49 protein-coding genes (1 of these 49 running past the window's edge) are annotated in these 57,671 nt (G+C 71.3%); 35 read left to right on the forward strand and 14 right to left on the reverse strand.

What is annotated here, in order from left to right; all coding sequences use genetic code 11:
• From VLK66_RS06900 to VLK66_RS06910, 3 genes are all read left to right on the forward strand, one after another.
• Window positions 1-1,374: phosphoenolpyruvate carboxylase (locus VLK66_RS06900; RefSeq protein ID WP_325308647.1), on the forward strand; the 1,374-nt coding region annotated here is incomplete at its 5' end.
• Between the two features lie 408 nt (window positions 1,375-1,782).
• A complete protein-coding gene (locus tag VLK66_RS06905) occupies window positions 1,783-2,397 on the forward strand; it encodes a hypothetical protein (protein WP_325308648.1) in 615 nt (204 codons plus the stop codon).
• 90 nt (window positions 2,398-2,487) lie between these two features.
• On the forward strand, window positions 2,488-2,976 hold the full coding sequence (locus VLK66_RS06910) for a carboxymuconolactone decarboxylase family protein (RefSeq protein ID WP_325308649.1): 489 nt from the start codon (window positions 2,488-2,490) through the stop codon (window positions 2,974-2,976).
• A gap of 505 nt (window positions 2,977-3,481) precedes the next feature.
• Here the strand turns inward: VLK66_RS06910 and VLK66_RS06915 are convergent.
• Complete coding sequence (locus VLK66_RS06915) at window positions 3,482-4,672, reverse strand: ferritin-like domain-containing protein (protein ID WP_325308650.1); 1,191 nt, start codon at window positions 4,670-4,672, stop codon at window positions 3,482-3,484.
• A 342-nt stretch (window positions 4,673-5,014) separates the two neighbouring features.
• Window positions 5,015-7,669, reverse strand: a complete 2,655-nt coding sequence (gene cphA / locus VLK66_RS06920) for a cyanophycin synthetase (RefSeq protein ID WP_325308651.1) — start codon at window positions 7,667-7,669, stop codon at window positions 5,015-5,017.
• A 962-nt stretch (window positions 7,670-8,631) separates the two neighbouring features.
• Between cphA and VLK66_RS06925 the strand changes: the two genes are divergently transcribed.
• Window positions 8,632-9,105, forward strand: a complete 474-nt coding sequence (locus VLK66_RS06925; protein WP_325308652.1) for a GNAT family N-acetyltransferase — start codon at window positions 8,632-8,634, stop codon at window positions 9,103-9,105.
• Between the two features lie 334 nt (window positions 9,106-9,439).
• Here the strand turns inward: VLK66_RS06925 and VLK66_RS06930 are convergent, their stop codons facing one another.
• The 3 genes from VLK66_RS06930 to VLK66_RS06940 all read right to left on the reverse strand — a co-directional run bounded on the left by VLK66_RS06930 (window position 9,440) and on the right by VLK66_RS06940 (window position 15,166).
• Window positions 9,440-10,045, reverse strand: a complete 606-nt coding sequence (locus VLK66_RS06930) for a hypothetical protein (RefSeq protein ID WP_325308653.1) — start codon at window positions 10,043-10,045, stop codon at window positions 9,440-9,442.
• A gap of 285 nt (window positions 10,046-10,330) precedes the next feature.
• The gene (locus tag VLK66_RS06935; RefSeq protein ID WP_325308654.1) at window positions 10,331-12,106 is read right to left on the reverse strand and encodes an alpha/beta hydrolase; all 1,776 of its coding nucleotides are present in this window, start codon (window positions 12,104-12,106) and stop codon (window positions 10,331-10,333) included.
• 441 nt (window positions 12,107-12,547) lie between these two features.
• Complete coding sequence (locus VLK66_RS06940) at window positions 12,548-15,166, reverse strand: hypothetical protein (RefSeq protein WP_325308655.1); 2,619 nt, start codon at window positions 15,164-15,166, stop codon at window positions 12,548-12,550.
• Window positions 15,167-15,312: 146 nt separating this feature from the next.
• Between VLK66_RS06940 and VLK66_RS06945 the strand changes: the two genes are divergently transcribed.
• Window positions 15,313-16,080, forward strand: a complete 768-nt coding sequence (locus tag VLK66_RS06945) for an SDR family oxidoreductase (RefSeq protein ID WP_325308813.1) — start codon at window positions 15,313-15,315, stop codon at window positions 16,078-16,080.
• Window positions 16,081-16,287: 207 nt separating this feature from the next.
• Here VLK66_RS06945 and VLK66_RS06950 read toward each other — a convergent pair whose 3' ends face one another.
• Window positions 16,288-17,391, reverse strand: a complete 1,104-nt coding sequence (locus VLK66_RS06950) for an ATP-dependent 6-phosphofructokinase (protein WP_325308656.1) — start codon at window positions 17,389-17,391, stop codon at window positions 16,288-16,290.
• Window positions 17,392-17,825: 434 nt separating this feature from the next.
• Between VLK66_RS06950 and VLK66_RS06955 the strand changes: the two genes are divergently transcribed.
• Together VLK66_RS06955 and VLK66_RS06960 are read left to right on the forward strand one after the other, a co-directional pair.
• The gene (locus tag VLK66_RS06955) at window positions 17,826-18,122 is read left to right on the forward strand and encodes a metal-sulfur cluster assembly factor (protein WP_325308657.1); all 297 of its coding nucleotides are present in this window, start codon (window positions 17,826-17,828) and stop codon (window positions 18,120-18,122) included.
• Between the two features lie 144 nt (window positions 18,123-18,266).
• Window positions 18,267-18,746, forward strand: coding sequence for a plastocyanin/azurin family copper-binding protein (locus tag VLK66_RS06960; protein ID WP_325308658.1), 480 nt, complete (start codon window positions 18,267-18,269; stop codon window positions 18,744-18,746).
• 309 nt (window positions 18,747-19,055) lie between these two features.
• Here the strand turns inward: VLK66_RS06960 and VLK66_RS06965 are convergent, their stop codons facing one another.
• Window positions 19,056-19,811, reverse strand: coding sequence for a hypothetical protein (locus VLK66_RS06965; RefSeq protein ID WP_325308659.1), 756 nt, complete (start codon window positions 19,809-19,811; stop codon window positions 19,056-19,058).
• Between the two features lie 205 nt (window positions 19,812-20,016).
• On the opposite strand from VLK66_RS06965, the gene VLK66_RS06970 reads away from it, so the two are divergent.
• From VLK66_RS06970 to VLK66_RS06985, 4 genes are all read left to right on the forward strand, one after another.
• The gene (locus VLK66_RS06970; RefSeq protein WP_325308660.1) at window positions 20,017-20,691 is read left to right on the forward strand and encodes a DNA-3-methyladenine glycosylase; all 675 of its coding nucleotides are present in this window, start codon (window positions 20,017-20,019) and stop codon (window positions 20,689-20,691) included.
• A gap of 285 nt (window positions 20,692-20,976) precedes the next feature.
• Window positions 20,977-21,441 (forward strand): hypothetical protein, encoded by a 465-nt coding sequence (locus VLK66_RS06975; protein WP_325308661.1) that lies wholly within the window; start codon window positions 20,977-20,979, stop codon window positions 21,439-21,441.
• A 170-nt stretch (window positions 21,442-21,611) separates the two neighbouring features.
• Entirely contained in the window at window positions 21,612-22,103 is a 492-nt protein-coding gene (locus VLK66_RS06980) for a hypothetical protein (protein ID WP_325308662.1), read from the forward strand.
• 322 nt (window positions 22,104-22,425) lie between these two features.
• Window positions 22,426-22,968 carry a hypothetical protein gene (locus tag VLK66_RS06985; RefSeq protein ID WP_325308663.1) on the forward strand — a complete coding sequence of 181 codons (543 nt, stop codon included), beginning with the start codon at window positions 22,426-22,428 and terminating at the stop codon, window positions 22,966-22,968.
• A 987-nt stretch (window positions 22,969-23,955) separates the two neighbouring features.
• Here VLK66_RS06985 and VLK66_RS06990 read toward each other — a convergent pair.
• Window positions 23,956-24,183: a hypothetical protein gene (locus VLK66_RS06990; protein ID WP_325308664.1), complete on the reverse strand. Its 228-nt coding sequence runs from the start codon at window positions 24,181-24,183 to the stop codon at window positions 23,956-23,958.
• A 158-nt stretch (window positions 24,184-24,341) separates the two neighbouring features.
• Here VLK66_RS06990 and VLK66_RS06995 point away from each other — a divergent pair, with 158 nt between their 5' ends.
• From VLK66_RS06995 to VLK66_RS07100, 22 genes are all read left to right on the forward strand, one after another.
• Complete coding sequence (locus VLK66_RS06995; protein ID WP_325308665.1) at window positions 24,342-25,076, forward strand: hypothetical protein; 735 nt, start codon at window positions 24,342-24,344, stop codon at window positions 25,074-25,076.
• A complete protein-coding gene (locus tag VLK66_RS07000; protein WP_325308666.1) occupies window positions 25,073-25,639 on the forward strand; it encodes a DUF4123 domain-containing protein in 567 nt (188 codons plus the stop codon). Before VLK66_RS06995 ends, VLK66_RS07000 begins: the two co-directional genes overlap by 4 nt.
• A 423-nt stretch (window positions 25,640-26,062) precedes the next feature.
• Entirely contained in the window at window positions 26,063-28,792 is a 2,730-nt protein-coding gene (gene tssH, locus VLK66_RS07005) for a type VI secretion system ATPase TssH (protein ID WP_325308667.1), read from the forward strand.
• 40 nt (window positions 28,793-28,832) lie between these two features.
• The gene (locus VLK66_RS07010; protein WP_325308668.1) at window positions 28,833-30,911 is read left to right on the forward strand and encodes a type VI secretion system Vgr family protein; all 2,079 of its coding nucleotides are present in this window, start codon (window positions 28,833-28,835) and stop codon (window positions 30,909-30,911) included.
• Between the two features lie 439 nt (window positions 30,912-31,350).
• Window positions 31,351-32,091, forward strand: coding sequence for a hypothetical protein (locus VLK66_RS07015; protein ID WP_325308669.1), 741 nt, complete (start codon window positions 31,351-31,353; stop codon window positions 32,089-32,091).
• A gap of 6 nt (window positions 32,092-32,097) precedes the next feature.
• The gene (locus VLK66_RS07020; RefSeq protein ID WP_349260490.1) at window positions 32,098-32,487 is read left to right on the forward strand and encodes a DUF4280 domain-containing protein; all 390 of its coding nucleotides are present in this window, start codon (window positions 32,098-32,100) and stop codon (window positions 32,485-32,487) included.
• Window positions 32,488-32,523: 36 nt separating this feature from the next.
• The gene (locus VLK66_RS07025; protein WP_325308671.1) at window positions 32,524-33,348 is read left to right on the forward strand and encodes an SPOR domain-containing protein; all 825 of its coding nucleotides are present in this window, start codon (window positions 32,524-32,526) and stop codon (window positions 33,346-33,348) included.
• Complete coding sequence (locus tag VLK66_RS07030) at window positions 33,349-33,822, forward strand: hypothetical protein (protein WP_325308672.1); 474 nt, start codon at window positions 33,349-33,351, stop codon at window positions 33,820-33,822.
• Between the two features lie 268 nt (window positions 33,823-34,090).
• Window positions 34,091-35,398, forward strand: a complete 1,308-nt coding sequence (gene tssK, locus VLK66_RS07035; protein WP_325308673.1) for a type VI secretion system baseplate subunit TssK — start codon at window positions 34,091-34,093, stop codon at window positions 35,396-35,398.
• A gap of 1 nt (window position 35,399) precedes the next feature.
• Window positions 35,400-36,209, forward strand: a complete 810-nt coding sequence (locus VLK66_RS07040) for a DotU family type IV/VI secretion system protein (RefSeq protein WP_325308674.1) — start codon at window positions 35,400-35,402, stop codon at window positions 36,207-36,209.
• Window positions 36,206-40,498, forward strand: coding sequence for a type VI secretion protein IcmF/TssM N-terminal domain-containing protein (locus VLK66_RS07045; protein ID WP_325308675.1), 4,293 nt, complete (start codon window positions 36,206-36,208; stop codon window positions 40,496-40,498). The genes VLK66_RS07040 and VLK66_RS07045 overlap by 4 nt, the downstream gene beginning before the upstream one ends.
• Window positions 40,495-41,706 (forward strand): type VI secretion system protein TssA, encoded by a 1,212-nt coding sequence (gene tssA, locus VLK66_RS07050; RefSeq protein WP_325308676.1) that lies wholly within the window; start codon window positions 40,495-40,497, stop codon window positions 41,704-41,706. The genes VLK66_RS07045 and tssA overlap by 4 nt, the downstream gene beginning before the upstream one ends.
• A 114-nt stretch (window positions 41,707-41,820) precedes the next feature.
• Window positions 41,821-42,327 carry a type VI secretion system contractile sheath small subunit gene (tssB, locus tag VLK66_RS07055; RefSeq protein ID WP_325308677.1) on the forward strand — a complete coding sequence of 169 codons (507 nt, stop codon included), beginning with the start codon at window positions 41,821-41,823 and terminating at the stop codon, window positions 42,325-42,327.
• Window positions 42,328-42,373: 46 nt separating this feature from the next.
• A complete protein-coding gene (tssC, locus tag VLK66_RS07060; RefSeq protein WP_325308678.1) occupies window positions 42,374-43,852 on the forward strand; it encodes a type VI secretion system contractile sheath large subunit in 1,479 nt (492 codons plus the stop codon).
• A gap of 179 nt (window positions 43,853-44,031) precedes the next feature.
• Window positions 44,032-44,502 (forward strand): type VI secretion system tube protein Hcp, encoded by a 471-nt coding sequence (locus VLK66_RS07065; protein ID WP_325308679.1) that lies wholly within the window; start codon window positions 44,032-44,034, stop codon window positions 44,500-44,502.
• Between the two features lies 1 nt (window position 44,503).
• On the forward strand, window positions 44,504-44,965 hold the full coding sequence (gene tssE / locus VLK66_RS07070) for a type VI secretion system baseplate subunit TssE (RefSeq protein ID WP_325308680.1): 462 nt from the start codon (window positions 44,504-44,506) through the stop codon (window positions 44,963-44,965).
• Between the two features lie 409 nt (window positions 44,966-45,374).
• The gene (tssF, locus tag VLK66_RS07075; RefSeq protein ID WP_325308681.1) at window positions 45,375-47,162 is read left to right on the forward strand and encodes a type VI secretion system baseplate subunit TssF; all 1,788 of its coding nucleotides are present in this window, start codon (window positions 45,375-45,377) and stop codon (window positions 47,160-47,162) included.
• A gap of 125 nt (window positions 47,163-47,287) precedes the next feature.
• Entirely contained in the window at window positions 47,288-48,412 is a 1,125-nt protein-coding gene (gene tssG, locus VLK66_RS07080) for a type VI secretion system baseplate subunit TssG (RefSeq protein ID WP_325308682.1), read from the forward strand.
• 65 nt (window positions 48,413-48,477) lie between these two features.
• Window positions 48,478-49,014 (forward strand): hypothetical protein, encoded by a 537-nt coding sequence (locus VLK66_RS07085; protein ID WP_325308683.1) that lies wholly within the window; start codon window positions 48,478-48,480, stop codon window positions 49,012-49,014.
• A 64-nt stretch (window positions 49,015-49,078) separates the two neighbouring features.
• Window positions 49,079-49,669 carry a hypothetical protein gene (locus tag VLK66_RS07090; RefSeq protein WP_325308684.1) on the forward strand — a complete coding sequence of 197 codons (591 nt, stop codon included), beginning with the start codon at window positions 49,079-49,081 and terminating at the stop codon, window positions 49,667-49,669.
• An 8-nt stretch (window positions 49,670-49,677) separates the two neighbouring features.
• On the forward strand, window positions 49,678-50,055 hold the full coding sequence (locus VLK66_RS07095; RefSeq protein ID WP_325308685.1) for a hypothetical protein: 378 nt from the start codon (window positions 49,678-49,680) through the stop codon (window positions 50,053-50,055).
• Between the two features lie 7 nt (window positions 50,056-50,062).
• The gene (locus tag VLK66_RS07100; protein ID WP_325308686.1) at window positions 50,063-51,844 is read left to right on the forward strand and encodes a hypothetical protein; all 1,782 of its coding nucleotides are present in this window, start codon (window positions 50,063-50,065) and stop codon (window positions 51,842-51,844) included.
• Between the two features lie 88 nt (window positions 51,845-51,932).
• Here the strand turns inward: VLK66_RS07100 and VLK66_RS07105 are convergent, their stop codons facing one another.
• The gene (locus VLK66_RS07105) at window positions 51,933-52,094 is read right to left on the reverse strand and encodes a hypothetical protein (protein ID WP_325308687.1); all 162 of its coding nucleotides are present in this window, start codon (window positions 52,092-52,094) and stop codon (window positions 51,933-51,935) included.
• A 169-nt stretch (window positions 52,095-52,263) separates the two neighbouring features.
• Entirely contained in the window at window positions 52,264-52,719 is a 456-nt protein-coding gene (gene mscL / locus VLK66_RS07110; protein ID WP_325308688.1) for a large conductance mechanosensitive channel protein MscL, read from the reverse strand.
• A 192-nt stretch (window positions 52,720-52,911) separates the two neighbouring features.
• On the opposite strand from mscL, the gene VLK66_RS07115 reads away from it, so the two are divergent.
• Window positions 52,912-54,501, forward strand: a complete 1,590-nt coding sequence (locus tag VLK66_RS07115) for a bifunctional metallophosphatase/5'-nucleotidase (protein WP_325308689.1) — start codon at window positions 52,912-52,914, stop codon at window positions 54,499-54,501.
• Window positions 54,502-54,685: 184 nt separating this feature from the next.
• Window positions 54,686-55,345, forward strand: a complete 660-nt coding sequence (locus tag VLK66_RS07120; protein ID WP_325308690.1) for a hypothetical protein — start codon at window positions 54,686-54,688, stop codon at window positions 55,343-55,345.
• A gap of 141 nt (window positions 55,346-55,486) precedes the next feature.
• On the opposite strand, the gene VLK66_RS07125 is transcribed toward VLK66_RS07120, so the two are convergent.
• From VLK66_RS07125 to VLK66_RS07140, 4 genes are all read right to left on the reverse strand, one after another.
• Window positions 55,487-55,672 carry a hypothetical protein gene (locus VLK66_RS07125; RefSeq protein ID WP_325308691.1) on the reverse strand — a complete coding sequence of 62 codons (186 nt, stop codon included), beginning with the start codon at window positions 55,670-55,672 and terminating at the stop codon, window positions 55,487-55,489.
• Window positions 55,673-55,706: 34 nt separating this feature from the next.
• Window positions 55,707-55,907 (reverse strand): hypothetical protein, encoded by a 201-nt coding sequence (locus VLK66_RS07130; protein ID WP_325308692.1) that lies wholly within the window; start codon window positions 55,905-55,907, stop codon window positions 55,707-55,709.
• Between the two features lie 34 nt (window positions 55,908-55,941).
• Window positions 55,942-57,030, reverse strand: coding sequence for a hypothetical protein (locus VLK66_RS07135; protein ID WP_325308693.1), 1,089 nt, complete (start codon window positions 57,028-57,030; stop codon window positions 55,942-55,944).
• A gap of 356 nt (window positions 57,031-57,386) precedes the next feature.
• Window positions 57,387-57,671 carry the 3' portion of a hypothetical protein gene (locus tag VLK66_RS07140; protein WP_325308694.1) on the reverse strand. The gene runs 705 nt beyond the window's last position, so the window shows 285 of its 990 coding nt (coding positions 706-990); its start codon lies beyond the right edge, outside the window — the gene reads right to left on this strand; it ends in the stop codon at window positions 57,387-57,389.

Genomic DNA, 57,671 nt, shown 5'->3' on the forward strand with positions numbered 1-57,671 from the left:
ACGCTCCCGGCGACGCCGAGCGAGGAGACGCGGATGGTGATGGATACGTTCCGCGCGGTGGCTGATCTGAAGCGGACGTATCCCCCCGAGGCGATCCAGGCGTTCGTGATCAGCGGCGCCACGGAGGTGGAGGACGTGCTCACCGTCGTCCGCCTGGCGGAGATCTGCGGGGTGCGGGTGGCGGCGGAGGGGGACGATCCGGGATTGATGCCGGTGCCTCTCTTCGAGTCGATCGAAGACCTGCGCGCCTGCCCCGGCATCTGCCGCGAGCTGTGGGCGCGCGACGACTACGGGCGGCTGCTGGAAAGCTGGGACAGGAGGCAGGAGGTGATGCTGGGGTATTCCGACAGCAACAAGGACGGCGGAATGCTCACCAGCACCTGGGAGATCTACAAGGCGCACCGCGCTTTACATGAAGTCGCGCGGGAGACGGGGGTCACGCTGCGGCTCTTCCACGGGCGCGGAGGGACGGTGGGGCGCGGCGGCGGGCCGACGCACCGGGCCATCACCAGCCAGCCGCCCGGCGCGTTCACCGGCCACCTGCGCCTGACCGAGCAGGGCGAGGTGCTGAACTGGAAGTACAGCGACACCGTGCTGGCCGAGCGCAACCTGGAGCTGATGGTGGCCGCCGCTCTCGACGCGCTGGCCAACCCCTCGCATCCCGACGCTGCGCGCGCGGAGGTGTGGGACGCCGCGATGGAGGCGATGTCGGCGGACGCGTATGCCTTCTACCGCGAGCGCATCGCGGAGAACCCCGACATCCTCGCCTACTTCGAGCAGGGGACGCCGGTGGCCGAGCTGGAGCACGCGCGCATCGGCTCGCGGCCGTCGAAACGGGGGAAGAGCAGCGGCCTGGGCGACCTGCGCGCGATCCCCTGGGTGTTCGGGTGGATGCAGAGCCGGCACGTGCTGCCGGCGTGGTTCGGCGTGGGCCACGCGCTGGAGCGCTTCGCCGCCCGCGGCGCGGACGAGGCGGCGCTGCTGGGGGAGATGACGGACACCTTCCCGCTCTTCAACGACCTGGTCCGCAACGTGGAGGTGGGGCTGGCCAAGGCGGACCTCTCCATCGCGCGGCGCTACGCCGGGCTGGTGGAGGACGAGGGCCTGCGCGAGCGGGTGTTCGGGATGGTGGAGGAGGAGCTCGTGCGCACCCGCGACGTCGTTCTGCGGATCACCGGGCAGACGCGGCTGCTGGAGGAGAACCCGGTGCTCGCGCGCTCCATCCGCCTGCGCAACCCGTACGTCGACCCCATGAGCCTGGTCCAGGTCGACCTCCTCCGCCGCAAGCGCGCCGGCGAGGAAAGCGACGCGCTGAACTACGCCCTGGCGGCCACGATCAACGGCATCTCCGCGGGGCTGCGCAACACGGGGTGACGACAACCGGCGAAGGACCGGATTGGCGAAAATGCGGCTGAAGCCGCGGCTACAACGGCACGCAGTCCGCCTTCGCGCCGCCTTCGCGGACTTCACATCCGTGCCGACGGAACATTGGTGTGGTCAGGCGATGTGGCCGAGACCGGCGACTGATGAAGTCGCAGCAACAACAACGGGAAGCTTCGCAAACTGCGCGAGGCTGTTCGGCTCGCTGCGCAGCATCGGCGCTCACGACCAACTCCCGCGAGATGAAGATTTCCCGGAGACGCCAGCCCCTCGTTGACGTCATCCTGAGGCCGGCCACACTGTACTGTGGGCCACACGAGTCTTTGCAGGCCGAAGGATCTATCGCATCCCAGCACGTGATCCCGTCAGACGCACTTCGTTTCGGAAGATCAGGAGAGATGGATGACCGGCGGTGATCTGTGGGCATCGGACGACGTCCAGGCGTGGCGCGATGCGCTGGCGTCGTATGGAGATGTGATCGAGCGGCAGGGGGTGAAGTCGCTCGCGGAGCACGACCGCTGGGTCCACGACGAGCTGCCGGGGCTGATCGCCGCGCGCGAGCCGGCGCACGTGACGCACGCGGAACTCGTGCGCGTAACCGAGTGGAAGATGGCGCGCGGGATCTGGCGCGCGCGGAACCTGGCGCTGGTGCGCGGCAACGACCCCGCGCTCGTCGAAAAGACCAGCCGGGACGCGTTCGGGAAGATTCCCCATCCCAGCGACCCGATCGCCATCCTGTCGAAGCTCGCCGGCGTCGGGCCGGCTACGGCGTCGGCGGTGGTGTCGGCTGCGGCGCCGGACATCTACCCGTTCTTCGACGAGCTGGTGGCGGCGCGCATCCCCGGGATGGGGCAGGTCACCTTCACCCCGCGCGAGTACGCCCGCTACGCCGAGGCGATCCGCGACCGCGCCGCCCGCCTGGGCCGCGGCTGGACGCCCGTCGCCGTGGAGCGCGCCATCTGGGCGCACGTGGGCGGCAAGGTGGGCACCGGCCGGCGCAAGGCGAAGCGCTCCTGATCTTCCCTTGCCAGACGTGGTATCTTCCTCCTGCGCCCGGCCCGCCGCGGCGCAGGAGAGATGTTTTCGGACCCGTGAAAGGAGGATGGGATGCAGGCTCGACTCGACGCCATGAAGGCGGCACCGGGCGCCTACCGCGCGCTGGCGCAGCTGCAGCGCTACGTGGACGGCACGTCGCTCGACCACGGCCTGATGGAGCTGGTGAAGATGCGCGCGTCGCAGATCAACGGCTGCGCGTACTGCATCGACATGCACGGCAAGGACGCGATTGCCCTGGGGGAGGACCCGCTGCGGCTGCTGGCGCTGAACGCCTGGCGCGAGACGCCGTTCTTCTCCGATCGCGAGCGCGCGGCGCTGGCCTGGACCGAGGCGGTCACGCTGGTGAGCGAGGGCCACGTTCCCGACGACGTGTTCGAGGAGGCGCGAGCGCATTTCAGCGAGGAGGAGCTGGTGAACCTGAATATGGCGGTGGTTGCGATCAACGCGTGGAACCGCGTGGCCATCCCGTTCCGCTCCGTTCCCGGCGAGTACCAGTCGCCGCACGCGCGCAAGGAAGAGCACGCCGCCGTTCCCGCGTGACGGAATCCGCATCTTCATGACACGCACGGCCCCGGATCGCTCCGGGGCCGTCGTCATTTCGCGGATCATATGACACGCACGACCCCGGCTCGCTCCGGGGCCGTCGTCATTTCGCGGATCAGGTACCCCCAACTGCGTCATCAGGGGCGATGGAGATCGCCTCACCTGCGTCGCCCATCGACAATCATCCCTCTGCAAAAAATCCGCGATACTCATCGCATGCCGAGCCCTCCACGGCATTCCCGCCGCGTCCCGGCAGCGGGGAGGTGTCCCCGCGCGCCCAGGCCTCCTGAGTCGTCCCCGCCCTGCGCGCGTCCAGGGAGGACGAAAAGAGTTCGGTCGTGAGCGCGGATGCCGCGGGGTGAGCGGATCAGCCTCGCGCAGTTTGCGAGGCCTTCCGTGGTTGTTGCTGCGACTTCAGTCGCCGGTGATCGGCTGCACTGATAGCCGAAGGGGGAAGCAGCACCCGCCGCTTCCCCCCCGTCCATCCCGCCGTTGAAGCCGGTCAGGCCATTCCGCCCGCGGCCATGCGCTTCAGCACGCCACCCGCGGTCTTCTCCAGGAAGGAGGCCATCGCCAGCTCCTCCTGCAGGTTCTCCTTCAGGATTCCGGCGCACTCCCGCTCGCCCAGCGCGTTGGCCACGGCGATGGCGGTGCGGTACGCCGCGATCTCGTAGTGCTCCACCCGCAGCCCGGAGCCCAGGTCGAAGGCGGAAAGGAGCATCTTCGAGGGCTTCTCCTCGCTCTTGAACGAGTCGTGCTCCTCGATCAGGCCCAGCGCGGCGTCGCACTTCTCCGCCTTCGGCTTCTCGCCGATGGCGCGGAAGGCGTCGTTCAGCCGCTCGATCTGGCCCTGCGTCTCGTTCACGTGCTCCTCGATGCGGGCCTTCACCTCCGGGTCCTGCGCCTCCTTCGCCAGCGTCTTGGTCGCCTTCAGGAAGGCCTTCTCGGCGAAGAGCAGGTCGCCCAGCTCGTGCTTCAGCAACTCCCGCATCTCCGTCGGCTCCCCGCCGCCGCGCGTCTCCGCTGCCCCACTGGCACGCGAGGACGAGCCGCCGCTGGAGCGGGTCGACGAGCTCTTCGTCGCACGCCCGTTGCCTGCGCCGCTGCTCCCGCCGCGCGACGAGCTGCTGCTCCTGGACGAACCGCTGCTCTTGGATGAGCCGCCGCTCCTGGACGAACCGCTGCTCTTGGACCCGCCGCTCTTCGACGACGAGGTGCCCGAGCGGCTGGACGTCTCCCGCGCGGTGGTGCCGCCGCTCTTCGACGAGCTCTTCGACGACGCGCTCTTGCGGGTGCTGCTGCTCCCGCTGCTCTTCCGCGACGAGCTGCCGCCGCTCTTCCGCGACGATGAGCCGCCGGAGCGCCCGCGGCCGCCGCTTCCCTCGCCGTCCTCGTCGCCCGTGCGGCGCACGAGCTTGTTGAAGCGGTCCAGGTCGCCGCCGCCGTGGCTCATGTCGCGGTGCAGGAAGGCCAGATCGCTCTCGTCGAACTTCTGGAACCACTCCTCCCACTCGATCCGCTCCAGGCTGCCCGCCCCGGAGTAGCCGGGGAAGTCGACGCGGATGAGGCCCGCGTCGTCGTTGCCGCTCTCGGTGCCCGCCACGCGGGCCGGCCAGCCGCCGCGCTCCTCCACCCACTGGCGGATGAAGTCGTGGTCCGTGGTCGTGTGGCCGCTGCGCTCAGTCTTCGCCATCCCCGTTCTCCCGTCCCCTGGACTCGAAAATCGCCGCAATCAGGCGCACCCCTTCGGCATTACGCGTGCCGCTATGTCTACATCGCACCCAGATAGTGCGATTCCGGCATCGCCAACTGCGTCATCAGGGGGGATGGAGATCGCCTCACCCGCGTCGCCGTCGACCATCATCCCCCTGGAAAAAATCCGCGATACTCATCGCATGCCGAGCCCTCCACGGCGTTCCCGCAACCTCCCCGCGCAAGCAGGCATCGGGGCCAATGGCGAGTGCCACCGGCCCCGGGGTGGTCGCGGTGAAGCCTCGCGGGGTTTGCGAGGCTTTCCGTGGTTGTTGCTGCGGCTTCAGCCGCCGGTGGGGGGCGCGCCGTTGCTGCTCACCAGTGGCGCGAGCTGCGCCAGCACCGCGGGAACGTCGTCGGCCAGGATCACCACCAGGTCGCCGGGCTCCATCAGGTCCATCGCGCGGACCAGGGCGGCGTCCTCGAACTCCACCGTCTCGCGGCGGTCGGCGCCCAGGCCGCCGCGCTCCAGCCCCTCGCCGATCAGGCGCGACACCTCGCCCGGCGGGCGGCCGCGGCGGTACTGCTCGGCCTCCTTCACCACCACGTAGTCCAGCACGGCCACCAGCTCCCCCAGCTCCCGCAGGTCCTCGTCGCGGCGGTCGCCCGGCATGGTCACCACACCGATGCGCCGCCCGCCGGGCATCCGCGCCACGAACTCCATCAACCCGCGGATCGCCGCCGGGTTGTGCGCGTAATCGACGATCACCGTCCCCCGCTCCGTCCGCATCACGTTCATCCGCCCCGGCGTGGACGCGGCCGAGGGGATGAAGGTGCGCAGCCCCTCCGCGATCGCCTCGGCGGGGATGCCCTGCACGTGCGCGGCGGCCACGGCGGCCAGCAGGTTGCCCAGCTGGAAGCGCGCGGCGCCGCCCATCGCCAGCGGCACGTCGGCCACGGCGATGATGGGGATGCGCTCGCCGTCGCGGCGGCCGCGGTGGACCACGATCCACTCGCCATCGCCCCCGTCCTCCACCACCACGGCGATGCCGCCGCGCGACAGGTGCCCGGCCACGGCGGGCGAGCCCTCGCCGGCGATCGAGGTGAGGACGACCGTTCCCGGCGTCCGCTCGCGCATCGGCAGCACCAGCGGGTCTTCCGCGTTCAGCACCGCGAAGCCGCCGGGCTTCACGATCGCGGGGACCACCGCCTTCACCTCCGCCAGCTGCTCCACGGTGTGGATGCCGCGCAGCCCCAGGTGGTCGGCGGTCACGTTCAGCACGATGCCGACGTCGCAGGCGTCGTAGCCCAGGCCGGAGCGCAGGATGCCGCCGCGCGCCGTCTCCAGCACCGCCACGTCCACCTGCGGGTGCGAGAGGATGACGCCGGCGGCGAACGGGCCGGTGAAATCGCCCTCCATCAGCAGCGTTTCCTGCAGGTAGATGCCGTCCGTCGTGGCCAGCCCCACGCACGCGCCCGTCCGCCGGAAGAGGTGCGCGATCAGGCGCGTGGTGGTCGTCTTCCCGTTCGTTCCCGTGATGCCGATGACGGGGATCTCGCCCGTGCTCCCGGGCGGGTAGATCCAGTCCACGATCGCGCCGGCCACGTCGCGCGGCGTGCCCTCGTCCGGGTCGGTGTGCATCCGGATGCCGGGGGATGCGTTGACCTCGATGATCGCCGCGCCGTTCTCGTCGAAGGGGATGGAGATGTCGGCGGTGAGCACGTCGATCCCCGCGATGTCCAGCCCCACGGCGCCGGCCGCCAGCACGCAGAGCGCCGCGTTGCGGGGATGGATCTCGTCCGTGCGGTCCACCGAGGTGCCGCCGGTGGAGATGTTGGCCGTGGCGCGCAGAAACACCGTCTCCCCCGCGGCGGGAACGGTGCCGAGCGACCGGCCGGTGCGCGCCAGGAACTCCGCCGTGATCTCGTCCAGGGGGATGGGGACGAGGGTGCGATCGGGGTTCATCGGCTCGCGGCGGGGATCGAGGTTCGTCTCCTCCGCCAGCGCGCGGATCGTCCTCTCCCCATCGCCCACCACCCGCGCGGGGATGCGCTCGGTGACGGCGGCGACGCGCCCGTTCACCACCAGCACGCGGTGGTCGCGCCCGGCAACGAAGCGCTCGACCACCACCTGCTCGTGCAGCGTGGCCGCGTCCTCCCACGCGCGCTCCAGCGCCTCCGCCGAGTCGATGCGGCCGGAGATGCCACGGCCGTCGTTGGCGTCCAGCGGCTTCACCAGCACGGGAAAGCCCAGCCGCTCCGCCGTCTTCATTGCCGCCTCGACACTCGTCGCCACCTCGCCCTGGGGGACGGGGATTCCGAAGCGGGTGGAGAGGACGTGCTTGGTGCGGTGCTTGTCGGAGGTGAGGTCGGTGGCCAGGACGCTGGTGAAGTCGGTCATCGAGCCGTCCAGCCGGCGCAGGTTGCGGCCCAGGCCCAGCTGCACCGCGCGCTCGCCGGGAAAGCGCCGCACCGGGATCCCCCGCCGCCGCGCCGCCACGAGGATCGCCGACGCGGTGGGCCCCGGGTGCACGCGGCAGTGGATCTCGCGCAGCACGGCCACGGCGCGCTCCGCGTCGGCGGGCTGGCCGGCGAGGCAGCGGTTCAGCAGCGCTTCGGCCTCGTACAGGCTCTCGACGCCGGCCTCATCCTCGGTGTAGCCGACGGCCACCTGCGGCGCGTCGCCGTGCAGGCCGGGGAAGACGCGCACGAAGCCCGTCTCCATCCCCGCGAGCGTCTGCAGCGCCGCCGCGACCCGGCCCACGAGCGAGGCCCAGGCGGTGGGCGGCGCCGCATCTCCCGAATCGGTTTGCGCGGACAGCGTCGGGAAGGCGGCGGCGAGCTGCCGGGCGAGGTCGGGGATCGCGGCGGGCGGCCGCGCGGCGAGGGACGGCGCGAGCTCGACCTCGCACGCGGCAACGGGGTGCGTGGCCCACAGGCTGGGCCCGCGCAGCGCGCGAACGCCGCGCAGGCGGATCTCCGGTTTCGCGTCGCTCAAGCGTCCTTGCCCGGCGCGCCGTGCGAGCCGGTGCCGCCTTCGGCCGGCGGCAGGTCTCCGGCCGCGGGCCGGGATGCGGGCGCGCAGTCGATGCGGCGCGAGAACGTGTGCCGGGGCTCGGCCGGCGCGGTGTCGGGCGCGGCCGAGGGTCGCGTGGGGGGCTGGGATTTCATTGAACGGGCACTGCGTTGCAGGATGATGAGGGAATTAGCCGGCTCCATCGCGACGCATCGGCGGAGCCCGTTCAGTAGCACCGCGCGTGCCCCGCGCGCAAGGAAGCGGGTCGCGGGCGGGACCCGCACCGGCGGCTGAAGCCGCAGCAACAACTACGGGAAGCCTCGCAAACTGCGCGAGGCTGGTCCGCTCACTCCGTGGCATCGTCGCTCAAGCGACCTGCGTGGCGCGGGGGGACGACTCAGGATCACGTCTTTCCTCGCCGCATCAACCCCGACGTCATCCTGAGGCCGCCCACGCCGTATCGAACGTCCACACGAGAGGTTGCAGGCCGAAGGATCTATCGCCGCCGCAGCACGTCATTCGGCAAGATGCACTGATCTTCCGCCGCATCTGGTATTACGTCAACGGATTCGATCAGGGGTGCCGATGCTAGATGACATTGGTGGTTGGGAGACGTGGTGATGCGTGGGCTGCTGCACGGGTGCGTCGGGGACGCCGGGAGGGCTCGACATGCGATGAGGTATCGCGGATCTTTTGTGGAGAGGTGACGCGGGTTGCGGGGGCGATTCGACAGGCTGACGTGCTTGGAAGGTATGGATCCTTCGGCCTGCAAATGATTTCGTGGGAACGGATTGCGGTGTGGCCGGCCTCAGGATGACGTCACCTTCTTGTCTCCTCCCAGTTTGCGATCTCCATCCCCTGATGGCGCAGATGCAGGGTGCGTGGCCGCGGAGTTGCCCGAGACTGCGATGGGGGCGACGAGGATTACCGGACGGAACGGAGAAATGGAATTTCACTACGCGGATGAATCGGATGCGGCGTTCCTGGCCGACATCAACCGGCAGCTGATCGAAGACGAGTGGGACGGCGGCGGGATGTCGCTGGCGGGGCTGGAGAAGCGGATGCGGCGCTGGCTGTCGGAAGACGAGTACAAGGCGATCCTCTTCCAGGAGCGGGGGACGACGGTCGCCTACTGCATGCTGAGCGTGGATGAGGACTCGGCGTACATCCGCCACTTCTTCGTGCTGCACGAGCACCGCAGCGGCGGCGTGGGCCGGCGCGCGGTGGAACTGCTGTTCCGCGAGATCATTCCGCCGGACGTGCGCGTCACGCTGGACGTGCTGGCCAGCAACCGCGCCGGCCACCGCTTCTGGCGCTCCGTCGGCTTCACCGACTACTCCGTCCGGATGGAGCGCGATCCCGCGGCGAAGACATCATCGGCGGAGCCTCCCCCCGCGGGCCCTCCCCCCGCGGCTTAGGCCGCGTACCCCCTCCCGATAACGGAGGGGGTAACTTCGACCGGGGCGCGCGGGCGGGGGTGAATGCCTCGTTTTTCGTGTGGCGCGGGGCCCATTGAAGCATCGTGGCGCTCTGGAGTTTCTTGCGCGGAACGCACGGCCGTCCGTGCTGCACGGGTGTGGCGGGATCGTTCGGGAGGGCTCGGCGTGCGATGAGTTATCGCGGATTTTTTGCAGAGGGAGGATTGTCCCAACGCGCCACGGGTTGGGTGGTCTCGAATCCCCCCTGATGACGCAGTTGAGGATATCGGGGCCGCGACATTGTCGGATGGCGCGGCCCATTTCTTTTGCGGAGCTATGACTTGTCGTCGTCGCCGTGGCGTTCGTGCTCGTCGTGGTCTTCGGCCTCCGCGCCCGCGGGGGTGACGAGGTACCACTCGCCGCCTGCGTCCTTCACGTCGTTGCCGCGCGGTACGTTGCCGCCCCCGTCGGCGGAGTAGTAGTAGAGCGGATGCTGGTTGTAGGTGATCTGCGAGCTGCCGTCGCGCCGCTTCGATACGCCGAGCATGGACGACTGCACCCCCGCCGCGCCCGCGGCCGCCGCGCCCTGCGCGCCGATCAGCGGCGGCCAGAGCCCGGCGCACGCTTCGTAGCACGCGCTCTCGCCGTTCTTGTCGGCGGTGTACATGTACAGCGGGCGCCCCGTGCGGTCGGCGATGAAGGTGCCCACCCCGGCCGCGTTGCCGGTCGTCAGCTGCACGCCGCCCTGCGCAGCCGCGGCCGCGGTGTCCGTCCCGCCGGGAGCTGTCACCGGAGTGGCGGGAGCCGGCGCGGCCGCCGTGCTCGCGGTGGAGTCCACGTTGCCACCGCCGTTGTCATCTCCATCGCGGTCACCGCCGCACGCGGCGAGCACGCACATCGTCATCGCGCCGCTCAGCGCGAGGATCTGCCGTCGGTTCATCTTCCCCCTCCTGGCGTGGGTCGTGGGAACTTCGGATGGAGATCGGATCCCCATCATCCGACAGATCACGGCTTGGGCTTCGGCTTCGGGGGGAGGACGTCCCTTCCGCCGCCCGATTTCTTCCCGGACTTCTTGCTCGGCAATCCTCCCGGTCCCTTCTTTCCGCCCCCGCCGCTCTTCGATCCGCCGCCGCTCGTCGCCATCGCAACCTCGCTTGGTTCAGGATCCGCGGATTCGCTGACGCGTCCGTCACCCGCAAGATCGCAACCGAAACGGCCTCGTTGCTTACGGCGCCGCGACGCGCGTGAACGTCTCCGCCGGGGCGTTGCCGTCGGCCACCTGGAAGCCGGTGACGGCGCCGCCGGATTCGCGGAAGGTGATGATGAGGTGCGGCGTGTTCTGGAAGCGGAAGCGGTTGGGGCCAACCGGGAGCAGGGGGATGTCGCGCCCGAGGAAGACCTGGTGCAGCCGACCTCCGGCCACGCGCATCTCCACCGACATCGCCATGCCGTGGAACTGGCCGGAGTAGTGCCCGGCGAAGCGGGCGAGCGCCGCCGAATCCATCTCCATCACTCCGCCGGAGGCGATCGCGGTGGGGAACGGCGGCCGGGTGACGCGCTCCATGCACGAGGCGTCGACCGCCTTCGCGTCCGCCGTGCGGATGAAGGCCACCTGCAGGGCGACCCAGCACTCGTCGGCACCCACCAGGCCGTAGGTGGAGTGCCCCGCGCTGGGGATCATCACCAGCCGCCCGTTGGGGAAACCGCGCAGCATCCGCCGGGCATGCTGCGGCGCGGTGGCGGGGTCCAGCTGGCCGTTGACCACGAGCACAGGGACCTCCGAGCGGATCGGGTCGGCGAACGACGCGGGGAGGGTGGGATGCGGCCACGCGGCGCAGGCAGCCTTCTGGTCGCGCACGCGCCAGTCGCCGAACCACCCCCCGCGCGCCAGCCGCGCCGCCTCGGCGGTGTCGACGAAATCCACGTCCTCGGGACAGGTGACGGCCAGGTAGTCGCCGCGGCTGGAGCCGCTCACCATCCCCATCCGCCAGTACAGCGCCTCTTCCGCCGCCGGCCCGAAATCCCCCCGCGCCGCGCGGTTCACCACCGCGGGGATGAGCGCCGACGTGCTGGCCACGTAGGCCATGTACCGCAGCGCCTCGGCGAAGCGCTCGCGCGACAGGCGCACGGTGGCCACCCCGCCGCTCTGCGGATCGACGACCGTCGCCTCGGCGGGGCCGGCGTCCAGACGGCGCAGGCTGGCGCGCAGGTCGGCGGCGGGGTCGGGGAAGGCGGCGTGGCAGCCGGGGTCGCGCGCGCAGCCGGCGAACACGCCCGCGATGGCCGCCTCCGCATCTTCGGCCACGGTGAGCGGGTAGCGGATGTCGGTCGGCACCGCGCCGAACATCAGGATCGCGCGAACGTGCCCGGGGTGGCGGCGGAGGTAGACCAGCGCCGTGCGCGTGCCGTACGACTCGCCGAACAGGTCCAGCCGCTCGTAGCCCAGCCCCGCGCGCAGCTCCTCCAGGTCGTCCGCGACCGGCGCGGAGGCGTACCGCGTGACGTCGGCGCGCGGCTGGAGCGCGGCGGCGCAGCGGGCCACGCCGTCGGGCGTGAAGAACTCGACCAGGTAGCTCTGGAGATTGCCCGGGGTGGAGATCTCGCAGGGGAGCGGGTTGGAGGCGCCGGTGCCGCGGCTGTCCATGATCAGCAGGTCGCGCGTGTCGCGGGCGCCGGCGAGCCGCTGCGCCGTGAAGGCCGCCTCGTCGGTCGACGTCTCCCCCGGCCCGCCCGCGAAGTAGACGATCGCCTCCTTCGCCGCCGCCGCGCCGGTGGCGGGGATCACCACGAAGCGGATGGGGATGCGGCGCCCGCTCCGCGCCTCGCGGTTCTCCCACACCTGCAGGGTGCCGCACCGCGCCGGCCCGTCCAGCTCGGGGATGGTGCACGGCTCGGTGTTCAGCGACGGATCGGCGGTCTGCGCGACAGCGGTTGCGGCGCGCCCGACCAGGAGCGCCAGGGCGGCCAGGGCGAGGCGGGACGATGCGCGGGCTCGGTTCATCGGCGGGTGCGGTGCGGGTTTCCGGCGGGAACGGCGGATGGAGATGGGATGCGTCCCCACTCTACGAGGTTCGGACCGTCGCGGGTTTCGCGGAGGGAGATGGGGATCATCGTTCCGAGGTGAGCGCTTCCACTCATGCCGAATCCGGGAATTCAGTTCGTGCATCCTCGCCGCCTCTACCGGACGTCATCCTGAGGCCGGCCACGCCGCAACCCGAATCGGTGCAAGCGCTTGCAGGCCGAAGGATCTATCGCCGGTGCAGCACGTGATTTGGCGAGATGCACTGATTCGTCCGCATGATTCGGTATCATCCCGTTTCCGAAGCGCACGTGCGGTGACGGGCTATGGATCCTTCGGCCTGCCGTCCTGGGTGTGTGGATCGGCTCCGTCGTGGCCGGCCTCAGGATGACGTCTCTGGGCGCGGTCAAATCACATTCGATCTCAGAACGTGAGCGTCACCGACTCGATCTCCACGCCGCAGGTGCCGGGGCGCGGCACCGCGCCGGGCGGGCGGCGGAGCGAGAACTGGATCCGCTCGATGACGGGGAGGCGGATGGTGTCGCCGCTGCCGCCGCGTCCCTCGGCCGGGGCCATCCAGTAGTTCCACTCGCCGGGATAGCCCTCGGGGAGCATCACCGCGCGCGCCGGGCGGAAGTCCGCGAGGGGGATCGTGCGCTCCGCCCACGTGGAATCCACCGCCACGGCCGCGCTCCACCCGGTGCCGTCCTTCTCCACCAGCGTGAGATGGACGGTCTGCGCCGGGCCCACGCCGCGCAGCCGCACCCGCACGCCGGACGCGCGACTAACGTCCGCCGCGCGCGCCTCGACGCGCTCCGCGATCACCAGCGACGCGGTGTAGTCCTCCGGCGAGAAGCCGCCGACCACGGGAAGCTCCAGGTGCAGCGCCGGCTCGCCCGTGGCGGCGGACGGGACGATGCGGAACAGGCCCTGCCGGATCGCGTCGCCGATGCGGCTGAACGCCAGCCGCGGCGCGTCCACCCCCGCGGTGAAGAGCCGCAGCGGCGTCCCCGGCCGCACGACCTCCGTCGTCCAGTACCCGTGGCCGGAATAGTCCCACTCCCACGGCCGCCGGCGCACGCCCTCGGGGTACGTCATCGCCCACAACCCGCGCGTGAGGGTGACGGCGTACTCGTACGGGCCCGCGAGAAGCGAGTCGGCGGGGATCGCGGCGCGATACTCGTATCCCCCCGCCGCCCGCATGGCGTAGTGACGGAAGGAGGAGACGCCAAGCGGACGGATCGACAGCGTCACCGAGTCCGGCCGGCCCGCGGCGGCCACCCGCGCGCCGATCTCGATCGCCGTCCCCGCCAGATACTGCGGCCGCGCGATGGGCTCGACCTGCACCTCGGCCGTGTCGCGTGGCGGCGCGTGGTACTCCGCCATCCCCACCCGCCCGATCCACCGCGGCAGCGTCGCCGGAGCGACGTCGCCGCGCGCGGAAAGCAGGTATACGCCGGGGGTGACGGTGAAGCGCCCGTCCTGCGCCCTCGGGCTCGCATCCAGATCCCCCGCGAGCGCGCGGACGGAGAAGGACGGGCCCAGGTCGGGGAGGGAGATGCGCATCTCCCACGCGCGATGGACGGCGCGGGTGACGATCCTGTCGCGGCTTGGCATCTCGAACGGGTCGCGGATGGGGACGGCGTCGGGATACACCTCCAGCCGCCAGACGCCCGGCCGCACGCGGTCCAGGAAGTACACGCCCTCGCCGTCGTAGCCCACGACGGGCGACGAGCCGTATCCCGCGACGCGCGCCAGCCGCTCCGGGTGCGGCGGCACCGTCCGCGTCGTTCCCGCGTAGAGGAACGCGTCGTCGGCGGCCAGCTCGCCCAGGTTCTCCTCGTAGCTCACCCGGAAATCGCCGAAGCGCGTGTTCGCCGGGTAGGCGCCATACTGCTGATTCCGCGGCAGCCGCCGCATGGCCTCGGCGGCGATCACGGCGCTCATGGCCTTGCGCGGCGTGTACACCAGGTTCAGGTAGTGCGTCTGCCACCCCAGGTTGCGCGAGGCGGTGCCCAGCATGTCGTACGCGAACATGGCCGCGAACTGCGTTCCCACCGAGCGGAAGGTGCGCGCCATGGCCGGATACATGTACCCGGTGCGCAGGTCCGGCGAGTCGAACTCGTAGACGATGCGCGGCATCCCGGCCAGCCGCCGCACGCGCAGGCTGTCGTACGCGTCCACGCCGCGAAGGTAGTTGCCGCGCAGCTCGTGCCCGGAGTTCAGCCCGGTGGGGTACCAGCCGAAGGTCACCCCCTGCGCCCGCGAGCCGCGGATGGCGGCGGCGATGCGGAAGTCTTGGCTGACGTTGTAGAAGATGAGCTTGCGGCACCCCGTGCTCCGCACCGCGTCCGCCAGCGCGTTTATGTAGCGGATGGAGCCGGGCAGGTCCTCGGGGTGGTGCCAGGGCTCGTTCACCAGCTCGATGAAGAGGATGGCCGGCTCGTCCTTCAGCGCCACGCCGGTGTACGGGTTCACGTGCCGCAGGATCTGGCGGAGATAGTTGGCCTGCGCGGCGATGGCCTCCGGACGCGTGCCCAGCCCGCCGCGCCCGTACACGCGCCCGAAGCCGGGGAACACCGAGTCGCCGAGCGCGTCCGGCCATCCCGCGTCGTACGTCTGGATGGGGCTGAACAGGATGTAGATCCCCCGCTCGCGCGCCTTCGCCACCAGGTAGTCCATCAGGTCCAGGTGGTCGTTGCGGATCAGGTTCCCCGCCGGGTCCGCGCTCTCCCAGTCTCCCCAGAACGCCACGCGCACCCCGTCCCACCCCATCCGGGCGAAGTGCGCCATGTCCTCGTCGATCAGCTTCCTGCGGTCCAGCCCGAGGTAGCCCGCCGCCCGGTAGTCGGACGCGGACGGGAGCGTGTAGTTGGCCCCGAACAGCGCCACCTCGCCGCGGTCGTCCGTCCACCGCACCACCCCCGCGCGGTCCAGGAAGACGTCGCGCGTCGCCGCCCGTGGCGCGCCGCCGTTCTGCGCCCCCGCGACCGCGGGGACGAGGAGCGTGAGGCCGAGCAGCATCCGCGCGAAACGAGGCATCGCACCAGCGGGGGCAGGGGGAGATGGGGATGATGGGGATATCGTACGTCCCCCTGCGCCCGATCGCACGGGGGTGGACGCCGGGCGCCGATCGTGCATGCCGACGGCGGGCGATACGAGACTGAACCACGGGAAGGGTGACGAGGATGCTGCTGGAGGGAAAGGTCGCGCTGGTGACCGGCGCGTCGCGCGGGATCGGGGCGGCCACCGCGCGCGAGCTGGCCGCGCACGGGGCCGCCGTCGGCGTGAACTGGTGGCGGAGCGAGGCCGCCGCGCGCGACGTCGTTGCCGCCATCGAGGCGGCGGGCGGCCGGGCGCTCGCCCTGGGCGCCGACGTGCGCGACGCCGACGCGGTGCGGGCGATGACCGACCGGCTCGCGGCGGAATTCGGCGGGGTGGACGTGGTGGTGAACAGCGCGCTGCACAACTACCGCTTCGATCCCGTCGCCAACCCGCGCTTCGAGGCGATGGAGTGGAGCGGCTTCCAGGACCAGATCGACGGCACGGTGAAGGCCGCCGTGAACACCTGCCAGGCCGCGCTCCCGCACTTCCGGGCGCGCGGCGGCGGGCGCGTGGTCAACATCCTCACCAACCTCATCACCAACCCCGTGGTGGCCTATCACGCGTACACGACGGCCAAGAGCGCCATGCTGGGGTTCAGCCGCAACCTGGCCGCGGAGCTGGGGCCGGAGAACGTGACCGTGAACATGATCGGGGGCGGGCTGATCATGGGCACCGCCGCGTCGGAGCCCACCACGCCCGAGGTGCAGGAGATCGTGCGCGGCGCCACCCCGCTGCGCCGCCTCGGCCGCCCCGAGGACGTCGGCCGCGCCGTGGTCGCGCTGGCGTCGGACCTCATGGCCTTCGCCACCGGCCAGTACATCGCGATCGACGGCGGGCTGACGATGCCGTGATGGGCACGGGCAGGGCGAATGAATTCGCGGCAACAACGGCCCGAAGTCCGCCTTCGCGGACTCGCCGCCGCACCATCGTGGCGGCTCCAGGCGGACGGTGCTCTCCTCGCTGAGTTCTCCCCTCCCCCGCGGAGCGGGCGGAGGGGCCGGGGGAGGGGGCCGGCCGGGCAATCAGGGTGCTTCGGACTCGCGCCGTCCCCTGTCCCCTCAATCCCCGAACGAGATACCGAGCTGGCGGGCGGAGACCACCATGTCGTCGTCCAGGGGCACGCGCTTGATCTCGGAGATGGCCTCGGCGAGGGGGACGGCGCGGACGTGGGCGCCCTGCAGGGCCACCATCGTCCCCAGGCTCCCCTCCTTGATGCAGCGCACTGCCGCCGCCCCGAAGCGCATGGCCAGGTTGCGGTCGTACGCGATCGGGCTGCCGCCGCGCTGGATGTGGCCCAGCACCAGCGGCCGCGTCTCCTTGCCGGTGAGGATCTCGATCTCCTCGGCCAGGCGGTCGGCGATGCCGCCGTAGCGCCCGCTCGCGTCCACGTAGCTGGGCTGCCCCCCGGCCGGGCTGGCGCCCTCGGCGGCCACCACGATGCTGAAGCGGCGGCCGTGCTGGTCGCGCTCGCGCACCTTCTCGGCGATGCGGTCCAGGTGGTACGGGATCTCGGGGATCAGGATCACGTCGGCGCCGCCCGCGATCCCGCTCTCCACCGCGATCCAGCCGGTGTGGCGCCCCATCACCTGCACCACCATCACCCGCTGGTGCGCCTCGGCGGTCGAGTGCAGGCGGCCGATGGCGTCGGTGGCCACCTCCACCGCCGTCTGGAAGCCGAAGGTGACGTCCGTCGCCCGCAGATCGTTGTCGATGGTCTTGGGCACGCCGATCACCGGCAGCCCCTTGCGGTGCAGCGCGTGGGCGATGTTCAGCGACCCGTCGCCGCCGATGGCGATCAGGGCGTCGATCTCCAGCCGCTGGAAGGCCTCGATGATCTCGTCGGAACGGTCCACCTTCCCCCACGTGCCGTCCGGCTGGCGCACCTCCAGGCCGAACGGGTTGCCGCGCGTGGTGGTGCCCAGGATGGTGCCGCCCAGGTGGGCGATGCCGCGCACGGCGTGGGCGTTCAGCGGAAAGACGCCCGCCTCGCCGTCGACCTCGGGCTCCAGCACGCCCATGTAGCCGCGGCGGATCCCCAGCACCTCCCACCCCTCGTTCAGCGCCGCCAGCGTGGCGGCGCGGATCACGCCGTTCAGCCCCGGCGCGTCGCCGCCGCCGGTGTTGATCGCAATGCGGCGGATGCCGCGTCCCCCGTCGGCCATCGTCTCCCCCGGTCCCCATCCGTGGCGCCCGCCGTTTGCGTGGCGCGCACAAGATTGCCCCCGCACCCGTCGCCTGCAAGCGACGCTCCGGCGCCGTTGCCACCGGGTGGCGCGCAAGGTATGCTGCACCGCGAGGCCTGCATCTCCCAAAGCGCGATCAGGGGGATGAAGATGGCGGATGGGTCGAGGAGGACGGTGGATCGGGGATACCGGCGGGTCCTGCCGGCCGCGTCCCGGTGCGTGCCCGCAGGATGCGGGTGCGGGGGAAAGATGCCACTGAAGTGGCGGCTACAACGGCACGCAGTCCGCCTTCGCGGACTTCCCCTGGCCGGCATTCGCTCGAATCCGATGCTGCGGTGTACGGAGCCCCAGCCGGGGAGCGCGGAGACCACTCTCGCACTCTCGCACTTTTCGCACTTTCGCACCCTCCGTCCATGCCGACCGAAGCCGAGATCCGCAAAGCCCTGCGCACCGTGAAGGACCCGGAGCTGAACCTGGACCTGGTGGTGCTGGGGCTCATCTACGACATGAAGATCGACGGCGGGAAGGTGGAGGTGACCATGTCGCTCACCTCGCCCATGTGCCCCGTGGCCGGCGAGCTGCTGGAGCAGGCGCGCGCCGCGGTCGAGTCCGTGCCCGGCGTGGAGAGCGCCGACGTGGAGCTCACCTTCAGCCCGCCGTGGACGGCCGACCGCATCCCCGCCACCATCCGCGCCGCCCTGGGGCTGTAGCGCGGTGGAGGTAGGGAGATTCCCCACGCCGCTGCGGTGAAATCCGCCGATTGTCGCGTGGGGGCGCGGGTGGTAGATTGGCGCCTCCCAGGGGAATCCCGGGGAAGGCGAAGTATACGACCGAACTCTCGTGAGGAGACGTAGATGCGGATGACGAACCGGCTCCCGCTGCTGGGCATGGTGGCGCTGCTTGCCGCGTGCGGCGGCGGGGACAAGACGAGCGACAACGGCGGCGCCGCCGCCGGCACCGACACCACCACGGCCGCCGCGGCCCCGGCCGCCGCGCCCGCCCCCGCCGCGGCCCCGGCCGCGCAGGGCAACGTGGTCGAGGTGCACATGGTCACCACGCCGGACGGCGCGAACGGGCACTTCGAGCCGGCCAACGTGACGGTGAAGAAGGGCGACACCGTGCGCTTCATCACCGACGGCAAGACCGTGCACAACGTGTCGTTCCCGCCGGCCGAGAACGCGGGGAAGGCCAACCTGCCCCCGACCGGCACGTACCTGACCGCGCCGAACCAGAACTACGACGTGTCGACGGCCGGCATGGACGCGGGCACCTACAACTTCCAGTGCGACCCGCACGCCCCCATGGGCATGAAGGGCGTCCTGACGGTGCAGTAAGCCCCGGGTGAACATCAGGTAGATGGAAAGAGGAGAGCCGCCGGATCCATCCGGCGGCTCTCCTCTTTTCCTGTTCGATGGATGCATCCCGGGTCCGCCCGAACCATGGGTGAATTCACCATCAGGAAAAGAGGGGGGCCACGCCGAGCAGCAGAGAGAGGATCCTCTGCTTCTCCGGGTGAACCAGGTCTTGTAGCGAATTCGGTATTATCCCGGACTTCCAGACGCGAGCCGAAGCATCCCCGCCACTGATGTGTGCCGTTGTAGCCGCGAGTTTACTCGCATTTTCGCGCAATCCCGGATCGTCCATCAGCCTTGCGCCGGCGCTGGCGCTGGCGCGCAGAAGACGGTGGTGCGGTCCACGCCTGTGTTCGACGACCCGTTCTGGCGCGCGACCACGGCGATCTCGTAGAAGCCCTCGGCGGGCATGGTCCACGCCGCCTCGAACTGGCTGGCGGTGCCCGCGTACGACATCGGCACGGTGGCGGCGAGCTGCGCCGGCTGGGCCTCGTTCAGCACGTAGACCAGCGCGGTCACGGTGAAGTCGTCCTGCGGCCATACGGCGGTGCCGTCCGGCGGCGGGCTGGTGATGGGGCAGCCGCACATCATGGCCACGTTCGCGCGGATGGTCACCGGCCCCGGCGCGTTCAGCGAGGTGTGCGTGGGCGGGTTCACGATCTCCACCAGCTGGCCGGGGATCACCACCTGCACGCCCTGCAGCCCGGCCAGGTCCATCCCCGGCGCCACCCACTGCTGCACGCTGGCGCGGCGGGCGGACTGCAGCGACCCCAGCGGCCCGTACGCGGTGATGTCCAGCAGCCGCGGCTCGGCCAGCTCCATCTTCACCGTCATCACGGACGACTGATCGACCGGAACGGGGGTGCCCCAGTCGCGCGGCATCCCCATGATCTTTCCCGTCACCCCCGAGCCGCCGCGCACGCGCTGGTGCGCGATCAGCTCGCCGGTCACGGCGTCGCGCACGGTGATCTCCGCGCCGCCGATGTCGTTCCCCAGGAACTTCCCTCCCGCCGCGATCGCGCGCACTTCCATGGTCGTCTCGGGCATCGTTCTTCGTGCCGGGTGATGGAAATGGAGATGAGTGGAGATGATGCATTCCGCGCCCGCCTTCGCCGCCCTACATTCGCACGCCGCATCGTAAGCACCACGCGCGAGCGACGGCAAGCACTCAGCACTCAGCACTCAGCACTCAGCACTCAGCACTCAGCACTCAGCACTCAGCACTTGGGACTCAGGACTCAGGACTAAATCCGTGACCACCCGCCGCCCGCACCGCACCCTCCCGCCGCCCGAGGCGCTGGACCACCTCCGCCGCGCCGATCCCGTCCTGCGCGGGGTGATCGACCGGCTGGGGCCGATCGAGATCACCCACGAGCCGGACCTGTGGTGGTCGCTGGTGGACGCCATCGTCAGCCAGCAGGTGTCGGTGTACGCGGCCGCGGCAATCGTCGGCCGCGTCGCCGCGCTGGGCACCAGCGGCCGCCCCACGCCCGCCGAGATCGCCGTCACCGATGAGGACACGCTGCGCGGCGCGGGGCTCAGCCGCCCCAAGGTGAAGTACATCAAGGACCTGGCGGTGCGGTGGGTGGATGGGTCGCTCCGCCACGATCTCATCCCCTCGATGACGGACGAGGAGGTGATCGCCGAGCTGACGCAGGTGAAGGGGATCGGGGTGTGGACCGCGGAGATGATCCTCATCTTCACCCTCGGCCGCCCCGACGTGCTGCCGGTGGACGACCTGGGGATCCGCGCCGCCGCGCAGCAGCTGTACGGCCTGCCCGAGCGCCCCGGCCGCGACGAGCTGCTGCGGATCGGCGAGCCGTGGCGGCCGTGGCGCACCCTGGCGTCGCGCTACCTCTGGCGCAGCCTGGGCAAGACGCCCGTCGTCGCCCCCGACGATCCCGCCGCGGCGAAGCTGGCTCCGTAGCCGCGCCTCCAGGACCCGCGGGATTCGAGTCGCGGGCGGGATCATCTCGTTCCACTGCTTCGCGTTGCGATGAGATCCGGCACGGTGTCTGGTGTTTCCTGCTACACATCTTCCAAGTCGTTGAAAGAATTCGAGATGCGTGGCACCTCCGAAATCCGGGTTTGGCACGTGATTTGAGATAACCCCAAGCGCAACTTGGTCTTGTGGGCTAAGCGCGACGAGGCGCCCTGCGGTGGGGCGCCTCTTGTGTTTTTTCAGGGGAAAACTCGACGAGCGGAGGGGACCATGCACGCGACGAAGACGCTGGTGGCCGCGGTGGCGGCGACGCTTTCCCTGGGGGCCTGCGCCACGGCCGGCGGCGGCAACGTTCCCTCCGCGATGTACCTGGCTGACGGCCCCTCGGCCACCACGTCCGCCCACGCGTCGTCCGTCTCGGCCTCGGCCCGCTCGCAGGCGCCCACGGCCACGCTGCACGTGGAGAACTACAACTGGATGGACGTGGTGGTGTACGCGGTGCAGGGCACCAGCCGCATGCGCCTGGGGCAGGTCACCAGCATGAGCAGCGCCGACTTCCGCATCCCCAGCCGCTTCCTGGCCGGCGCCGCCGACAACCTGCGCCTGCTGGTGGACCCCATCGGCAGCACCGAGGGCTACATGACCGACGGCATCGTGGTTCGCGGCGGCGAGCGCGTGTCGTTCAACGTGCAGAACGCCCTGCAGTTCAGCAGCCTGATGGTGGGCACGCGCTGACCTCCCGGCCCGCGGCGGCGGGGCCCGGCAACGGGCCCGGCCGCCGGGCGCGCCCCGCTCCCAATCCGTTTCCTTCCACTCTTGCCAACCGGACCCGTCCGGTCTAGACTGGCGAGTGTCCAAACAATCCAGAAGGACAAAGTGGCCTTAAGGCCAATGCAGAGCCGGAGATGGACGACCGGCAGCACTCGACGTGGCGCGAAATTCCCGTCGAGGAGCTGCGCCGTTTCATGGCCGAGCTGGTGCAGGACAGCAACCTGCGCGAGGCCGGGCGGCTGATCCGGCGCGGGCGCGAGGCGGTGCGCAAGTTCGTCTCGGGCGACATCGAGATGCCGCACGACCGCACCCGCAAGGCCATCGCCGTGCTGTACCAGCAGAAGTACGGCACGGGCGCGCGCAGGATGTCGGAGGTGGCGCAGGCCACGCCCACGGCCACGCCGCTGAAGCTGATCCTGCCGCGCGGCGTGGAGCGCGCCTCGGCCGAGATCCGCGCCGCCTTCGACCCGCTGCGCCCGAACGGCGCCGAACTGCCGCCAACCACCGCGGCCATCGAGCGGTGGCTGCTTCGGCGCGTGAAGGAGGAGTACGCGGAGGAAGTTCCGTACGCCCGCCCGCGCCAGCGCGCCCCGCGCAAGAAGAAGCCGCCGCCGGACGCCGGGTAATCCGTTGGCAGGGGGATGAAGATGAAGCCGCGTGGACGATCCGTCCGCGCGGCTTTTCGTGGTTCCGTGGCTGATAATCAACCACTTGGTGGATGATGATCAACCATCGCGTGGCCGATTTTCACGCCGCGGCTCCGGGCATCGCGAAATCTCACGCGGAGACGCGGAGGAGCGGGGCAAGCACCTCCGCGCCTCCGCGTCTCCGCGTGAGATCCAGCGGCGTCGGAGGCGCGGCGGGACCGCTGTCGCAGCGCGCTGTGCTTGCACGTTCTTCATCCGATAAAATGGGTGCCGGTCCATCTTCCCCCACCGCTCGATCGTCATGCGATTTCCGGTTCTCCTCCTCGCCCTGGCCGCGCTGGCCGCCGCCGCTCCCGCCGCCGCGCAGGCGCGCACCGAGATGCGCTTCGCCACCGCGCCGCGCGCGGAGGTCGCGCCGCCGGCGCTGCTCGCCGACACCCTCCCCGCCGCGGGGGACGCCGCGGTGCGGCGGGAGAGCCGCGGCGGGCACGTGGCGGGGCGCAGCGCGTTCGGCGCGCTGGGGTGGTTCGGCGGCGCGGCGGCGGGCGCGCTGGTCGGCATGGCACTCGTGAACTCCGACGGCGGCGGCGAGGACTGGGAAGACCTCACCGGCCTGGTGCTCGGCGCGGCGCTGGGGAGCACGGCGGGGAGCGGCGTGGGCGCGGCGCTGCCGCGGTACGGCTCGCGGTGCGGCTTCGGGAAGCGGGTGGGGAACGGGATGCTGGGGTCGCTGGCCGGCACCCTCGTGGCCGCGACCGTGGCCAACGCCACCCATGAGAACGGCGCCGCCATCATCATCCCCATCGGCAGCTCCGTCGGCGCCGCGCTGGCCGTGGGGTGCTGAGCGGCGAAAGATTCGCCGCTTGGCGCATGACCACAATCCCCAATCATCCGTGCACTACAAACGCACGGAGAGACGTCATCGTGAGGCCGGCCACACCGTCCTTTGCCAGCAAGAGTGGTTGCAGGCCGAAGGATCCATACGCGAGGCCGCACGTGCGCTTCCGAATTGCACCACCGGTCTGCGAATTCGGCATGGAACTCGGCGTTGAGACTGTCCCCGTGCATCCCCACGACCCCAGTGCGGGCGGACACGCTCTCAACTGCGTCATCGGATGGATCTGGTGAACGACGAGCCGCCAGTGCGTAACCGCGACTGGGGCCGAAGCCGCTGATCGGATCGTGGAGAGCCGGGGTTCCAATCTGGCGCCGGACCGATATTTCGGAAATTTCCGACATTTCGATTGGGAACGAATGATACCGGATCTGGCTATCATCTGTGCATTACAAACGCACAGAGACGTCATCCTGAGGCCGGCCACAGCGTCGTTGTCCCTGCACGAGCGATTGCAGGCCGAAGGATCTATAGGCAAGGTTGCACATGCGCTTCCGGATTGCACGATCGATCTCCGAATTCGGTATGAGAGGCCATCACACCGCCGCCACGGCGAGATATCGGCGGGCGGACGCCAACGCCGGTCTGTGCCCCGCCATTTTCCGATGACTCAGTTTGCGAAATGGCGGCGAGCGCCGATGCCGTGGAGTGAGCGGATCAGCCTCGCGCAGTTTGCGCGGCTTTCCGTAACGCCAGCGTAAGCGTGAACGCTGCAGGCACTTAGCGTCTCAGCTTCTCATTGCTGCCGTTCCTAGGATCAGCTCCGTTCGAACTGTTCTTCCGGGCGCTCTGGACCGCTTCCCGCCTTCCAGGGCGGACATGGTGTGCGGAGCGTGGGAATGTCTACGTGGTCGTACAGGCGGCGCATCGTCTCCCACGTGGGGCGGGCGGAGCCACGCCCGGGACTCCGCCTTCGGCAGTTACGCAATAACCAGCCTAGTCGTCACCGTCATCACTATCGTCGCTCTCTTCCCGGCCCTCAGTTTCCGTAGTCGTTTCCTTGACGTTCTCGCCAGCGGCGTCTTTCTCAGGACTGCCGAAGGTGTCGGTCTTCGTCCTGGTTTCACTCGTACTCTTCTCGGAGTACTCTTTGTCCTGGTCGCCCATAATCCGCTCCAGAGCCAGAGGAATGAATGCGGGCAGATTTGCCCAATCTTTAGGCATCGCTACTCCCGTGCCACCAAGTCGCTTTAGATGCTCAGCCCGCGACTTCAGCGCGCTCCGGTTCGCCTGGCCGACCCGGGTGATTGACCGGGCGGCGAGCGACCGCTATCGATTCACCCTCCTGATCGCCCCGACGACTCTTCCCGCGCCGCCGTTTCGTGCCGCATCCGCTTTCGCTGGGCGTTCTCGACATCGAGATCCTCTCGGGCCACCGCCGCCACGAGGCGGGAACGCTGCTGGAGTTCCGCGACGAGGCCGAGGCACACCGCTTCCTGCGCGGGATCTTCAACGAGCCGCGAAGCCTGGACGTGGTGCGCGCGGCGCTGGCCGAGGCGGTGCTCGGGCGCGACCTGGCCCGCGCCGGCCGCGGCGAGCTGCTGGCGCTGCTGGTGCGCGAGGTGGCCGCCGGGCGGCTGCGGGTGGCCGCCCGGCCGCCCCGCCGCGTCCTCGACATCCCCGTCCCGAAAAGCACCGCGGCCGCGCCGTCTGCGCCGCCGCCCGCGCAGGCGGCGCAGAGCACCCCCGCCGACACCCAGCCAGCGGCCGCCGCGGCCGCTCCCGCGGAGGAGGAGCCCGCCGCGGCGGACGACCCCGAAGCGGCCACCGACGCGCAGGCGCAGGCCGAAACGCTGAAGCAGGCGGCGGAGAACGGCACGCCCTTCTGCGAGGAGTGCGAAAAGCTCCGCAAGGAACGCGAGGCGGCCGCCGCCGGCCAGCCCGCAGCCGCCGCGGAGCCCGCCGCGGCCGCCGAACCGGAATCGTCCATCGATTCGCAGGCGCAGGCGGTAACGATGAAGCAGGCGGCGGAGGACGGCACGCCCTTCTGCGAGGAGTGCGAACGGCTCCGCAAGGAGCGCGAGGCCGCCGCCCAGCCCGCGGGGGTGGCCGCGTGAGCGCCGCGCCCGAGACGGTGGACGCGCTGCTGGAGGCGCTCTTCCGGCGCGCCGACGACGGCACGCCGCTGGACGCGTACGCGGTGCTGGACGGCGCGCGCAACCCGCGCATCGCCGAGTGGATTGGCAGGCGGGCGATGGACTACACCTGCCTGTGGGCTGGGCGGCTGGACCCGGCGCTGCGCGAGGTGGCGCCGTACCTGGTCCATCTCCACCGCCGCGAGCCGTTCACGCGCGAGCTGCTGGAGCGGATGTGGGGCGACAGCTGGGGCGTGTTCGCCACCGCCAACGCCACCATGGAGCAGCTGCGCGTGCACTTTCGCCGCCTCCTGCGCGTGCGCGACGAGCGCGGGCGCCGCCTCCTCTTCCGCTGGTACGACCCGCGCGTGCTGCGCGTCTACCTTCCCACCTGCACCGCCGCCGAGCTGGGCGAGATGTTCGGCCCCGTCGAGCGCCTCTTCGCCGAGGCCGAGGGCGCCGCGGAGCTGACCAGCTTCCGCCGTGTGGGCGTAACACTGGAGACGCTCGCCATCCCCGTGCTACCCCCGCCCGACGCGGGGTGAGGCTCCGGCGACGGGTCGCCACGAGCCGCGCGGCCATCGAGCCGCGCGGTTTCTTTCGTTTCCGGAAATCGGCTTCACCGTGGACCCCCGCGTCCCATGCGTAGAAACATCCAGGGGGGCGGATGACGAAAACGCATGAAGGCAAACATTTGGATTCATCCACCGCACCCGTTGCGGCAATTCACGTTGCGAAAAGTAGACACACGGCTTTCTTGACTTATAGGGAACTGCTACTCAGTATAGTGTCACCCTACGGTCATACGCGGCTTCGCCAGCGCGGCACTCGCTGCCGCTCACTCCACACGCTGGACTCCCGCACTCCACGCCCTGACCGCTTTTCTTTCGACCCGGACGCCGCCCGACGCGGCGCCCGGGCCGGACCTTCGCCGCCCCCCTCGACGCAAGTCCAACGGCACGCGAGCGATGCTGGAGCTCAAGGTCCTCGTCGAAAAGCTCAACCCCGTCTGCCGCCGCGCGATGGAGCAGGCGGCGGCGCTGTGCGCGCGGCAGACGCACCACGACGTGGAGGTCGAGCACCTCCTCCTTTCCCTGCTCGGCATCCCCGGCGCCGACGCGCCGCGCATCGTGCGCCACCTGGGCGTGGACCCGGCGATCACTTCCCGCGAGCTGACCGCCGCGGTGGACCGGCTGCGGCGCGGCAACACCCGCACGCCCGCCCTCTCTCCCCATCTCCTGCACCTGTTCGAGCGCGCCTGGCTGGCGTCGTCGCTCTACCTGGGCGATGGCGCCATCCGATCGGGCGCCATCCTGGCCGCGGCGCTCGACGACGAGACGCTGCGCGGCGTTCTCCGCGGTTCCGCGCCGTCGCTGCTCCAGATCCCCCGCGAAACGCTCCACGCCCGGCTGCGCGAGCTGCTGCGCGCGGACGGCGGCGAGGAATCGGCATCCCCCGCATCTCCATCTTCATCCCCCGCTTCTTCATCTCCTTCGTCCGTCGACGGCGGGACGGGGGCGCTGGAGCGCTTCACCGTGGACCTGACGGCCGAGGCGCGGGCGCGGCGGATGGACCCGGTGCGCGGGCGCGACGCCGAGATCCGGCAGCTGGTGGACGTGCTGATGCGCCGCCGCCAGAACAACCCGATCCTGGTGGGCGACGCGGGGGTGGGGAAGACGGCGGTGGTGGAGGGCTTCGCGCAGGCGATCGCCGACGGGCGCGTGCCCGCGCCGCTGAGGAACGCGAGCGTGCGGCTGCTCGACCTGGGGCTGCTGCAGGCGGGCGCGGGGGTGAAGGGCGAGTTCGAGGAGCGGGTGAAGCGGGTGATCGAGGAGGTGAAGGCCAGCCCCGAGCCGCTGATCCTGTTCATCGACGAGGCGCACGCGCTGATCGGCGCCGGCGGCGCGGAGGGGCAGGGCGACGCGGCCAACCTGCTGAAGCCGGCGCTGGCGCGCGGCGAGCTGCGCACCATCGCGGCGACCACCTGGCCCGAGTACAAGAAGCACTTCGAGAAGGACGCCGCGCTCACCCGCCGCTTCCAGCTGGTGCGCGTGGACGAGCCGGACCTGGATTCGGCGATGGAGATGCTGCGCGGGATCGTGGACCGGCTGGAGCGGCACCACGGCGTGCGCGTGCTGGACGAGGCGGTGCGCGACGCGGTGAAGCTCAGCCACCGCTACATCCCCGCGCGGCGGCTGCCGGACAAGGCGGTGAGCGTGCTGGACACGGCGTGTGCCCGCGTGGCCATCGCCCGCGGCGCCACCCCGCCGCCCATCGAGGACGCCGACCGCCGCATCGGCCGGGCGGCGCTGGAGCTGGAGATTTTGCGCCGCGAGCAGGCCGCGGGGTCGGACCATCGCACGCGGGTGGAGGAGCTGGAGGACGTGCTGGAGGCCGCCCGCTCCGCCCGCCGCGAGCTGGACGACCGCTGGCGCGCCGAGCGCGAGCGGGTGCAGGGGATCGAGGAGCTGCGCGCGGAAGCGGGGGCGCTTCCCGCGCACGCGCCGGCCGCCGAGCGCGACCGCATCGCCCGCGAGCTGCACGCGCTGGAGGCCGACCTGGAGGCGGTGCAGGGCGCCGAGCCGCTGGTCCCCAGCTGCGTCTCGTCCCGCGTGGTGGCCGCCGTCATCTCCGGCTGGACCGGCGTGCCCGTGGGCAAGATCCTGAAGGACGAGGTGCGCGCCGTCCTGGCGCTGCGGCAGATGCTGGAGGACCGCATCGTCGGCCAGCCCGAGGCGCTGGAGACCATCGCCCGCCGCATCCGCACCTTCCGCGCGGCGCTCGACGATCCGTCCAAGCCGGTGGGCGTCTTCCTCCTGGCCGGCCCCAGCGGGGTGGGAAAGACGGAGACGGTGCTGGCGCTCGCGGACTATCTCTACGGCGGCGAGCGCAACCTGGTGACCATCAACATGAGCGAGTACCAGGAGGCGCACACCGTCAGCGGCCTGAAGGGCGCGCCGCCGGGGTACGTGGGCTACGGCACCGGCGGCGTGCTGACCGAGGCCGTGCGCCGCCGCCCGTACTCGGTGGTGCTGCTGGACGAGGTGGAGAAGGCGCACCCCGACGTGATGGAGCTGTTCTACCAGGTGTTCGACAAGGGAACGCTGGAGGACGGGCAGGGAACGCCGGTGGACTTCCGCAACACGCTCATCTTCCTGACCTCCAACGCCGGCGCCGACGAGATCGCGCGCATCTGCACGGGCGGGCGGCGCCCGCGCGCCGATGAGCTGGCCGATGCAATCCGCCCCGCGCTGCTGCACTGGTTCCGCCCCGCCTTCCTCGGCCGCCTCGTCGTCGTCCCCTTCTACCCGCTGGGCGACGGCGACATCCGCGAGATCGTGGAGCTGCGGCTGGCCGAGGTGCAGCGCCGCTTCTGGGAGGCGCACCGAGCGGAGCTGACCTACGAGGACAGCGTGGTGGACCACATCGCCGCGCGCTGCACCGAGGTGGAGAGCGGCGCCCGCAACGTGGACCACATCCTGAGCCACCATGTGCTTCCCGAGCTCAGCGCGCTGGTGCTGGAGCGCATGACGCGCGGAAGCCGCTTCGACGCGGTGCACCTGGCGCCGGGGCCGCAGGGCGGGTTCCGGTTCGAGCTGAGCCCGGGGGACAGGGGACGGGGGACGGGGGACAGAGCCCAGGTGTCCGTGCCCGCGATCGCCTCCTACGACGATCTGGCGGCGGAGGTGGGGGGATGAGGATTCCCGCCGGCCGCCGCACCTCTGCCGGGAGGCGCGCATGGCGCTGAGCCAGAACCGGTTTCCCGTGGTGGTCGACACGCCGCTGGGAGCGGACAAGCTGGTGGTGAGCAACGTCCACGGCGAGGAGCGCATCTCCGGGCTCTTCCACTACTCGCTGGAGATGCTGAGCGACGACAGCGCGCTCGCCTTCGACAGCATCGTGGGGCAGGGCGTCACCGTCTCCGTCTCGCTCTCCAACGGTGACAAGCGGTACTTCCACGGGCTCTGCACCCGCTTCAGCCAGGCGGGCACCACGGCGCGCGGCACCGTCTACCACGCCGAGCTGCGCCCCTGGCTGTGGATGCTCACCCTCACCAGCGACTGCCGCATCTACCAGAACAAGTCGGTGCCCGACATCGCCAAGGCCATCTTCGGCGAGCTGGGCTACACCGACTTCAAGGACTCGCTCACCGGCACCTACGACGCCCGCGAGTACTGCGTGCAGTACCGCGAGACGGCGTTCGACTTCATCAGCCGGCTCTTCGAGGAAGAGGGGATCTTCTACTTCTTCGAGCACGCCGACGGCAAGCACACGCTGGTGCTGGCCGACGCCACCAGCGCCCACGCCGCCGGCCCCGGCCAGGCCAGGGCGCGCTACGGCACCACTGGCACCGAGCAGGAGCAGGACGACACGGTGACCCGCGTGGCGCTGGAAGGCACCGTCATCCCCAGGAAGGTGACGCTCGACGACTACGAGTTCACCACTCCCTCCACCGACCTGAACGTAAGCCAGGAGGGGTCGCTCTTCACCACCGAGATGCGCGACTACCCCGGCAACCACGCGGCCACGGCCAAGGGCGAGACGCGGGCGAAGGTGCGGCTGGAGGCGTGGGAGGCGGCGCAGAAGACGCTGCGTGGCGAGGGCAGCCACCGCGGCTTCACCGCCGGCTTCAAGTTCACGCTGGCCGGCCACGTCCGCGACGACGTGAACGGCGACTACGTGCTGCGCTCGGTGAGCTTCAGCGCCGGGCAGGACCACTACAGCAACTCGTTCGAGGCGCTTCCCGCCGCCACCCTGTTCCGCGCGCCGCGCGCCACCCCGCGCCCGGTGATCCCGGGGACGCAGACGGCGCAGGTGGTGGGCAAGAGCGGCGAGGAGATCTGGACCGACCAGTACGGGCGGATCAAGGTGCAGTTCCACTGGGACCGGCTGGGCACGAACGACGAGAACAGCAGCTGCTGGATCCGCGTCGCGTCCGGCTGGGCGGGGAAGGGGTGGGGGGCCATCCACATCCCCCGCATCGGCCAGGAGGTGGTCGTCTCCTTCCTCGAGGGCGACCCCGACCGCCCGCTCGTCACGGGAAGCGTCTACAACGCCGAGCAGACGGTGCCGTACCCGCTGCCCGACGAGCAGACCAGGAGCACGCTCAAGTCCAACAGCAGCAAGGGCGGCGGCGCCTTCAACGAGATGCGCTTCGAGGACAAGAAGGACTCGGAGGAGATCTACGTCCGCGCCGCCAAGGACATGAACATCTCGGTGAAGAACGACCGCACCGCCACGATCGACGAGGGGAACGAGACCCTCACCGTTACCAAGGGAAAGCGCGAGACCACCGTCAGCGAGGGCGACAACCTGCTCACCGTGACCAAGGGGAAGCGCGAGACCACGGTGAGCGAGGGCGACAACCTCCTCACCGTCACCAAGGGGAAGCGCACCGTGACCGTGGGCGAGGGCGACGAGACGCTGACGGTGAGCAAGGGGAAGCGGACCGTGACCGTGGACGCGGGCGACGAGGCGCACAAGGTGGGCGGCAAGCGCACGGTGGAGGTCACCGGCGCCGAGACGCACAAGAACACCGACAAGTTCGACCACTCCACCGGCGGCAACTACACGCTGAAGGTCACCGGCGACCTGGTGATCGAGGCCACCGGGAACGTGACCATCAAGGCGGGGATGGGGATGACGGTGAAGGGCGGGACCACCATGGCGCTGGAGAGCGGAACGTCGTTCAGCGCCAAGGGCCTCTCCGTCGCCGTCGAGGCCTCCGCCGCACTCTCCGCCAAGGGCTCCGCGTCGACGACGGTGGAGAGCAGCGGGATCACGCAGGTGAAGGGAAGCCTGGTGAAGATCAACTGACGGTGCGGAAGTGCGGAAGTGCGGAAGTGCGAGAGTGCGGGACCTGGCAATCACCTGTGCACTACGAACGCACAGAGGGACGTCATCCTGAGGCCGGCCACACCATCCTTGTCCAGCACGAGTGGTTGCAGGCCGAAGGATCTATAGGCGAGGCCGCACGTGCGCTGCCGGATCGCACGATCGATCCCCGCCGCATCGAGCCAGGGGGATCGGTTCGCCGCTGGATCACATCGCCACGCCTCACCGCCTCTCATCTCCCGACGTGTTACAGGGTGCAACGGAACGTTGCAGGCGCGGTGGGACGCCCGTCCTCTTCCCATCTCCCAAGTAGTTCATCCGCATTGGTTTATGATAGATCGGGCATGGGGAACGGACGTTGCCCCTGGTGCAGGCCCCGGCGATCGACACACCGCCACGCTCCGCTGAACTCCGCAGGCTGATGACCGACCTCGCCCTTCCCGCGCTGACCATCCCCCGGCTCCCGGAGCCGGTGGAGGCGCTGGCCCACCACGACAACGGCGCGCTGATGGAGCGCGCCACGCTGGTGGACGGGAAGCCGCACGGACTGGTCGAGCAGTTCACCCCCGCCGGGCTGCCGCTGCGCCGCGCGCGCTACCGGATGGGCGTGCTGGAGGGTGAGACGGTGGACTTCGACAAGGAGGGGCAGCCGCTCCTCCGCGCCAGCTACCGCGGCGGGAAGCTGCACGGCGAGCTGCAGAGCTACGAGGCCGGCGCGCTCCGCTTCCAGGGCCAGTACCTGATGGGGATGATGGACGGCGAGGCGCGCACCTGGACCCCCGAGGGCACCCTCGGCGCCATCATGCGCTACCGGGCGGACCTCGCCGAAGGAAAGTGGGAGTACTTCGACGCGAAAGGGCGCACCGTCCGCACCGCCGAGTACCGCGCCGGCGTCCTGCACGGCGACGTGCTGGACTACCGCCCCGACGGCACGCTGCGCGAGCGGACGCCGCACGCCGCGGGACAGCCGCACGGCGAGGTGACCAGCTTCCACCCCAACGGCAAGCCCCAGCGCAAGCAGAAGTTCCGCGCGGGGAAGCCCGTGGGCGAGCCGGTGTGGTACGACGAGCGCGGGCGGAAGACCAGCCCGCCGCCGAAGTCCACCGGCGAGCTTCCGCGCTGGCAGCGCGCGATCCTCCGCATCACCGGAAAGAAGAGGTAGAGGGCAATGGGCATGCAGGTCTGCATGGGAGCCATGATGCAGTGCAGCTTCGGGGTGGCGCCGAGCACGCTCGTCGTCCTGCCCGCCAACCGGGTGCTCGCGGGCGGGCCCCCGGCGGCCAACATCATGGACCACGTGCCGATCCTGAACATCCCTCCTTTCGGGATGTGCCAGTCGCCCTCCAACCCCACGGTGGCCGCGGCCACGGCGGCCGCGCTGGGGGTGCTGACGCCCATGCCGTGCGTGCCGGTGACCGCCGCGCCCTGGATCGTGGGCGCGCCCACGGTGCTGATCGGCAGCATGCCGGCGCTGAACGACAGCTCCAAGCTGATGTGCAGCTGGGGCGGGGTGATCCAGATCACCAGCCCCGGCCAGACCACGGGCCAGATTCCCTGAAGTACCCACAATGACCGGCGAACGGTGGAGCGGGCGATGAGATACCGGTTCAGCCTCGGGCGCGGTGAAGCCGCGATGGTGCTGGGCGGCGCCACCACGGTGGGCGCCCTCCTCTTCGCCACCGGCGTGATGACGGGGATGGCGTTCGGGCGCGGCCACACCGCCCAGCCCGCCGCCGGCGCGGTGCTCGTCGCCTCGCCCGACGCCGCCACGGCCGCCGATTCGGCCACCATCGCCCGCGCGGTGGCCGACAGCGCCGCGGCCATGCAGGGCGCGCCCTCCGCGCCGGCGCAGCCCGCCGCCTTCGCCGCTCCGGCCGACGGAATCGGCGGCCCCGCGCCGGACGACGCCACGGCCATGAACGCCGACGGCTGGTCGGTTCCCGCCGGGTACGCGGCGCCCGCCGGCTCGCCCACGCGCTGGACCACGCTCCCGCCCGCGGGCGGCGCGCAGGCGGCCGACCCCGCTACGCTCGCCGCCGACCCGGGCGCGACCCGCTACGCCTCCGCCGACGCGGGCACCGCGACGGCACCGCGCAGCCGCCTGGCGCCGCCGGAGCCGCCGTACACGCCCCGCGCCGCGCCGGGCGAGGCGCGCTTCCGGGCGTACGACGGCGGGTCGGGGCCATACGCGCTGCAGGTGGGCCGCTTCCGCGAGGAAGAGGCGGCGCTGAAGGTGGTCGACGAGCTCCACGCGCGCGGCCACGACGTGTACGTCTACACCACCGCCGAGCGCGGCGGCCCGCTGTTCAGCGTGCGCATGGACCGCTACGGCGACCGCGAGACCGCCATGCGCGCCGCCGAGCGGCTGGAGCAGCGCGAGCAGCTGGCCGCGGTGGTCGTCCCCACGGAGCAGCGCTAGGTGCAGCGGCGGACGGGGTTCGGCGCGCGCCTGCAGCGGTACTTTCGCGCCAGCGGCGTGATCGCGGTCCTGCTGGTGGCCGCAGGGTGCTTCGGGCGGGGGGGGATGAAGGGCTACTCCGTGGTGGTCAGCCCCGTCGCGAACGGGAACAGCCCGGTGCCGGTGGAGATGGTGGCGGTGTTCGACAAGAAGATGGTGGCCGAGGTGTCGGGGCTGACGGCGGCCGACTGGTTCCAGCGCCGCGAGCAGTTCGGGCGCGACTACCCGGAGCGCTGGCATTCGAAGCGGTGGGAGTTCGTCCCCGGCCAGAGCATGCCGCTGCACGGACTGGAGAAGGAGCTGCGCGGCGCCCGCGCCCTCTACCTCTGGGCCGACTACCCCGGCGAAGGCCCCCACCGCGTCCGGCTGGACCGCTTCAAGTACGTGGTGATCGAGTTCGGCGAGAAGGACGTGACGGTGCGGAAGGTTCGATAACGAAAGTGCGTGAGTGCGAGAGTGCGGAAGTGCGGAAGTGCGCACCGCCGCAGGGTCCCACACCGATGTGAAGTCCGCGAAGGCGGACTGCGTGCCGTTGTAGCCGCGACTTCAGTCGCATTTTTCGCCGCCCACCCGGCACAAGGCACAAGGCACTCAGCACTCAGCACTCAGCACTTAGGACTTAGGACTTGGCACCTCAGGCCTCGGCACCCGGCCTCAGGCCCCAGCCGAACCCCAGACGTAACCCGAAGGACGAACAAGGCTCATGACGCAACACGGCTCGATCCCCGACGAAGTGATGTGGGAGGAGGGGATGCTCCTGGCCCCGCAGCACTTCCAGCAGCTCTCCATCCGCACGGAGGAGATGCTGCACTACCACGTCCGCGCGGCGTCGCCCTTCCACTGGGGCGTGCGGCGGATGCGGTCCGAGGTGCTGCCGGGCGGCGTCTTCCGCGTCACCGAGCTCGAGGCGGTGATGCCCGACGGCCTTCCCGTCCTCCATCGCGGCACCGAGAAGGAGGCGCTGGAGATCGACGTGCGCAGGCTGGCCGACGAGGCGCGCCCGCGCCCCGTCACCGTCTGGCTCACCGTTCCCGTCCGCCGCCCCGCCGACGAGCCCTTCGAGGGTTCGCTGCGCCGCTACGAGCCGCTGGAGGCCACCGAGGTGGTCGACGAGAACACCGGCCAGGGGAAGCACCCCGTCCGCCGCCTCCGCCCCCGCGTTTCCCTGCAGGCTGGCCCCGCCCCGTCGGGCGCGTACGTCTCCTTCCCGCTCGCCCGCGTCACCGTGGCCGACGACAAGCTGGCGCCGACGGACTACGAACCGCCGCGGATCGGCATCGCCCCCGGCACCTTCCCCTACGACGACTGCCGCGAGCTGGCGCGCCGCATCCGCCGCAAGGCCGAGGTCCTGGCCCGCCGCGGCGACGACTCGGAAAGGACCGAGACGCAGGTGCAGGCGCTTTCCGCCGGGCTCCCGCAGATCGAGGCGGTGCTCGACGCACCGCCGGGGATGCACCCCTTCGCCCTCTACACCGCCGCCTGCGCGCTCGCCGGCGCGGTGGCGGGCACGGCACGGCGCACGGTGCCGGGGCCCTTCCCCGCGTACGACCACGACGAGCTGCGCGCCACCTTCGCCCCCGTGCTGGCCTTCTGCGAGCAGGCGCTGGAGCGGGTGAGCGAGACGCACGTGGGCATTCCCTTCGCCGCCGAGGGCGAGGGCTTCTCCCTCGTCCTGCGCGAGGAGTGGCTGCGCGGCGGGCTGACCGTGGGCGTGCTGGCGCAGGGCGGGGCCACGGAGGGCGAGGCAGCGGAGTGGCTGGAGGAGTGCCGCATCGCCAGCGCCAGCCGGATGGACTCGGCGCGCGACCGGCGCATCGCCGGGGCGGCGCGCGAGAAGGTGCGCGACACCGGGCGGCTGGGCTTCGTCCCCGAGCGCGGCGAGGTGCTGTTCCGCATCGAGGCCGACCCCGACGCGGTGGCCGCGGGCGAGGCGCTGGTGGTGGTGAACCCGCGCGACCCGTCGGGCCGCCGCCGGCCGCGCGCGATGGTGCTGTACACCCGGAGCGCCTGAGATGCCCGCCGCCGCCGTGCAGACCGAGGACGCCTTCGTCCTGCAGTGCTTCCGCGAGTTCTACGCGCAGGTCATCCGCCTGCGCCGCGGCGTGCTCTCGAACCCGTGGGGAATCGCGCAGTCGGGGAGCAGCCCCGAGCGCGACGAGGCGCTGCGGCAGGGCGCCGCCCAGCGCGTGAGCGACCTTCTCCTGGCCACCCTCGAACGCCAGGCGCTGGAGGCCGGGCGCCGCTCCGGCGAGCCCGGCGCCGAGTTCTACCGCGAGGCACAGTACGTCATGTCCACGCTGGCCGACGAGGTCTTCCTCCACCTGGAATGGGAAGGGCGCCACACCTGGGCGGCCAACCTGCTGGAGACGCGCCTCTTCGGCACGCACGTGGGGGGCGAGACCTTCTTCCGGCGGCTCGACGCGCTGCTGCACGAGCAGGACGCGGTGAAGCGCCCCGTGGCCGGGGTGTACCTGATGGCGCTCTCGCTGGGCTTCCAGGGGCGCCACCGCGGTCGCGATGCGGCCGCCGTGCTCGCCGACTACCGGCGCCGCGCCTTCGCCTTCGTGTTCCCGGGGCACCGCTCGGTGCTGAAGGGCGAGCGCAGGCTCTTTCCCGAGGCGTACGAGCACACGGCGGCGGGGGGCCAGCCCATCCGCCTCCCGCACGCGCGGCGGTGGATCGTGGCCGCGGCGGCCGTCCTCCTCCTCTACCTCTTCGTCAGCCACCGCGCCTTCGTGGGCGCCACCACGCAGACGCGCACCGCCACGGCCGGCGTGATGGCGGCCGAGTCGACCGTCACCGCCGCGCGGAGGGCCAGATGACCCTCGCCATCCTCCTGGCCCCCGGCCTCCGCGGCGCGCTTCCCTTCCTCCTGGCCGGCACCGTCCTGCTGGTCGCCGCGCTCCTGCTGTGGATCGCCTCGGTGGTCCGCCGCGCGCACGAAGCCGCGGAGTTCGAGGGCGGGGCGGCGACGGGCGACGCGGCCGCCGCGGCGGTGCCGGAAGTCGATCTGGACGCGCTGCACCTGAAGCTCCGCCGCTCGTTCCGCGACGGGCTCGCGCAACTCCGCAAGATCCGCGGGCGCGACGCGCGCTACGATGTGCCGTGGGTGCTGGTGGCCGGCGAGCCCGGGTCGGGGAAGACGGCGGCGATGCTGGGGTGCGGGCTGGAGCGCCCGTACGACGAGGCGGCGCCGGGGAACGAGCCGGCCTCGGCGCGCGACCCGCTGCGCTGGGAGTTCTACGACCGCGGCGTGGCGCTGGACCTGAAGGGCGACCTGTTCCTGCGCGCCGACGGCAGCACCTACGAGGAAGGGTGGAACCACTTCCTCCACCTCCTGGCTGAGCACCGCGGCCAGCGCCCCCTCGACGGGCTGGTCCTCACCCTCCCCGCCCCGGTGCTGCGCGGCCCGGCGGCACGCGAGCAGGCCGCCGCCCGCGGCGAGGTGGTTTCGCGGCGGCTCAGGGAGATGCAGAAGACGCTGGGGATCCGCATCCCCGTCTATCTCCTCGTCACCCGCTGCGACGTCCTTCCCGGCTTCGCCAGCATGGCCGCGCAGCTCCCGGCCGAGGCGCGCGAGGAGGCGTTCGGGTGGTCCAGCCCGCAGCACGTGGACGCCGCCTTCCGCCCCGAGTGGGTGGACGCGGCCCTCGAGGAGATGCACGCCGACCTGCTGGGCACGCAGGCCGAGCTGCTGTCCGAGGCCACGGACCCCGACGGCGTGTTCCAGCTCCCGGGCGAGGTGAAGGGGCTGGCGCCGGGGATCCGCGCCTTCCTGGAAGAGGTCTTCCGCGAGAGCGTGTACCACGAGTCGTTCTCCTTCCGCGGCCTGTACTTCTCCGGGAGCGCCGACCCGGCCGACGCGCTGACCGCCGCCGCCGCCGGCGACTCGCCGCAGGGCGACGCGACGCTGCCGACGGCCGACGACCAGGACGCCGACGGCGTCAGCGACTCCGCGGGCGTGGCCGCCGAGCCCGAGCTGGCGCGGCCGGTGTTCCTGCGCGACTTCCTGGGCGAGAAGGTGTTCGCCGAGCGCAACCTGGCGCGGCGCGCGGCGGGCGGGCGCTTCGGGCGCGACCGGCGCGTGGTGGCCGCGCAGGCGGCCATGGTGCTGCTGACGGTGGTCGGCGGGCTGGGGCTCTGGCTGGACAACGGGCGGCTCGTGCGGCGCGACGCCCAGACCGCCACCCTGCTGAACGGCGTGGCCGCGCGCGTGCGCCCGCTGCGGCTGCGCGACGGCCAGACCGACATCCTTCCCCTGATGGACGAGCTGGCGCGCATCGACCCGCGCCCGCTGAAGTCCTGGTTCGCCCCCACCTCGTGGGTGGACCCGGTGCGCCGCCGCGTGACCCGCGCCGCCTCGGGCGCCTTCAGCGACGTGATCCTGCCCGCCATGCGCGACTCGCTGGAGCAGCGCGCCGAGCGGCTGGCGCCCACCGGCCACGTGCGGCTGATCGACCTGCAGTCGGGCGACGTGTCGGGCGGCGTTCCGGTGACCGGGGCCACGGTGCAGCGCTACCTGGCCGACCTGGGCGAGCTGTCGGCCAACGTGCGCCGCTTCAACACCCTGGCACGGCAGGACAGCGGCAGCGTGGGCATGCTGGACAGCGTGGCCGCCTACGTGTTCGGCGAGCGCCAGGCGCGCGGCGACAGCGACCCCCGCGGGGTGATCGCCGGGGCGCTGCGGCGCTCGGGGACGCGCCCCATCACCGGTGCGTCGCACACCGACGTGGCGCTGGCGCGCGCCGACTCGCTGGTGAGCGCGGCGTACGACGGGCTGCTGGACCAGGTGCGCGGGCTGCGCGACGACGTGAACGCGGCCGAGGGCGCCGGGCCGGCGCAGCTGCCGCTGGATCAGTACCGGCGGATGGCGGGCCGCGTGGACTCGGTGCGCGGCTACGTGACCAGCGACTGGCTGAACCCCGCGGGCGGCCTCCCTCCGGAGCTCGCCCGGCTGCTGCGCGCCATCCCCAACAGCGAGGTCATCAGCGGGCAGACGCTGGCGCGGGCGTTCCCCAGCAGCTTCGCCGGCATCCGCAGCGCCAGGCTGCAGTCCGCGCGGCAGACGCTGGGCGACGTGTACTCGGCCGCGGCGGGAACGCCCGACAGCGCCGCCGCGTTCGGCGACGACGGCGGGAGCGGCGCCGCGCTGGCGCTGCGCACCGCGCTCGACGCGCTGAAGGGGCGCAGCTTCATGGGCACCGGCGGCCCCGTCTCCCTCCTGGCCCCGCAGCCCGCCGCCACCTGGGCGGTGTGGAACGTCCGCGCGCTCGACGACGCGCTGGGGATGTTCGCCGAGTACCAGGCGTACAGCCGCGACCGGCTGAACGGCGTGAATCCCGGCGCGCGCAACCTCGTCCAGGGCCTGGCGACGGTCGCGCTCGAGGCGCGGATGACGCAGGCCGTGGCGCGTGCGCGGGCGTGGGTCCCCGCGGCGCGCCCCTTCGGCCTCCCGGCGCGCGAGCGCGACCTGCGCACCCGCGCCGACGCGCTGCGCCCCGCGGCCACCCGCATCCTGCGGCTGATGGCGGCGTTCGACTCGCTCCACCTCACCCGCCCCTACACCGAGCTGGCCTCCATCCTGGTCGACCAGGACGCCGAGCTGCTGGCCGACGCCGAGAAGCTGCTGGCCGACAGCGGCCCGTACGCGCCGCTGGACCCCGACTTCAGCTGGTGGAACGGGCAGAAGCCGCTGGCGCCGCAGACCTTCGGCGCGGCCGACGCCGAGGAGCTGGAGGGCTACCTCTCGCTGCAGCGCACGCGCGTGGCCGCGGTGGCGCAGGGGATCGCCGCGCCGCTGCTGGCCGACTTCGAGTCGCCCGCCTTCGACGCCTACGACCGCGACACCGGCGTGCGCGGGCAGAACGGCCCCGCGGCGGCGGTGCGCTGGCGCGGCGTGGTGCAGGCGCTCGACGGCTACGCGGCCAAGACGCCGGGGAACTCGCTGGTCGCGCTGGAGCAGTTCATCCGCACGGGGATGGACGGCGTGGACCTGGGGGGATGCGACGCCTCGCTCGGCCGGCGGCGCGCGGTGCTGGACCTGTTCGGGCAGCTGCGCGAGCGGCTGCGCGACCCGCTCGCCGCGCGCTGCCGCACGGTGGCCGCGACGCGCGTGGCCGGCGCCTACAACCGCCTGCGCGCGCAGTTCCAGACCGAGCTGGCCGGGCGCTTCCCCTTCGCCGCGCCGGGAGCGGGGAACGGCGACGCCGACGTGGACGCGGTGCGGCGCTTCTACCGCGCGCTGGACCAGCAGGCGTGGGCCGACTCGCTGGTCCGCAGCGGCACCGCGGGCGTGGGCGGCCCCGGGAGCGACGCCGCGGCCTTCCTGGAGGAGATCGATGCGGCGCGGCCGTTCCTCGCCACCCTTCTCGGCGCGGACACCACCGGGCAGCCCGCCTTCGTGGTGATGGCCGAGTTCCGCGCCGCCCGCGCCCGCGAGCGCGGCGGCGAGCAGATCGCCGAGTGGTGGCTGGAGGTCGGCGGCGACCGGCTGACGGCGCGCGACTCGGTGGGCGCCGCCACCCCCTGGCGCGCGGGCGACGCCGTCCGCCTGGGCGTGCGCTGGGCCATGGACAGCCCGCTGCGCCCGGTCCCCACCGGGCTGGCCGCGCCGGGGCGCGTGGCCGACCGCCAGGTGTCGTGGAGCTTCGGGGGAGACTGGGCGCTGCTGCGCCTCATCTCCACCCTGGGCGCGACCGGCGCCGAACTGGGCTCCACCCCGGCCCGCCAGCGCCACATGCTCGCCCTTTCCATCCCCACCGTCCCCGTCGTGGTGGACAGCACCCTTTCCCCCGAGCGCGCGCGCGTCTTCGTCCGCGTCCGCCTGCGCGATCCCGTGACCGGCGCCGAGCGCGCGCTGCCGGCGTTCCCGCCGTACGCGCCGGCGCTGCGCGGGGGCAGGGGAGAGGGGACGGGGGACAGGGGACAGGGGGGGATCCGGGGCGGCGACCAGATGGTTGCATCGGCCAACGGAAGGACAAAGTGGACTGATGGGGGGATGGATCGCTCCCGATCTCCCGATGACGCGGTTGCGGGGCAGAGGACCGCGCCGTCGGCGGCGATGCGCTGGTGGACGCGGCTGCTGGGGTGGTGGAAGGAGGCGGGGCGATGAGCGCGGTGATGGAGACCACGGGGATGGACATCGAGCGCTTCACCCGCCCGATCTCCGCCGAGAAGCCCGCGGGCGAGTGGCTGCGCTACGACCCCGTGTACGGCCAGCTCCGCGAGGCCCGCCGCGAGGACGACGCCACCGTGCCGCAGGGGCAGTGGACGCGGGAGCTGAAGCGCGCGGACTGGAACGGCGTGGCCGCGCTCTGCCTGGAGGTGCTGGAGAAGCGCTCGCGCGACCTGCAGGTGGCCGCGTGGCTGATGGAGGCGTGGATCCGCCAGCGCGGCTTCGGCGGCGCCCGCGACGCGATGGCGCTGATGGCCGCCATGTGCCAGGCGCAGTGGGAATCGCTCTTCCCGCCGCTGGAGCCCGACGACGCCGACGCCCGCAACGCGCCCTTCGTGTGGGTGAACGAGAAGCTCAGCATCCTCCTGACGCTGGTCCCCATCACCGCGCCGGAGACGGCCGACAGCGAGCGCTACGACTGGGCGGACCTGCAGGAGGCGCTGCGCCGCGAGGCCAGGGCCGAGGGCGCGCCCGCGCCGACGCCGCGGCGGGGCGACCCGCCGCCGGAAGCGGCCGAGGGGCCCACGCGCACCCGCTTCGCCGCCTCGGTCTCGCTCACCCCCGCGGCCTTCTACGGCGCGCTGGCGGCCGACACGGCGGGCGCGCACGCGGCGGCGGCGCGGCTGCAGGAGATCCTGGACGCGCGGCTGGGCAAGGACGGCCCCACGCTGGGCCGCCTGCTCGAGACGCTGCGCCAGGTGGCCGCCTGGGCCGCCGACGAGGCCGAGGCGCGCCGGGTGGAGGCCGTGTCGGCCGCGCTCCCCGCCTGGGCCGCGTCGGAAACGGCGCGCAAGGCCGCCGCGGCGGTCCCCAGCCTTCCCGCCTGGGCGGCGTCGGCGCCCGAACCCGCAGCCCCCACGGAGGAGCCGATGGACGCACCCGCGCTGGTGCCCGCGCCGCCCGCCTTCGCGCCGCGCGCCGCCGGGCCGGTGAACAGCCGCGAAGAGGCCTACCGCCGCCTGGGCGAGGCCGCCGAGTACCTGATGCGCACCGAGCCGCACTCGCCCACCCCGTACCTGGTGCGCCGCGCCGTGGCGTGGGGCGGCAAGAGCCTGGCCGACCTGATCGAAGAGTTCCTGCGCGACGGCTACGACCTGAAGACGCTCCGGGTGTTCCTGGGGCTCGTGGACGAGACCAAGCGCTGACGGGGGCGGCCCGAGAGCCGCCCGGCAGTTCCTTCACACCGGTGTCCCCCCTGCCGACCCTCAACATCGTGAGGGGAAGCGATCATTACCGCCCTGCCCCAAAGGAGCAGCCCCATGAAGGAGAGCATCCAGCACAAGCTCGACCGCGTCCGCCCCCCGCGCGTCCAGATCACGTACGACCTGGAGCTCGGCGGCGCCGTCCAGCGCAAGAGCCTGCCCCTGGTCATGGGGATCATGGCGGACCTGTCGGGCCACCCCGAGAAGCCGCTGCCGGCGCTGAAGAAGCGCAAGTTCGTGGAGGTCGACCGCGACAACATCAACGAGGTGATGGCCAAGTCCGGGACGCGCCTGGCGCTCTCGGTGCCCAACCGGATCACCGGCGAGGGGAACCTGCAGGTGGAGCTGGGCTTCAGCAGCATCGACGACTTCGGCCCGCTTTCCATCGTGCAGCAGGTGGAGTCGCTGCGCCGCCTGTACGAGCAGCGCCAGCGCCTCAGCGACCTGCTGACCAAGCTGGACGGCAACGACGAGCTGGAGAAGCAGCTCTCGGCCGCCAGCGACGACGAGCTGAAGGAGATCAAGCAGCTTTCGGCCGGCGAGCCCGCCGAGGCCACCGCGTAAGCGGCATCCACCGACTGACCCCCATTCGAACCGGAGAACCGAGATCATGTCCGAGACCGAAGCCGCGGCCGGCGGAGCCGCCACCGAGGATGTCACCGTCCTCGACCGCATCGTGCGCGAGGGACGGATGGCGCGCGACCCCGTGCAGGTGCAGATCGCCCGCTCGCTGGTGGGCGAGTACGCCGCCCAGGTGCTGGACCAGCACATCCAGAAGAAGGAGAACCTGGCCGCCGCCATCCAGGAGCGTATCGCCGAGATCGACGAGACCATCGGCGCGCAGCTGAACGCCATCCTGCACGACGCCCAGTTCCAGAAGCTCGAGGCCACCTGGCGGGGGATGTTCTACCTGGTCATGGGCACCGACACCGGCACCCAGCTGAAGCTGCGCGTGCTGAACGCGACGCGCGACGAGCTGCAGAAGGACCTGGACAAGGCCGTCGAGTTCGACCAGAGCAACCTGTTCAAGAAGATCTACGAGGAAGAGTACGGCACCTTCGGCGGCAACCCGTACTCGGTGCTGCTGGGCGACTTCGAGTTCGGCCGCCACCCGCAGGACGTCGCCTTCCTGAACAAGGTCAGCGAGGTGGCCGCGGCCGCGCACGCGCCCTTCATCGCCGGCGCCAGCGCGCGGCTGTTCGACATGGACAGCTTCACCGAGCTGGCGGTGCCGCGCGACCTGGCCAAGCTCTTCGAGAGCACCGAGCTGGTGGGGTGGCGCAGCTTCCGCGACACCGAGGACTCGCGCTACGTGACGCTCGTCCTCCCGCACATCCTCCTCCGCCTTCCCTACGGCCCCGACACGCTCCCGGTCGACGGGCTGAACTTCAGGGAAGACGTGGACGGCCGCGACCACGGCAAGTACCTGTGGGGGAACGCGGCGTGGGCGCTGGGACTGCGCATCACCACCGCCTTCGCGCAGTACGGCTGGACGGCCGCCATCCGCGGCGTGGAGGGCGGCGGCGTGGTGGAGGGGCTGCCGGCGCACACCTTCCGCACCGACGAGGGCGACGTGGCGCTGAAGTGCCCCACCGAGATCGCCATCACCGACCGGCGCGAGAAGGAGCTCAGCGACCTGGGCTTCATCTCCCTCTGCCACTGCAAGGGAACGGACTACGCCGCCTTCTTCGGCGGGGCGACGACCCAGAAGCCCAAGGCGTACAGCACCAACCAGGCGAACGCCAACGCGCGCCTGTCGGCCACCCTGCCGTACCTGATGGCCGCCAGCCGCTTCGCGCACTACCTGAAGGTGATGATGCGCGACAAGATCGGCTCGTTCTCCAGCAAGTCGTCGATCTCCAAGTACCTGAACGACTGGATCGCCGAGTACGTGCTGCTGAACGACGACGCGCCGCAGAGCGCCAAGGCGCGCTTCCCGCTGCGCGAGGCGCGGGTGGACGTCACCGAGATCCCGGGGAAGCCGGGCGCCTACAACGCCACGGTGTTCCTGCGCCCGCACTTCCAGCTCGAGGAGCTGACCGCCAGCATCCGCCTGGTGGCCGAGCTGCCGCCGCCGGCCGCGGCGTAAGCCCCGGCGCGCGGGGAGACGCCGTTCCGGGCGGAGTACGAAAGTACGAAAGTACGACACCGGACGGCGCCCCGCGGGCTGATGCAGGCGCACTCACGCACTTCCGCACTCCCGCACTTTTCCGCGGGGATGCTTGAACCCGAACGATTGCCTGAGAGGGAGCTATGCCCGACGTAATCATGGTGAAGATCGAAGGCGTGCCGGGGACCAGCCAGATCGACGGCTACGCCGACCAGATCGAGCTGCTGAGCTACAGCCACGGCGTGAGCCAGCAGATCACCGGCGACATCACCAACACCGAGCGCACCAGCGGCCGGCCCATCCACCAGGACTTCCACATCACCAAGTACCTGGACAACTCCACGCCGCTGCTGAACCAGAAGTGCTGCGAGGCTACGAACCTCGCCGCGGTCACCATCACCATCGGCCGCAACGACGGCGGCAAGGTGCTGCCGCTGATCGTGTACACGCTCGAGGACGTGCTCATCTCCTCCGTTTCCGTGGGCGGCGGCGGCGGCGACAAGCCGGTGGAGAGCCTGAGCCTGAACTACGCCTCGATCAAGTGGGACTACACGGGGCAGAACGAGGAGAGCGGCCAGAAGGGCACCGTCTCGGGCAGCTGGGACGTGACCGCCAACAAGACGCTCTGAGGTGCGCGAGGCCCGCCGCCTGCGCGGCGCGCGGGCCCTGCTCTTCGAGCGGCTGGTGGACATGGACCACCGGTCGCGCGGCGAGCAGGACCCCGCGCGCGTGCTGGACCCGCAGGAGCTTCGCGTCTCCGTGCGCCGCGAGCTGGAGCGCCTGCTGAACACCCGGTGCGCGCTGGCGGCGGAGGTGCTGGAAACGCGCGAGCGCACCACGCTGGAGTACGGCCTGCCGGACTTCGGCCACCTGCAGACGCGCGACACCGGCGCCCACAAGCTGATCGCCGAGGAGGTGCGCCGCGCCGTGGCGGCGTACGAGCCGCGGCTGAAGCAGGTGACGGTCGCGGTCGAGCGCTCCGCCGGCCCGGACGAGGAGCGCCGCCTCACCGTCCGCGTCGACGCCATGATCGTGGTCGGCGACGTGATGGAGCCGGTGAGCTTCGTGGGGCTGGGGGTGGGGGGAAGGTAGATCGGGGATCGACGAGCTGATCGCGAGGAGGGGCGGCGGCTCGTTCCCGCGGCATCGCGCCCTCTCCGGCCGGCCGAGGCCGTCCACCTCTCCCGTACCGGGAGAGGTAGCTGGGCGAGCACCGCGGCGCGGTGATGACATCGGCGCGACCCAAGTGTGGAAGCGCGTGGGTGCTGGCTCGGGCCACGCGCGCCGCCATCGAAGTTACCCCTCCCGTCATCGGGAGGGGGTACGCGGCCCCAGCCGCGGGGGGAGGGCCCACGGGGGGAGGCTTCGCGCACCGTCGGCTTGGAGTGATGGAGCCGAAGCAGCTACGCAGCCGAGCAGTCCAGAAGCCAGCAGTCGAGAAGTCAGCAGACAGCAGTCTGGCAGTTACGCAGTCCATCCACCACGCAGGAACCCAACACGCATGAGCACGCGCGACGCGGACGAGCTGCTGGCCTACTACCAGGCGGAGCTGGGCTACCTGCGCGAGGCGGGAACCGAGTTCGCGCACCGCTACCCCAAGGTGGCGCGGCGCCTGGAGCTGGGGCTGGACGAGAGCCCGGACCCGCACGTGGAGCGCCTCATCGAGAGCTTCGCGTTCCTCACCGCGCGCATCCAGCGCTCCATCGACGACGAGTTCCCCGAGGTCGCCGCGGCGCTGCTCGGCATCCTGTATCCCCACTTCCTGTCGCCCATCCCCTCGCTCAGCGTGGCCTCGTTCGAGGTGGACCCGCTGCAGGGGAAGCTGACCACCGGGCACCTGCTGAAGGAGCACACCCCCGTCTTCGCCAACACGGCGCAGGGGCTGCCGTGCCGCTTCCGCACCTGCTACCCGGTCACGCTCTGGCCGCTCTCCGTCGACTACGCCGGCTTCGAGGCGCACGACCGGCTGCGCGTGCCGGCAAACGTGCGCACCGTGCTGCGCATCCGCCTGACCGACCCCGGCGACCCGCTGTGCGAGCCGGACCGCCTGCGCTTCTACATCAACGCCGAGATGCGCAGCGCGGCCACGCTCTTCGAGCTGATCTTCGGCAACCTGGTGGGCGCGCTCATCGTCCCCGGCGGCGACGGCGAGCCGGTGGAGCTGGGCGCCGACGCGGTGCGGCTGGTCGGCTTCGGGCGCGACGAAGAGGTGCTGCCCTTCCCGAAGCACGCCGAATCGGCCTACCGCCTGGTGCAGGAGTACTTCGCGTTCCCGCGCAAGTTCTTCTTCTTCGACGTGGTGGGGCTCGACCGCTGCCCGCCGGCCGCGACGCGCGACCTGGTGCTGCTGCTGGACCGCAAGCCGCCGGAGTGGCTGAACGTGGGCGCGCAGAACTTTCGCCTCGGCTGCACGCCCGTCATCAACCTCTTCCGCAAGCCCAGCGAGCCGCTGCGCCCGGACCATCGCACGGCGGAGTACCGGCTCGTCGCGGACGCGCGGCGCGAGCACAGCACCGAGATCCACAGCGTGATCCGCGTCACGGCGACCAACGAGGGGGCGGCCGAGTCGCGCGAGCTGGCGCCGTTCTACTCGTTCCGCCACGGCCGCCGCGAGCGCGCCTACTGGTACACGCGCCGCGTGCCCACCCGCCGCCGCGACCTGCCGGGCACCGAGCTGCACGTGGCCTTCGTCGATCTCGACCACAACCCCACGCTCCCCGACGAGCGCACGGTGTGGGCCGACACGCTCTGCACCAACCGCCGCCTGGCCGAGCAGCTGCAGCCCGGCGACCTGCTGCAGATCGAGGAAGAGGCGCCGCTGCACCGCATCCGCGTGCTGCACCAGCCCACGCAGCAGCAGGACCCGCCGCTGGGCGGCGCGACGATGTGGCGCCTGGTCTCCACCCTTTCCCTGAACCACCTCTCGCTGCTGGACGGCGGCCCGGCGGCGCTGAACGCGCTGCGCGAGATCCTGTCGCTGTACGGCGCCGGCAGCCCGTCCGCGCGGCAGCAGGTGGACGGGCTTATGGAGATGCGCACGCGGCGCGTGGTCCGCCGCGCGGGCGAGGGCGACTGGCGGGGGCTGTGCCGCGGCACCGAGGTGTCGCTGACGCTGGACGAGGAGCGCTTCGCCGGCGGCAGCGGCTTCCTGATGGGGGCCGTGCTGGCGCGCTTCCTGGCGCTGTACACCTCCATCAACTCGTTCACGCAGACCGTAATCCGCAGCCGCCAGCGCGAGGGCGAGTGGAAGCGCTGGCCGCCGATCGCCGGCGAGCAGCCCGTCCTGTAGCTCGCGCCGCTTTCCCTGATGCCGAACCCGCATCCCCGATTTCCCATGCCGACCTCCGCGTCGCCCCGCGGCCGCGCCACCCGCCCGGGGGTGAGCGTTCCTCGCACCCGGGTGGACCGTTGACGGTGGCCACCGAGCGCCGGGGGGCCACCCGTCCCGCGGCCGAGCGGCTGCTGGACCCCGACGAGGCGCCGCGCTTCGACTTCCTGCAGGCGGTGCGCCTGCTCGAGGTCGTCCACCGCCGCCGCGCCGAGGCCGCGCGGGGGCGCGGCAAAACGCCGCCCGACCGCACCATCGCGGGGAGCGAGCTGTCCGCCGCGGTGCGCTTCAGCTCGCGCGTGTCGCTCGGCTTCCCCGCGTCGGACCTGGCGTCGGTGCAGGAGCCGGAGGAAGAGGGCGGGCCCTTCCGCGTCACCGTGGACTTCATGGGGCTGGCGGGGCTCTCCGGCCCGCTTCCGCGCCCGCTGACCGAGCTGGTGATCGAGCGCAGCGCGCGCGGCGACGTGGCGTCGCGCGCCTTCCTCGACGTCTTCAACCACCGCCTGGTGGAGCTGCTGTACGCCGCGCGGAAGAAGCACCGCCCCTCGCTGGCCACCGGCGCCCCCGAGACCACGCGCGTGGCCGACGCGCTGTTCGCGCTGGTGGGACTGGGGACGCGCGGGTTGCGCGGGCGGATGCAGGCCCGAGGGATCCCCGACCGCGCGCTGCTGACCTACGCCGGCCTGTTCTCCCAGCGCCCGCGGTCCATGCGGGGGCTGGAGACGCTGCTGGAGGACTACTTCGGCGTGCGGGTGCGCGGCCACCAGCTGCGCGGCCGATGGGTGGCGCTGGAGGCGGACGACTGCACGCGCATCGGGGTGACGGGAAAGAGCCGCGGGCTGGGGCGCGACGCGGTGCTGGGCACGCGCATGTGGGACCAGCAGGCCGCCTTCGAGCTGGAGATCGGGCCGCTGGACGACGCCCGCCTCCGCGACTTCCTGCCGACGGGGACGGCGTATCTCCCGCTCTGCGAGCTGGTGCGCTTCTGGGTGGGGCTGGACCTGGAGTTCACCCTCCGCCTGGTCGTCGCCAGGGACGCCGTTCCCGCGGCGGCGCTGGGCGGCGGCTCGCGGCTGGGGTGGACCAGCTGGCTGAAGACGGCGGACTTCGCCGCCGACGACCGGCAGCTGGTGCTGGACGAAGGGGAGACGGTGCCGGACGCGCCCGCGCCGCGCGAGATCGCCGTGTTCCGGCTGGTGGGCGGGGAGTGACGGGGGCGGAGCTTCCGCCCGATCGTGCGCGGGGCGAGCCCGCGTTCATCTTCACGGAGGGAGAGATGCCAACGCCCGTAGACGACGTGACCCTGGAGCTGAAAACCTTCCGCGAGCAGATCAACCATCTCGCGCGCAACAAGAAGACGTACGTGCCGCTGGACCACAACGCCTGCATCGTGGTGGTCGACTACCACAACACGCACCTGCAGCCCGACGTATACTACGCCACCTCGGCCAACTCGGCGTTCACGCGCAACCAGCAGGCGGTGCTCGAGGTGGCGCCCGTGGTTCCCGAGCCCACGTGGATCTCGCAGACCGACGTGAACCACCGCAACCACACCGAGCCCAAGCTCTTCTACAACCTGATCTTCGACAACCTGCAGATGGTGAGCGGCGCGGCGGTCATCACCCTGGCCACCGAGCGCGACTGCTGCAGCAGCTGCCTGAAGAACACGCTGGTGCAGGTGAAGGCCGTCTTCAAGAAGCTGCGCCCCGACGTAACCTTCCGCGTGGTCGAGTACGCGGCGCAGGACAACAACGGCGCGGCCCAGTGGAAAACGCCCAGCGTCTCCTTCTTCACCCCGGGCGCCAGCAACTGACACCGCGGAACGACACCGCCCGGCGCCAAAGCCGCCGGGCCCCAACGAACACGTGGAGGAACCATTGCCGGACATCCTGGTGGACATCGGCCGCCCGTCGGACTACGGGCACCTGCTCGACACGCTGCTGAAGAAGGTGGGCACCGGCGGAACCACCTCGGTGGCCATCCGGCTGGACGCGCAGGACTCGGCGGAGTTCCAGGTGCGCAACGCCGACCTGTACATCGTCGCCTTCCGCAACACGGTGGCCACCGCGTGGCATGCGCTCTCGTCCGAGAACTACAACGACATGGCCGCGCCCGACACCGTGTCGCGCGGCGAGATCCGCGACGCCATCATCGACTCGGCCACGTGGGCCACGGTGAACACCACCCAGAAGGAGAAGTACCTCAAGCTGCTGATCTTCGTGATCTCCGAGGCGGCCCGGTTCATGGTGGTGCGCTTCGCGGTGAACCGCGCCGTCACCGGCCGGCAGAGCTTCCACTATCGCCACTTCGTGCTGATCCTGCGCAGCTGGAGCGCGATCCGCGGTCGGGTGGGGCGCGCGCTGATCACCGTGGCCGACATCCGTGGGCACATGCCGGCGGTGAAGCCGAACTACGACACGTCGGAGGCGTGGACGTACCTGCACGGGCAGAACCTGCTCTTCGCCTGAGGCACGGAATGCTGACCATCCGCGACGAGCAGGCCGCGCGCATCGAGGCGGCCGCGCTCGAGCGCTTCGCTCGCGCCCTCCTCCCCGGGCTGCGCCGCGCCTGGCCCTCGCGCTGCGCCGGGGTTTCCGACGCCGAACTCCTGGACGACCTGGTGGACGGCCTGCGAACGGCCCGCGGCGCGGGGCTCACCGGGCGCGACGCCATGACGACGTTCGCGCACCTGCGCGTGCGCTTCGGCTACCGCTTCCCGCACCCGCCGGCCTTCGCGTGGGCGCACGCGGTGCTGGCCGATCCGCGGCTCGACGCCGACGCCAAGCTGGCGCGGCTGGCGGATTGCATCCGCCGGGGCGCGGGCGCGGGGTGGAGCGGTCCGGCGGAAGGGTAGACCGCTCATGCCCCGCATTGCCATCCCCCTGCGCACCCCCGGCGGGGGCGACTGCTTCTTCCACGCCGTGGCCGCCTCGCTGGGCAAGCTGGTGAACAACGAGACGCACGCGCGCGACGTCCGCCGCGACGTAGCCACCTATCTGGCGTCGCGGCTCTTCGCCGGGCCCAACGACGACCTGGCCACGCTGACCACCGCCGTCACCACCGCGCCCGGGCTGGCCGGCGTGGGCGGGATCGCCCCGCAGGCGGGTGGCGAGGCCGACGCCATCCGCAAGCTGTGGCGCTCGCAGATGAAGAACGCCGTCCCCGCCAACGGGAATGGGGTGCCGCTGGCGGCGTGGGTGGTGTGGCTGCAGTACTCCGCCTCCGAGATTGCCGCGGGGCGGGCCAACCGGCCCGGGTGCGCCGCGCTGCTGGCCAACCGCTTCCTGGACTACGTGCTGTGGGGCGACACCGATGTGTCGGGGCACGCGGTACAGAATCACTACGGGCGGCCCGTGGTGGTGTACCGCGACGGCGACAACCGGGAGAACGTCGAGCACGACCCCGCCGTCAGCATCTACCACACGCCCAACCCGGCGCACTTCTCGGGGGTGCGCTTCGTGGACCCCGCGGAGGACGACGTCTGGGACGAGTCGCTGTACCCCACCCTGTACGGCGAGGACGCGGACCCGGTGGCGCGGGCGAAGGAGTGCCCGCTGCAGAAAGGCAGGAAGAAGACTCCCACCCTGATCGTGGTGGACCCGAAGGCGGTGCTCGCGCACGCCCGCGCGCCCAAGTCCATCTCCACGCAGTACTCGCCCCCGCCCATGTCCATCCCGCGCGGCACCCTGGCGCTGCGCCTGCTCGACTACATGCTCACCGAAACCCGCCGCGTCATGGGGGCAAGCGCCCGCTGCACGGCCGTGGTGCCGATCGACTTCACAAAGTTCAAGAATCCGCCGGTATACGTGATCTCTTCCAACCGCGCCTCCTGGCTGGCGCAGGTGTTCTGGTCGGGCGAGCTGTTCGTGGGCGGCCTGGTGAAGGGCGGCGCCGGCCGCGCCGTGATCTTCGTGGTCGACGCGGGCGAGGCGCTCCGCTACGCCAAGGAGCTGTCCATCAAGGAGGCTGCGAAGCAGGGGGTGTACCTGCTCGCGGTGCGCGGCGGCTTCGGAATGTCGATGAGCCGGCACTGCGCGCTGCGCCACGCCGCCGCCAACGGCTTCGGGAAGGCGTGGGTGTTCGACGACAACGTGGCCAACCTGGGAAAGGGGACGATCGCCGACGTGGACGACGACCTGCTGGAAGACGTGCCGGCGGTTTCGTACTCGTCGCGCACGCCGCTGATCCTGGAGCGGGTGGTGGGCTTCAACCTGCAGTGGATGAGGAAGCTGGACGCCAACTTCTGCCCGTTCTTCGCCTATAACAAGGACGACAAGTCGCTGGAAGAGGTGCTGAAGCAGAAGGGGTTCGACTACGGGATCACGCCGCACCCCACGCTGGGGATAGAGCGCCCCGGGGTGGTGAAGGTGGACAAGGGCACGTTCCAGGCCGACAGCGACATCGACAAGAATGCCATGAAGCACCGCATCGCCGTCGAGGACGAGATCGCGCTGATGCCCGTGTGGGAAACCGCCGAAGCGGAGCAGGTGGAGGTGATGAAGCTGGTGAACGGCCACGCCGGCCGCCGCGACCTGATGAAATGGCAGGAGCACGTGATGTGGGCCATCCTGCGCAACCCCGTGGCGGCGCAGGCGTTCGCCAAGTGGTTCTCCGACGCCGCGCTCGACCTGGAGTTTGCCTGACCCGGCGGCGGGCCGGTCCGGCGTCGCGGCGGTCCGGCTCTGGCGCGGCGGTTTCCGTGCCGCCCGCCGCGCCCGGCCTGGACCGCGCTCAGCCTTCCCGCGCCGCCGCCTCGCCCGCCGGGTCCCGCCGGCTGGCCTCCGCCTGGCGCGCGTGGATCAACCCGATCCCCAGCAGCCCCGTGGCGGCCAGGGCGAACAGCACCTCGAAGCTCTCCAGCGCGTAGCGTCCGATCTCGATCATCGTGCCCATGGCCCCCTCCGGACGGATGGACGTAAATCGAAGCGGGACACTCGCCTAGCATCTCTCGTGCCGGATTTCCCATCTCCCGAAACAGGATGTTTCACATAAAGACGCGGAGACGCGGAGATGAGCTCTCCGCGTCTCCGCGTCTCCGCGTGAGGCCCTGCTTTCCGGGAGTTTACGACGCCGGGGCGATGGCGGGCGCGAGCTCGGCGGTGCAGTGCGGGCAGCGCGTGGCGGCCAGCGCGATGCTCTCGCGGCAGAACGGGCAGTCGCGGCGGTCCGGCTCGGGCGCGGCGGCTTCCCTGCGGCGCAGGCGGTCGTACCCCTGCACGATCAGGAACACGGCCCAGGCCACGATCACGAACGCGATCAGGTTGTTGATGAACGCGCCGTAGTTCACCGTGGCCGCGCCCGCCGCCTTCGCCGCCTCGAGCGACGGGTAGTGCTTTCCGTCCAGGGAGACGAACAGGCTCTTGAAGTCCACGCCGCCGGTCATCTTCCCGATCGGCGGCATCAGGATGTCGTCGACGAAGCTCTTCACCACCGCGCTGAACGCCGCGCCGATGACGATGCCGACCGCCAGGTCCATCACGTTGCCGCGGGCGACGAACTTCCGGAACTCGTGGAACATCGGGGTCCTCCGGAGGGGATGGGGACGGACGGGAGATGGGGACCACGCTAATCGTCCCCTCCGCCGCGCACAACGTAAATCTTCCCCACACGCGCGGGATGCGGCGCCGCGCGGGCGGCTTGTGTTCCCCCGCCGCCGCGCCGTATCCTCCCCGCGCTCCTTTGCCCGTCGTTCCCATCGATCGATCCCGAGATGCCCGACCTGACTTCCCGACTCCGCGGCGCCGCGATCATCGCCGCGCTCGCCCTCGCCGCGGCAGCATCGTCGGCGGATGCGCAGCGGTCCGCGCCGGCGGTGACGGTGCTGCAGCTGAACGACGTCTACCGCATCGACGCGGTGGAGAACGGGCGCGCCGGCGGCATCGGCCGCGTGGTGACCCTGGCCGCGCAGGCCAGGGCGCGCGGCGAGGAGGTGCTGGTGCTGCACGCCGGCGACGCCATCGCCCCCTCGCTGGAAAGCCGCTACTTCGCGGGGCTGCAGATGATCGACGCGCTGAACTACCTGGCCGGCGTGGCGCCGATGGTGTTCGTCCCCGGCAACCACGAGTTCGACGAGCGGCGCCCCGGGATGGCGGCCGAGGCGGTGAAGGCGTCGCGCTTTCCCTGGCTGGCCGGCAACGTCGTCTTCGCCACCGGCGACACCGCCGCGGACCGCCGCGTGGGCCGCGACACCGTCATCACCACCGCGGGCGGGCTGAAGCTGGGCATCTTCACCCTCACCTTCCTCGATTCCCCGCGCGACTGGGCGCGGCCGGACTCGGCGTTCGTGCAGGACGCGGAGCGGATGATCCGCGGGCTGGAGTCGCGCGGCGCGGACGTCATCGTGGGCCTCACGCACCTCACCCACGACACCGACCGGGAGATCAGCCGGCTGCGGCGCACTCACCCGCGCTTCGCGTGGATCTGCGGCGGGCACGAGCACTTCCGCCTTTCCGACCCGCTCACCGACGGCACCGCGCTCATCACCAAGGGCGAGTCGAACGCGCGCGGCATCTGGCGCGTGACCCTGTCGCGGCAGGGGCGGCGGGGCATTGCGCGCGCCGAGGCGGTGGAGGTGGACGAGCGGATCGCCGTCGACCCGGGCTACCAGCGGCAGGTGAGCGAGGCGTGGGCCGCGCGGCTGCGGCAGAAGGTGCCGTTCATGGACGTGGCGATCGGCCGCGCCGACACGCTGATGGACGCCAGCGAGGAGACGGTGCGCAACGCCGAGAGCGCGTGGGGGAACTGGCTGGCGGACCAGATGCGCACGGTGTATCCCACCATGCCCGCCGACGTGGCGGTGCTGAACGGCGGCGCCATCCGCATCGACGACGCGTTCGGCGGCGAGGTGCGCTGGGAGCACCTGGCGCGCACCTTCGGCTTTCCCACGCGCGTGGGGCTGGTGTCGCTGCGGGGGCGTGACCTGCGCGAGACGGTGCTGGAGCGCTCCGTGAGCGGCGGGCGCGGCGAGGGGCGCTTCCTGCAGGTTTCGGGGATGAAGGTGCGCTTCGACCGCAGCCGGCCCGAGGGGCAGCGCATCCTGGACGTGCAGGTGCAGCGCGGAAGTTCTTGGGCGCCGCTGGCGGACGACAGCGTGTACGTGGTGGCCGTCCCCGACTACATGTACGGCGGCGGCGACGGCTACACCTTCATCCAGCGCGCGATCAGCAGGGTGCCGCCGGGGCCGGACCTGAAGCTGGCCGCCTTCGACGCGCTCACCGCCGCCTACGCGCGTGGCGAGGCCATCTCCCCCCGCGTGGAGGGGCGCCTGGTCGACGCGACCCCGCGCGGACCGGAGAACTGAAGAAAAGAAATCTCACGCGGAGACGCGGAGACACGGAGAACTCACCGCCGAACGGAGTTCTCCGCGGCTCCGCGTCTCCGCGTGAGACCTGCGGTCCGGAGGGCTTGCAGAGGGGCGTAAACAGGTGAATTATCCCCCTCCGTCCACCGCCGGTTCCGCTCCGCACGACCAGGATTCCCGACCGATGTCCGATCCGCAGACCGCAGCCCCGCCGCTCGCCATCACCCCCAGCGAGCGCGTTCTCCTCTTCGGCGACCGCTTCAGCAAGCCCGCGGGAATGCTGGGCTACGGCGAGGTGGTGCTCAGCTCCGGCAACAAGGTGGACGCCGAGGGGCTGGCCACCAGCCTGATGGCCGCGGCGTTCCTGGCCAACGAGCAGGCCGGCGCCATCCGCCTGGAGCTGCGCCCCGGAAAGGCGATGTTCGGGCTGATGAAGACCGAGCACCTGCACGCGGTTCCCGGCCAGCGGCAGGTGGGCTGGCCCGAGGGGTCGCTGGAGCGGGTGATCTCCATCTCCGTGCAGAACGCGCCCAAGGTGGACGACCTCGTCTCCGGGATCCTGCAGCAGCGCAGCCAGAGCCCCGCGCAGACCATCTGCTCGCGCGTGAAGGCGGGGCTGGCCGCGCGCGGCGTGCTGGCGGCCGAGGAGAAGAAGACGCTGAAGATCTTCACCAGCGTCACCTACTCGCTACCCGACCACGCGCGCCGCGCCGCCGAGCAGGGCGGCACCGCGCACGTGGAGCAGATGCTGAACGCCACCCAGCACCAGCGCCCGCAGATCTGGGCCCAGCTCACGCGCAACATCAAGTCCGCCATCACCGCCATGACCGAGTCGAGCGACTGACGCGCGAGAGCCAAGCTCACAACAGAAGGATTCATGCAGAGAAGCAGAGCAGCAGAGAGACCTCCTCCGCTGCTCTGCTTCTCTCCATGAAACCTTCTGTCGAGCCGTCCTGCCCGAGGATCGTACCGGAAGTGGGCCGACTCACGGAGCGACGCCGAAGCGAACTCGGAGTTCATCGACGCTCATCCGGATACCGAGGCCCGCCTCGATCCGCTGCTCCGCCTCGCGCAGCCTTCGTCGGATCTCCGGATTCTTCAGGATCATCTTCGAGTCGTTCCGCCCGAAGTTGACCCGGCGGAAGCGGCCGACGTTCCTCAGTTCAGTCATGGCCCCCTGCGCTCGTGGAGGTTCATCATCGTCATCACTCAAGACCAAGCCACTGCTGGAATTCACCAAGACTCATCTCGATCCCCTTGCCTGCTTCGCTGTCCCGCTTCGCCTGCAAGAGCATCCGGTGATAGTGCGGGTTCTTCAGGATCGTCTTGTAATCATTCCGCCCAAAGTTGACCCGGCGGAACTTGCCGATGCTCCTCAGATTCGAGCCCCTCCCCTGCTCAAACATCGGACCTCCCGGAGCATGTGAATCGGACGGCCGTTCATCTCCCACCCGCGGCTGCGATGGCGGGCGTCTCCACCCAGTCGGCGATGAAGATGTTGGTGTCGCCGCGGGTGGCGGAGTGGCGGTTGCTGGCGAAGACGAGCTGGCGCCCGTCGGGGCTGAACATGGGAAAGCCGTCGAACTCGGGCGAGGCGGTGATGCGCTCCAGACCCGTGCCGTCGTCGCGCACCATGTACAGGTCGAACTCGCGGCCGCGCGGGTCGCCGTGGTTGCTGCTGAAGATGATCCGCCGCCCGTCGGGGTGGAAGAAAGGCGCGAAGCTGGCCGCGTTCAGCCGTGTCACCTGCCGCTTGTTGCTCCCGTCGGCGTCCATCACCCAGATCTCCAGCGTGGTCGGCCGTACCAGGTTCTGGCGCAGGAGCCCGCGGTAGTCGGCTTCCGCCTGCGCCGCCGCCGGGTGCGAGGCGCGGTAGACGATGCGCCGGCCGTCGGGGGAGAAGAAGGCGCCGCCGTCGTACCCCGGCTCGTGCGTCAGCCGCCGGACGTTGCCGCCGTCGGCGTCCATCGCGTACAGCTCCAGGTCACCGTCGCGCACGGAGGTGAAGACGATGGTGCGGCCGTCGGGCGAGATGGTGGCCTCGGCGTCGTAGCCGGGCGCGTCGGTCAGCCGCTGCAGATCGCCGCCGTGCAGGTCGGCGGACCAGATGTCGTAGTCGTACAGCGCCCAGACGTAGCCCTGGCTGTAGTCGGGGCGCGGCGGGCAGGCGGTGTCGGCGGCGTGGGTGCTGGCGTACAGCAGGCGGTCGCGGCCGGGGTAGAGGTAGCCGCAGGTGGTTCGCCCCGCGCCCGTGGACACGCGGCGGAGATGGCCCCCGCGGGTGTCCATGGTGAACATCTCGTCGCACGGGCGGGCGCCGGGGCGGGTGGACTGGAAGATCAGCCGCTTCCCGTCGGCCGAGAAGTAGGCTTCCGCGTTCTCGCCGCCGAAGGTGAGCTGCCGCACGTTGCGCAGGTGCGGCTCGCCCGCCACGCCCGCCACCGGCCGCGCCGGCGCCGACGCGCACGCCGCCACCGCGGCGAGCGCCGCGACCGCGAGCAGGGGCGGGGGGATTCGGGAGATGGTCATCGATGGATCGATCGGGTGGGAATGGAGATGGGTGCGCTTCGACGGCCCCGCGGGCCCTTTCCCTGGCTGTCCGGCGCGACTGCGTCGCGTCCGGACAGCCTGTCCCTCCCCCCAAACTGCCTGGGGGACGGGACGGCTCGCTTCGCTCGTGACTGCGGACGATACCTGGATGGCGCGGCAATATGCCTCCGGGGCGACGTCATCCTGCGCACTTCGCGCGATCACGCGATGGATGAATGCAGGCATCCTCCGGAGCCGGAGCCGGCTGCCGAGCCGAACAGCCTCGCGCAGTTTGCGAGGCTTCCCGTGGTTGTTGCTGCGGCTTCAGCCGCCGGTGCGGGAGCCGTCAGCCAGCCTTACGTTCCGAACTGCTTGCGGAGGTTGGCGAGCTGGGCGGCGGAGCGCTGGTCCAGCGTGGTGCCGAAGAGCTCGACCATGCTGTCCAGGCTGTATCCCACCAGGAACGCGTTGAAGACGAAGCCGGTGGCCAGCGGCGATCCCGAAACGGCGTACACCAGCCCCAGGTACCCGATCAGCGCCACGACCACGCGGAACAGCACGAACCCCAGCCGCGCGTTCAGCAGGATCAGGAAGCGGTTGATCGGCAGCCCCGGCGGAAGCGCCCCCTGCGAGCGCAGCCC

The sequence above is a fragment of the Longimicrobium sp. genome (assembly GCF_035474595.1).
Classification (GTDB): domain Bacteria; phylum Gemmatimonadota; class Gemmatimonadetes; order Longimicrobiales; family Longimicrobiaceae; genus Longimicrobium.

Coding starts and splice junctions, on each gene's coding strand:
- VLK66_RS06925 (WP_325308652.1), top strand. CDS start 8,632: ATGGAATTTCACTACGCGGATGAATCGGATGCGGCGTTCCTGGCCGAC.
- VLK66_RS07015 (WP_325308669.1), top strand. CDS start 31,351: ATGACCGACCTCGCCCTTCCCGCGCTGACCATCCCCCGGCTCCCGGAG.
- VLK66_RS06955 (WP_325308657.1), top strand. CDS start 17,826: ATGCCGACCGAAGCCGAGATCCGCAAAGCCCTGCGCACCGTGAAGGAC.
- tssF (WP_325308681.1), top strand. CDS start 45,375: ATGAGCACGCGCGACGCGGACGAGCTGCTGGCCTACTACCAGGCGGAG.
- VLK66_RS06985 (WP_325308663.1), top strand. CDS start 22,426: ATGCGATTTCCGGTTCTCCTCCTCGCCCTGGCCGCGCTGGCCGCCGCC.
- VLK66_RS07135 (WP_325308693.1), bottom strand. CDS start 57,030: ATGACCATCTCCCGAATCCCCCCGCCCCTGCTCGCGGTCGCGGCGCTC.
- VLK66_RS06910 (WP_325308649.1), top strand. CDS start 2,488: ATGCAGGCTCGACTCGACGCCATGAAGGCGGCACCGGGCGCCTACCGC.
- VLK66_RS06980 (WP_325308662.1), top strand. CDS start 21,612: ATGGACGACCGGCAGCACTCGACGTGGCGCGAAATTCCCGTCGAGGAG.
- VLK66_RS07085 (WP_325308683.1), top strand. CDS start 48,478: ATGCCAACGCCCGTAGACGACGTGACCCTGGAGCTGAAAACCTTCCGC.
- VLK66_RS07040 (WP_325308674.1), top strand. CDS start 35,400: ATGCCCGCCGCCGCCGTGCAGACCGAGGACGCCTTCGTCCTGCAGTGC.
- VLK66_RS07125 (WP_325308691.1), bottom strand. CDS start 55,672: ATGACTGAACTGAGGAACGTCGGCCGCTTCCGCCGGGTCAACTTCGGG.
- VLK66_RS07025 (WP_325308671.1), top strand. CDS start 32,524: ATGAGATACCGGTTCAGCCTCGGGCGCGGTGAAGCCGCGATGGTGCTG.
- VLK66_RS06945 (WP_325308813.1), top strand. CDS start 15,313: ATGCTGCTGGAGGGAAAGGTCGCGCTGGTGACCGGCGCGTCGCGCGGG.
- tssK (WP_325308673.1), top strand. CDS start 34,091: ATGACGCAACACGGCTCGATCCCCGACGAAGTGATGTGGGAGGAGGGG.
- tssH (WP_325308667.1), top strand. CDS start 26,063: ATGCTGGAGCTCAAGGTCCTCGTCGAAAAGCTCAACCCCGTCTGCCGC.
- VLK66_RS06950 (WP_325308656.1), bottom strand. CDS start 17,391: ATGGCCGACGGGGGACGCGGCATCCGCCGCATTGCGATCAACACCGGC.
- VLK66_RS07130 (WP_325308692.1), bottom strand. CDS start 55,907: ATGTTTGAGCAGGGGAGGGGCTCGAATCTGAGGAGCATCGGCAAGTTC.
- VLK66_RS06935 (WP_325308654.1), bottom strand. CDS start 12,106: ATGAACCGAGCCCGCGCATCGTCCCGCCTCGCCCTGGCCGCCCTGGCG.
- VLK66_RS06930 (WP_325308653.1), bottom strand. CDS start 10,045: ATGAACCGACGGCAGATCCTCGCGCTGAGCGGCGCGATGACGATGTGC.
- VLK66_RS06975 (WP_325308661.1), top strand. CDS start 20,977: ATGCACGCGACGAAGACGCTGGTGGCCGCGGTGGCGGCGACGCTTTCC.
- tssA (WP_325308676.1), top strand. CDS start 40,495: ATGAGCGCGGTGATGGAGACCACGGGGATGGACATCGAGCGCTTCACC.
- VLK66_RS07020 (WP_349260490.1), top strand. CDS start 32,098: ATGGGCATGCAGGTCTGCATGGGAGCCATGATGCAGTGCAGCTTCGGG.
- VLK66_RS06905 (WP_325308648.1), top strand. CDS start 1,783: ATGACCGGCGGTGATCTGTGGGCATCGGACGACGTCCAGGCGTGGCGC.
- mscL (WP_325308688.1), bottom strand. CDS start 52,719: ATGTTCCACGAGTTCCGGAAGTTCGTCGCCCGCGGCAACGTGATGGAC.
- VLK66_RS06915 (WP_325308650.1), bottom strand. CDS start 4,672: ATGGCGAAGACTGAGCGCAGCGGCCACACGACCACGGACCACGACTTC.
- tssB (WP_325308677.1), top strand. CDS start 41,821: ATGAAGGAGAGCATCCAGCACAAGCTCGACCGCGTCCGCCCCCCGCGC.
- VLK66_RS07095 (WP_325308685.1), top strand. CDS start 49,678: ATGCTGACCATCCGCGACGAGCAGGCCGCGCGCATCGAGGCGGCCGCG.
- VLK66_RS07065 (WP_325308679.1), top strand. CDS start 44,032: ATGGTGAAGATCGAAGGCGTGCCGGGGACCAGCCAGATCGACGGCTAC.
- VLK66_RS06965 (WP_325308659.1), bottom strand. CDS start 19,811: ATGCCCGAGACGACCATGGAAGTGCGCGCGATCGCGGCGGGAGGGAAG.
- VLK66_RS07045 (WP_325308675.1), top strand. CDS start 36,206: ATGACCCTCGCCATCCTCCTGGCCCCCGGCCTCCGCGGCGCGCTTCCC.
- VLK66_RS06940 (WP_325308655.1), bottom strand. CDS start 15,166: ATGCCTCGTTTCGCGCGGATGCTGCTCGGCCTCACGCTCCTCGTCCCC.
- VLK66_RS07100 (WP_325308686.1), top strand. CDS start 50,063: ATGCCCCGCATTGCCATCCCCCTGCGCACCCCCGGCGGGGGCGACTGC.
- VLK66_RS06960 (WP_325308658.1), top strand. CDS start 18,267: ATGCGGATGACGAACCGGCTCCCGCTGCTGGGCATGGTGGCGCTGCTT.
- VLK66_RS07010 (WP_325308668.1), top strand. CDS start 28,833: ATGGCGCTGAGCCAGAACCGGTTTCCCGTGGTGGTCGACACGCCGCTG.
- VLK66_RS07105 (WP_325308687.1), bottom strand. CDS start 52,094: ATGGGCACGATGATCGAGATCGGACGCTACGCGCTGGAGAGCTTCGAG.
- tssC (WP_325308678.1), top strand. CDS start 42,374: ATGTCCGAGACCGAAGCCGCGGCCGGCGGAGCCGCCACCGAGGATGTC.
- VLK66_RS07120 (WP_325308690.1), top strand. CDS start 54,686: ATGTCCGATCCGCAGACCGCAGCCCCGCCGCTCGCCATCACCCCCAGC.
- VLK66_RS06990 (WP_325308664.1), bottom strand. CDS start 24,183: ATGCCTAAAGATTGGGCAAATCTGCCCGCATTCATTCCTCTGGCTCTG.
- VLK66_RS07115 (WP_325308689.1), top strand. CDS start 52,912: ATGCCCGACCTGACTTCCCGACTCCGCGGCGCCGCGATCATCGCCGCG.